Below are 57671 nucleotides of genomic sequence, written 5' to 3'. Positions count from 1 at the left end.
CCGGGGCAATCACAGTCGCATAAAGACAATGGAAGTAGGGTTGTATGGGAAGGTACGGACAACGATGGCAATTACGGAAAAATGATATTATTACCCGGTTCGTTCAATGCTGAGACAAGTCTTAATAGCTTTAGTCGAAGGTTCGAGTTAACCTTTGCTAATGATGGGAAGATATCACAAGACATTGATTGCGTAAAACATTTCGCCACGCTTGAGCAAATCCACGGTTGGTTATCTGATGCCGGATTTATAATCGAACTTGAATGTGAGGGTTTTGACAAAAAAACTATCAATGATGAATCGTGCGAAGTTATAATTTATGCACAGAAAAAATAGCATTTCCTAATTATGAAGCCCCCATGACTTAAGTGGCATCAAGCAAAGTATGTCTCGAAAAAGGAAAAGAGAGCTTATTTAATGACTTACAATTCTTACGATGGCTAGTTCATGTGAAGAGATCAACTAAATATTGAGCTTAAGAATCCTGAAATACTTCAGTGTGCAGTGTCATTAAATTAGATAATAATCATTATCTGAGATATCAAATCATAAATTAGGTGGTTGGTATCATTTTTACTTAATTTCAATAATATACTAAAATTTCTAATTGAAATTAATGATGGAATGTTTTAAAGTAATCAACAGAATCTGAAACATATTTACAGATGCATAGATTTAAAAGTAAATTTTATTTAAAGGAAAGAAGGATGTCTTTTGCCCAAACATGCATTGGATAGTAACTATTTTCTAAATAAGGCAGGTGTTCCTGATCCATTTGTACAGAATCTTAACGATTGTTATGAACGCGCTTTATATTTTATAATGTCGAATAGAATTGAAAATATTTCCAAGTATCAAAAAATTTTTATCGGTGACTTATCATTTTGTTTGAAGATCGATCCCAGCTATAGAAATATGAGGTTAACTCCCAATAAAAATGATTTTGCAGAAGCTTTAGTTCTTGAAAGGCACTTTCACCTGGTAAATGACGCTAATGAATCAATGTTACAAATTGAGAATCTATTAAATGATAACTTCTATCTGATGCTCCGCACTGCAGAAAACAAACTGCCTTTTCTAAAAAGATTTGATCCTGATTATGTCATTGATGAGAGCTATAACCCGGGTCATTTCTTATTAATTATTTGGCATGATAAAGAGAATCTCTACTATGTTGAAAATCCGCAAAATTTGTCTTTAGAACGTCACATCACATTAGCTTCAAATTCGGAAGTGGGAATAATAAAAAAAAGCGATATTTTAATTCCGTTTAATTATTTTGTGGAATGCTTCTCTGTAAAAATTAATCAGGAACATCTTGAAACTGCCAAAGTTGCTCCTATTAACGTCTTCAGTAGGTATGATGAACAGGACAGCCGAGAAGATTACATAGAAGGGTCTAATTATTATTATAATCAGCGGGCTTTACAAAAATTGATCAGTATGTGCAATGAAGAAAGATTGTTTTTAAACCTGGATTATAGCCGGCCGGATGAGAACAAGTTATTGGTTGGTTTAGACAGAATAATTAGAAGAAGAAAAATGCTATATGATTATATGGCCGGAGGTGGTATAGAAAAAAAAGGTCTGCCTCTATTGAAAAAGAGCATAGAAGAGTTTGAGTTGACCAGATACGCACTCTTAAACAATATATTACGAGGCAACTGGTTATTAGATAAATCCTATGCGTCAAATTTTGAGAACATTCTTCAGGTAGAGCTTGAACTCTTTAATACAAAGGAGCTGAGGAATTGTTCAGGGAATACGAAAGTTCAAATGTAAAATTTGATTCTCATGAAACAAGTAATATTAATCAACTGCTATTGCGGTCCTCAACTGAGTGGTCATCTACGTACACTATCAAGATTTTAAGGAATTTTCCCTTTGAATTTATTGCAAAGTCTATGCAGTACTATCTGAATTCGTGGAATGCTTCCTTCAATTATCTTTATTCTGACTATGATCCTTCGCTGGGTGTTTTTGAAATCGAGCCGGAGGTTGATGTTGTTCTAATTTGGCTTGATTTTAGGATGTATTATAAAATGCAGCCCAAATCCTTTATAACTTGGCTTAGATCCCGGATTATTGCAGTTCAAGCCTGTACTGAAAAACCAATTTTAATTAACAACTGGTTTGAGAATTTAGATGAAGAAATATATATTGGCGGATTATCAGAAGAACTGCTTTGGACCAGAGAAAGCAATTTTTTATTGCAGGAAACTCTTCAGAGTATGTTTGGAGTCTTTCTTGTTGATTTAAGTCTACAGTCTGTATCCAAAGAAAAAAACCTTTATGATTTAAGAAATGATAAGATGACCAGTTTTCCGCTTAATTCTTACGGTACGAGGCTATTGGCAAAGTATCTTGGACTTAATCTGTTTCCCGCCTTGTTGGCGAGTAAGATCAAGGTACTGGTCTTGGATCTAGATGATACTCTGTATAAAGGGACATTGGGTGAAGAAGGGACTAACAAACTCACGCTCTCCAATGGTCATGAAACACTTCAACGCCTTCTGATTAAACTTAAAAACAACGGCTTAATTCTTGCGGTCTGTTCGCGGAATGACGAGGCTGATGTAAACGCTCTATTTAGAGAGAGAGAAGATTTCCCTATAAGAATAGATGATTTTTCAGTGGTTTTAGCAAATTGGGAAGACAAAAGTAAAAATATTCTTCAAATTGCGACATCAGTTAATGTAGATCATACAGCTATTCTGTTCGTGGATGATAATCCAGTCGAGTTGATGAAAGTAAAAGATAAGCTACCTGGAATTCATGTCTTACTGGCTGATTCTGATGGATTGGAAACCAAGAAACGTCTCATCAATTATCCTGGAATATATAGCATACAAAAAGACGAACTGGGAGTAAAACGTTCGGAGGATATAAAGGCCAATCAAGTACGTAAGATAATGGAAGAAACTTCAGTTAATCTCAACGAATATTTGAAAAATCTGAACATGAGCATTGATATTTACGAGAACAAGGTAATCCACAGTAAAAGATTCTATGAATTAAGCAACAAAACGAATCAATTCAATCTGACGCTAAGAAGATTTGAGATAGCTGCGGTGGAGAAGCTTTTCTCAGCTGATGATCATATTGTGTTCACTATCGGATTAAAGGATTGTTTAACAGATAGTGGTATTATCGGTACTCTTGCAGCTTCATTGCAAAAAAATACAGCAACACTTATCGAGTTTCTAATTAGTTGCAGAGCCGTAGGACGGGAAATAGAAAACGTTGTTTTATATCATTTTATTAAAGAATTACATAAACGGAGGATTGATAACGTATGCTTTCAATACCAGAATGGCCCACGTAATCAACCTGCTATTAAATGGCTTGAAAATATTAGCGGAAGCAAAAAGTACAAAAATACAAAAGAGCTTTTGAGCGTACTAGAACCTTTAGTATTAAGACATCCAGCTGAGGTGAATTATTATGGTAGAGATGAAAAATAGAGTACGTGAGATTATGGTTAGTGTTTTAGGAATTGAGGCAACAGCGCTGAAGGATATTGTCCGTGAAGAACGGATGGAATGGGATTCATTGAACCATATGCAGTTGATTTTTATGATCGAGGATGAGTACAAAATTCGATTTACAATAGAAGAAATCACTCAAATTCAAACGGAAGAGCAATTGGTTCTGTTGGTCTCAGAAAAAACAGGTACTTGATGATTAATCTTCAATTACACCATATAGGATTAGCCACTCGATCATTAGAAATGGACAAAGATTCTCTATTATTGCTGGGATTTGAACAGGAAAGCAATCTGTTTTTTGACCCTATCCAAAAAATAAACTGTCTCTTTATGAAGCAAAATCATGTAAGGATAGAAATTATCGAACCAACCAGTACCGACTCACCGGTAACTGAAATTATTGCACGGGGACATAAGATGTATCACCAGTGTTTTGAATGTACGGATATATACAAAACTATAGATTATCTTTGCTCTAAAGGAGCGCATTTACTATCCCCTCCCGTCCCCGCTATCGCTTTTGAGGGAAGAAATATATGCTTTTTAATTTTACGCTCTATGCTAATTGTAGAACTAATTGAAAAATCAAATGAGGTTTTATAAATGAATACAAAAATATTACCAGTAATACACCCGACACTGGACTCTTATTCCAAAGTAGGCCACATTCTTTCAATCGTTCAATCATATAATCAAACAGAGGATTGGTTATATAGTAATTTTATTCAATTGGTATATAAAAATTATGCTTTGGTAAAGTACGATACGTTTAACTGGTTTTGTCCATGGATACACGATCAGAAATTAAGCCGCGAATTCATTACAATAAAATGGAAAAGAGATTTTGCGGAGTTTTTAAGGGATTCAATTGATCTGGGTTACTACATAAGATTTGATATTGATCATTTTTATTTAGATGTCAGTGATAGCTATCTAAAAAACAATCGAGTACACGATATCTTTGTGTATGGATACAGCATGGAAAATAAAATGTTTTATGTATCCGATAATTTTAGGTCAGGCATGTACTCCACCGAAATGGTCAAAATGGAGCAGGTTCAGGAGGCCTTTGAGCAATACATTTCTAAAAATAAACCTGATCATGATGATATTAAACTAATGAGCTTTAATGCTAACGCCAAATATCAATTCGATAAAAAGTATGTTATTAACGCTTTAACTAATTATCTGGAAGCCAAAGATGTATCACGTCCAAAAAGTCTATTAAATGAGCCGGTTGAAGGGATAGCCTTTGGAATCCGGGTGTATGAGCGTTTAAATGAGTATTACTTAACTTTAATTGATGACAATTCGCTGATTGATTTGCGAGGAGCCCATGCAATACATAAACACAAGGTGCTTATGCTGAAGAGACTTGAGTATCTTATGTCAAAGAAAATAATTGCTGACGGCAATCAAATCTATGAACAATTTAAAGTAATCGAAAAGAAAAGCGACTTACAAACAAAAATCCTGATGAAATATTGGTTTACTAAGAAAGAAGGCTTGCTTCATAGAATTATATCAATTAATAACGAAATTATGATTGAGGAGTACGAAACTATACAGCAGCTCGTTAAAGCTCTTGAAAGGCAGTGAAGACTTTGCTTCAAGTTCAGCAGAGTTAAAACAATCAACATATTTGAATAGGAGGTTAGCATTTGGGTGCAAAAGTATTAAAGGTAAGTAAACCGTTATTGACAACATCAAATATATATGGAACCTTATTTTCAATTATTTCTGATGAAAAAAATTTGGAACCATGGATTTATTCGAATTTTATACAGCTAAGATATGTTATTGACTGGAATGTTTACTTTTTTGATAATCATGATTTACTTTTTGAAACATGCCCTTATGTCACTAAGACTTCTATTAACAGGGAATTAATTAATAGATGGACTTCATTTAAGGAATTTATTACATATTCTATTGATGAAAATTTGTATATTTGGTGCCACTTGGACCGATTTTTTATCCCTAGTTTTAGTGAATATCAAAATAACAACCGTTTTCATGAAACGCTTATTTACGGTTATGATACTGAAAAAAATATCATTTATATCTCTGATAATTTACAAGGCGGGGCATATAAAACTACACAATGTACTTTTGAAGAAGCTGAGGCTGCATTTCAGAATGTTGAAAGTGAATATGAATTTATTAATAAAGTAAACTTAATTAAGAAAAATAGTATTATTGATTTTGATTCACATGCATTTAACAGGGAGTATTTAATAGATAGTTTACAACGATATTTATATTCAAAGAGATCATTTGATTTAATAAATCCAAAAGTTTTGAATATTTACGGATTAAACGTCTATCATCATCTAATTTCTACGATAACACATCATAAAAAGGATACGCCGAAACTTGATATTCGAGTATTTCATTTGCTGTGGGAACATAAAAAATTAATGGTTATGCGCTTAGAATATTTACATGAAATATCATGTTTAACGGAATCTGGTGATCTGATCGATAAATACAAAAAGTTAGAAAAAAAGTCATTAATCATCAGAAATCTTGCTTTGAGATATGAAGTTTCTCGAAAACTCGATGACCTAACCAAAATTGAAAGTGGACTTGTAGAAATAATGAATTCAGAAAGAGAGCTGCTTGAAAAATTGATTTCAAATATTTAGTCGGTATCGGAGGAAATAAAATGCCTGATTACATTAAATGGATTAGATCGAAAATAGGTAATGAAGAAATTTTTTTGAATTTTGCTGCAGCTATTATTGAGAATGAAGATGGCCAAATTCTTTTGCAAAGAAGAAATGACAATGATAAATGGGGATTTCCTGGTGGAGCGTTCGAGTTAGGCGAATCGGCAGAGGAAGCAGCTAAACGTGAGGTTCTGGAAGAAACAGGGTATATAGTCGAATTGAATTATTTGCAAGGAGTATATACTAAATACTTTGATAAATATCCCAGCGGAGACAGAGCCCAAACCATTCTTATCGCTTTTGTCTGTAATATTACGGGTGGATTTGCTTCAATTGAAGATGAAGAAACTAAAGATTTAAAGTTCTTTGCAATTAAAGATATTCCAACCTTGTTTAATAAACAAAACAATGATATGTTAAGAGATTTTCAGAATAACAAAAGAGGTGTATATCGTTAATTATTGCGATAAGGAGTATACGAGATGACAAAAGTTATTGCTATTAAACATGGAGAAGACATTTTTCCTGAGGCGTTCATAGAAGTGACGTTGCATAATACAGAAATGATGATTATACGCTGTTCAGGAGAGCTTGAATTAACTTCCTCCAAATATAAATGTTTTTTAGAAAAAAATAAGCTAATATCGTTAGCCTATTTTGGCGGACTAAAATTTAAAAACAATAATCCTTTTTCAGTAATTCTTGAGGGCTTTATAATAGATACGATAAAAAATGGAGAAAAAGGTAACGTGTGTTATTTAGAGTGCCCTCAATATGCTAGTGTTTATGAATCTATTATGAATTTAAAAATACAGGATGAAAATTCCGGAAGATTATTATCGACTTTTGTAGAGGAAATTACTAGAACTGACTTGTTGGCGACTAATGAAAAATCAATACAGAAAAAAGCTGGGAAAATTGACTCTCGTTTAATTAAAATTAACCGGTTTATTCGATTAAATTACAATGATAAAGACATATCATTACAAACTTTAAGTCAACTAGTGAATTGTTCTACCACTTATTTGAGTAACTCTTATTCAAAAGTTTTTAACATTCCACCTATATATCATCTTAACAAATTACGTGTATATAATGCTCAAATCTTATTGAATCAAAGCAACCTTACAATATATGAAATTGCAAGAAGGGTAGGATACGTAAGTACAAGTCAGTTTTGTTCAATCTTTAAAAGATATTTTTATACAACTCCAACAGAATACAGGAATCTATTTTGACTAAATAATAGCGATAGAGCTAATATGTCTCATTGCTGCTAAATTATTCAACTATTGATGAGCTTCAGGTTGCCTGAAAGCTCTTTTTACTATGTATTATGAAATTACCAGTTGTTTAGCTTTATTAGAGAAATGTATTGGAAAGTATATGTAAATATTAAATAGTGGTACATTTTACATAAATAATTGATTAGAACATATGATAGTGGTATTTATATTATATTAGACTATTTGGAGGTAAAATACATTGTTGATCGAAGACGAAACTATTAGGAAAATTACTGAGGGCATATTGGATATTCTCCAGAATAAAAATGAAATTTCTATTGAATGTGATCTTATGAATCAAGGGTTAGATTCATTGAAAACTGTGCAGCTTATTGTTTGGTTGGAAGAAGTATTTGACATCGTAATTGATGATGAAGATCTTTTGTTTGAGAACTTTGAGAGTATAAGTAAAATCAGCAGTCTTGTTAAGAAGTACAGAGCAAATTAGCTGGAGGGGAATCATTTGCATATTAAAAAGTTATTAGAAAGACAACAGGATAATAACAATACAGCTGTTATTATTAATAATCATTCATATTCGTATAAGGATTTATACGATCGTGCTAAAACATTGAGTTCTTTTCTTTCGCGTATTATAAGCCCTAGTTCCGGTAATATTGCGTTATTTCTTCCGAATAGTTATCAATACGTATATTCTTATTTCGCTATTACGATGGCTGATAAAGTGATTGTTCCCATTTCAAATGAAGCAAAAGCTCCAGAGATCGTGGCAACAGTTGATTATTGTGATGTTGATATCATTATTACAGACTCGAAGCATATTCCAATCATAATAGAAGTTATATCGAAGGTATCGAGGCCGATATTGATTATTAATGGTGAAACACAAGAAATTATTGAACCGAATGATGATTACAACTCTCTGCATATCACAAGAGAGCCAAACTGGAATGAGGATTTGTTTGATGTGGCAATTATGTTGCACACATCAGGAACAACTAGTAATCCTAAAAGAGTCATGTTGACCCATGAAAATTTAATTGCAAATATAAAATCCAATATTTGTTCATTGGAATTAACTTCGGCTGATAAGGTGTTAATACAGCTTCCCATGTTTTTTGGTTATTGCAATACTGCTCAACTATTAACCCATATTTATCTGGGTGCTTCTATTGTAATTATGGATAAAATATTTACACCAAATTATTTTTGGAGAATGGTTGAACGCGAGCGTATTACTAATTTTACAACTGTCCCCTCCTGCTTATTACTCTTGTTGGAGTCGCGCTCTGTAGCTGAAAATCAATATGCATCCCTTCGTTATATCTGCTTTGGTGGTGGGATTATGCCATTTGATCAATTGAAAATATTGATTGAAAGATATCCATCAATTGGTTTTGTACATACATATGGACAGACAGAAGCTTCTCCCAGAATTACTTGTTTATTACCGCCTGAATCTCTTGTTAAGTTAGGATCAGTCGGCAAACCTATTCCCAATGTAGAACTTAGTCTAATAAATATTACTCATACTGAAGATTCAAAAGAAGGTATTGGAGAGTTAATCGTAAGAGGACCTAACGTAATGAAGGGGTATTATAAAAGAAAAGAAGAAACAAGTAGAACGGTTGTTAACGGATGGCTCCACACGGGTGATTTGGGAAAATATGATGATGAAGGTTTTATTTACCTGGTTGGTAGAAAGAAAAATATTATTATTAGTTCCGGAATTAATATTTACCCTGAAGAAATTGAAGAGATAATCATGAATTTCTCGAATACGGAAAAAGTAATTGTATTTGGCGAAGCTGATGATTTATTTGGTGAGTTGCCGGTAGCCAAAATTAAATTTAAAAATCAGGAAAATGAACAAGAAAATATTAGTCTCCTCAAAGAGCATTGCCAGAAGCTTTTATCAACAGTAAAAGTTCCTAAAAAATTCTATGTAGTTTCTGAGTTTGAACAAACGTTGACTGGAAAATTAAAGAGATTCTGATTATAAAAGAAGGTTGGAGAGACATGATTATCGACTTAGTAAATAAAACAGTTGTTATCACTGGCAGTTCCAGAGGTATAGGGCGTGAAGCGGCTTATCGGTTTGCACGCGAAGGTGCTAATGTCATTATTAATTATAAGAGCAGCTATGAGCAAGCGGAATCTTTACTACAAGAAATCAAAAAAATCAATAAAAACTGTATTGCAGTCAAAGCTGATGTGACGAAAGTAAAAGAAGTAGAACACTTGTATCAAGAGACTATCAAAACGTTTGGACGAGTGGATGTTCTATTAAATAATGCGGGATTATGCAGTGATAACCGTATTAATATGATGAGCGAGGATCAATGGAAAGATATAATGGATGTCAACTTGAATAGCGTATTTCTTTGCAGCAAGATATTTTCGAAAGATATGATCAAAAATGAATCAGGGAAAATCATTAATATAGCGTCTATGAAAGGGCAAATTGGTTGTGAAGGTCAAACGAATTACAGTGCTTCAAAGGCGGGGGTTATCGGTTTTACGAAAGCGCTCGCTAAAGAGTTGGGACATTTTAAAATTAGCGTAAATGCGGTGTGTCCTGGCTTTATTGTTACAGATTTAAACAGACACAATGAGGAAAAACAGACAGCAGCAAATTCTCTTAGTGTTATTAAGCAGGATAATGCATTGGATGACCTTATGAATTTTCTTGTTTTTTTACTATCTGATCACTGTAAAGGTGTTAGTGGCAGAATTTTTAATATTGATTCTAGAATAAAATGAGGTGGATATAATACTTTACACTGAAAATCAAAGGAATAAACTATTAACACTTTTAACAAATCTCCGTGAAAATAATAAATACTTCAATAAAACATTTAAAAGTATGAGTGAATTTTCACATGAAAATATTATGGATGTATATGATTTTATTGAACCTATCACTAAGCAGAATATTATGTCAAATATTCATCAGTATCTCCCTTCCTCTTTCGTTTCAAATTTTAAAAGTCATGATGAACTAGAAAGGGAACTTCTTAATGTAGATAACTTAAGTCAGAATCATGATAAGGTTTATAGTTCTCAAAACGAAAAGTGGTTTATTGAAACCACTACGGGCACAACAGGAAAACCGTTTGCTGTTGTTAAGACGATGAGAGAACGTATGATAGAAGCATCATATCTACTAAAATGTCGTAAGAGAGTTTACGAAGATGTTTCTCTGAAAAACGGCTTTCTATTAATACATCAGTTGGATCCATATTTGAAATCAATCGATTTTAGAAAAAATGATGAAAATTTACAACATGTTGTTAAATATATGCTAGAAACTAAACCCGAATGGATGTTTATAACAGCATATTTATTAAAAAGATTATCCAACTATTTATTGATTAATAAACCTATGGATTTGTCTGGATTAAACCTCAAGTTTATTGAGAATACAAGCCAGCATTTGCTTCCCGAAGAATTGGAAACGATTGAAGCTTTGTTCCAGACCAAAATCATCAACAATTATGGATGCCGGGAATTTTGGAATATCGGATATGAATGTAAGGAAGCAGGGCATTTACATTTAAATTCAGATTATTTGATCGTAGATGTAATTGATGATGAAGGTAAAATTATCAAAGAAGAGGGAATAGTGGGTGATGTCGTCGTTACTAATCTTGTTAACAAAACGATGCCTTTTATAAAATACTATTTGGGTGATCGAGCAAAAATCTACAATAACTGCACATGTGGCATAAAGACACCTTATATCGTTTTAGAAGAGGGAAGGAAACATGAGAAATTAGTCAATACAAAATATTATGGTAACGTTGTATTCCGGAAAGTATTAAGAGGGTTATACTTCCACAATAAATACCATGAACTTAAACGTATAAAGATCATTCAGGATGAACCATTTCACCTGTCCGTTTACCTAGATATCAATGGTAATTCTATCGAAGGGTTTAAAGAAAAATTTCTCTGGCACTGTAATGAGACAATAGGAAAAGATATACAAGCATTTTCCATTGATTTTGTGTATGACTATCCATTTCAAGAAAGTAATTCCTATAAAGATCAAGTCTTCATTAATAAAGTCATATGAACGAATGGATGAAAATGAGTGCATAATAAAGCGGTTACATTTGGAAGGTATATGCTGATTTCTTACGCTCATCTGAATACAATTCAAACGATTTTAAATAAGTGGAATCACGTAACTATCGGAATTCTAAACAATGATACAAAGCCAAACATATCGAATAGAGTTTTTCTTAATAAACAAATGTTTTATAAGCTTTGTGAAGAGAATTGGGTGCCTGAAAAGTGTATTTTTTCTGTTGAGGAAAGAATAAAAATGTGGAAAGCCACAATAAGCGAGTACAAAATTGATAAACATGTTGATGTCGTTGCTATTGAACGACCAGAATATGCATCGGTGAAATTCAATAAATTATTCCCGGAAACAAATTACGATCTCCTTTTCCCAAAACCCACTACAAATGAAGAGAGTGTATTTGATTTAATCCGAAACGAGTGTTTTTCTGAAATTTTGCAGCGTAAGGTTTTTGAGATTGAACCGGAACTCACAATCCATACAACTGATATTAAAAACAAAATCTATGAGGGTGTATCCAATTGGGATGAGTTCATGCCTCAGAGTGCACTCCAACTATTCAATCATTTTAACGGAAATGAACGAATGTTTAACGGTGATCAAAAAAAGATATTCACTTAGCTCATATGAAGGAAAGAGGTAGTCAAATGACGAGATCAATCATACTTGTGATTGATGGACTTGGTGTCGGAGAAATGGAAGACGTGAAACTATCAAGAATACAAGATGTAGGCGCTCATACTTTGAAAAGCATTCGGAGCAATTATGATATGGAAGGATCACTACTAAATCACTTGAATCTTTTTGATGCCAACAAAAATAGTGATGTCATTCAGCCAGGGCTTCATATTGGAATCGGGAAGATCGGATTAGCACATGCAGGAGCTGATAGCTACTTAGGTCATCAGGAAATGATAGGAATCATTACCGATCCGAAGAAAATTTTTTTGGAAGATATTTATGCTGAACTCTCAAAGGAGCTTAATAAAAAATATAAGACTGTATGGCATAAGAATTTGTTGTTGATTGATGATTCTATTGTAATCTCTAACAATGTAGAGTGCGATCCAGGACTAAATTTAAATGTTTTTGGATCACTTGAATCTACAACGTATAAAAAAATACTGGAAATCGGAACGTGGCTCAGAGAGACTGTTGACAGTTCCAGAATCATTGCCATGGGGGGCTCTCCACTGACGTTACAGACCATTATAGAAAGTATAGATCAAAGAGTTGACCCGGTCAGTGGTAGGGTTTATAGCGGTGTGAATATTCCCAAGACACGCGTTTACAACGAAAGCTATCTGGTTTCACATCTTGGTTTTGATAAAAAAGTTAAAAATAATATCATCGATATCTTTCTGGCGCGGGATGCAGAGGTTTCTTTAATCGGGAAAACAGCAACGTTATTTGCGCGTGAGAAAGCAACATGTCTTCCTGAAGTGAATACTGCTTCAGTGATGGAACTGCTAATTCAACAAATGGAGCTACAAAAGACAGGTTTAATATTTGTCAATGTCCAAGAGCTGGATTTGGCCGGCCACTCGCAAGATGTACAAAAATGTGCAGAAGTTTTAGACTGGGTTGAACACTATTTACCAAATGTCTTAGGAAAACTTGATAATGATGATTTACTGATCATAACAGCGGATCATGGAAATGATCCTTTAATTGGCCATCCGAATCATACAAGGGAATATGTTCCTTTAATTGTTCTGAGTCACAGAGAAATAGACAAAAAATTAGGAGTTAGATCAACTTTATCAGATGTTGGGGCGAGTGTTAACCAGTTTCATAATTTTGAACAGCCACAGATTGGAAAATCATTTCTTTAAGGGAGAGTAATTAAATGAGAGACGGTTTCTATTTATCTACATACTTGCATATTGATTCTTTGGCACATCTTATGAAAATAAGAGGCAGGCATGATCAGAATATGTCTCTTTGGAAGAAAAATGGAAATGATATAACTCTTATTCATTATTGGGAGTTAGAACGGCTTACAGGTTTAAAGCAGCATGGAAGATGTTTCTATGATGTGGAACATGCCCACGAAGTTATTAATCAACTTCTGAGTGAATACCAATTAAATCTCTCTGATATTAATGAAGTTTGGGGCACACCTGGATTAGAAACATCAGACAGTTATCATAGTTTATCAGATTATCCAGAACTGTCTTATCATAGCATATGTCACCTGTGGTCAGCTATCATGATGGATAGTGAAATTTTCTATAAGAATAACATTATAGGATTAGCAGTGGATACTTCTCCTGATAAAGAAGTAGATAAAAGTGTAAGTGATAAAAACTTTTATTCCGGTTGCTGCTCGATCAACGGTAAAGTATCCACTTTCCCGATTCAATCCCCAGGTACGATTTGGAGTAATGCTAAGCGGGTTTTTAAAATGCGCGAAGGCTCTTTGATGGCACTTGGATCAGCAAGCAAAAGTGAGTTGTTAAGAGAGAATACGACGTCTTTTAAAACAAATATGACATTATTTAATATCAAAGCTTTCAGTGAGTCACGTGATTATTTAAAGGAATTGGTCGATTTTGTATTTTCACTTACTAAAGACGATGAAGGAATTATCTTTAACGAATTCGATAATAAATTCACTGAAGAAGAGAACAAAATAAGTATGTGCGTTAAAGAAATACAAAAAATTTCAATTGAAATTATGGAAACTACTATAGAAGAGACAATTGCAAAATATAACCTGGTGACCGAAGAAACATACCTGGCAATTTCTGGTGGATATGCTCTTAATTGTCCTACAAATTCTTATTTAATGAGTAAATACAAATTTAAAGGCTTTCTTGCTCCACCATGCGTTAGTGATACAGGAATCTCTTTGGGGATGGCTCTATATGCATTTTATAGAAATATGAATATAGTTAATTTTAGCTTAAAGCATGCATTCCATGGAGATAAATCAGCGATAGGTAATGAATTTTATAAAAAGTATCAAGAATATATTAAGGAAACATCGGTTTTTGAACCCCATATTGCAGCTAATGATGTAATTAACGGTCCAATTATTTGGTTCAACGGTGCAGCAGAAATTGGCCCTCGTGCTCTTGGAAATCGAAGCCTGATTGCAGATCCCCGTAAGCAGGAGACTAAAGATTTGTTAAATGAAGTAAAACAAAGAGAGTGGTGGCGTCCAGTCGCGCCTATATGTCTAAATGACAAGGTAAGTGACTGGTTTGAGGAAGCATATTCGTCTCCCTATATGTTACATACCTTCGCTATTAAAGATGAAAAAAGAAATATGATTCCTGTAGCTGCCCATCTTGACGATAGTGCGAGAGTGCAGACAATAACCGAGGAGGAGAATCCCTTATTATATAAATTAATTAGTTCATTTGATGAGAAAGTAGGGATTCCCATCCTGTGCAACACATCACTGAATGATAAAGGGGAGCCAATCATAAATACTATTGAAGAGGCAATGAATTTCGCATTAAGGAAAGGATTTTCAATTATATATATTAACGGACAACGGCTCACTCTCCAACACCATGAGAAATTTAGAGAAGCAAAGTGGTCTAAAAGATCTATTAGCTTTGAACGGTTTAGTGAGGAGGAGATTGAAAAGAAGATCAAAGAATTAAATCCTCATCAGATTAGTAAAGAAAATCTCCATTTGTATTTCACTGGGAATTTCAGCGGAGAGCTGGATTTAACTAATGCCAAAGACGCGCGTCGTCTGAATATTTATGCTAAATCTATTTTGAACCGTAATGATATGAATTCAGCAGATTTTTTATACAGCTTTTAAGGCGGAATCATGATGAAGATGAATGGCAGAAAAGCGTCACGGAAATGGAAGCACATATTTTTTAATGTCAGTGTTAAATATCCTGTGTGCTCAATATCACTTGTTGTGATGATAGCAGCTATCATTACCTATGCGTTATTTTACACAAAGGTGGATACCTATAGGAAAGTAAATACCACAGTGGCGTTCATAGAGAGTCATTCAAATGCACCTACTATTAAATTGAAAGTAACTGACCGTATGAACAGCGAGGAAGTTAAGCTCTTAACTTCCTCGCCTATAATCTATTTAATCACAAATGAACAAAGTTATACTCTTAAGCTCATAAATCATAATATTGAGCACGGTATTAATATTCTTACTTGCACAATCGAAGATGCAGAGCATGATAGTATCCCCCTCAGCAACCATCTGGAATATTATGCGAAGAAGGTTTATTTGTGGGAAAAGGTGGTAGGTGCGTTATGAGATGAATGTATATCTGTATAAGAAAATTCTAAAATACTGTAAGCCTTTTAAATGGAGTCTACTTAACTTATTCATATGTGTTTTATTTACTTCAGTAATTGGCATGCTGTATCCTTACATTTTTGGTTTAATGGTGGATGAAGTTTTTAATCATAAAAACATGCATTATTTTACAACTATTTTAATAATATATGGCGGTATTTTTGTATGTGAGCAGTTAATGCATCTTACACTAAATGCTACGTGGGCGTATATGATGACCCGATATGTGTTTGATATACGAAAATCAATTTTCAGTAAGATACTCAATTTAAAAGCTGCGAAGTTAAAAGTCCTAAAGCCGGGTGACTTGCTGTCCTTAGTGAATAAGGATGCAGAAGAGTTTATGAACTTAATCCATTGGAATGTATTTTATGCATTTGCCAATTCAATACGATTAATAACAGCATTAGTTTTTGTTTTGTTTATTAATGTAAAATTGGCTATACTGATGCTTGTTGTAGTACCGGTTGCAGTGTTAGTTTCGATTTGGTTTGGTAAAATAACGAAAAAGTGGTTGGAATATTACAGAGATAATTACGGAGAATTTATAAGCTGGGTATTTGAAATTTTGAATGGTATTCGTGATGTGAAAATTTTATCAGCAGAACGTAATGTAACCCGCAACATGGTTAATTTATTGTCAAAGCTAATTTCTGCAAAGTCACGAACAGTGTTCATAGAATATGGATCTCAACGAACAGTATCTTTTATTTCGCTTGTTTCTGATATGTGTTTATATATGGTGTCTGCTTTGTTAATAAGTAAGGGTGAGCTGACAATTGGAGGTTTCATTGCTTGTATAGATTATTTCGGTAGAGCTAATTCACTCTTAAGTAACTTAAGTGGAGCTAACACCCGATTCCAGCATAATTTGGTCTCGATTAACAGGTGTTTAAAATTGCTCGAAGAAGAAGAGGAGTCGAAAAAAGGAGTAACTTTGACTGAATCTATTCGATCTATTGAATTTAATAATATGTCATTTAACTATAATGAGAATATGTCTTTATTAAAAAATATCAGTATTACCGTTAAGAATAATGAAACTCTTGCCATAGTAGGACAAAGTGGTGGGGGCAAGAGCACATTACTTGATTTAATATTACGATTTGAAGAACCTGATACAGGTGAAATTCTAGTGAATGGAAAGGACCATAGAAGTTATTCGATAAAATCATTACGGAATAAAATAGGTATTGTTCATCAGGACCCAATAGTATTTAATGGAACTATTAAGGAAAATTTACTACTGGGTAACTCCAAGGCTACTGAAGATCAGTTATGGCAAGCTTGTGAGCAAGCTTTTCTGGCATCTTTTTTAAGAGAATTACCGCTGGGACTGGACACGGTTATTGGCCAAAGTGGAGTTGAGCTTTCGGGAGGCCAAAAACAGAGATTATCTATTGCTCGGATTTTTTTGAAAAATCCAAGTGTATTGCTTTTAGATGAAGCGACTTCCGCACTAGATACTGAAGCTGAGAATGCAATTATTGAGTCTTGGAAAGAACTAAGTACCCATCGGATCACAATTCAGATTGCTCATCGGCTCAATAGTATAAAACATGCTGAGAAAATTGCAGTTTTACATCAGGGTATTATTATAGCATGTGATTCTCATGAAGGCTTATTAGCTAGCTGCCAAGAATACAGAGAGTTACATAGAAGTCAATTTAAAACGTCAATAGGAGAGACAAATGAAGAAGTTCAAATTGTCTAAAAGATTGGAGTTATATCAGATCTTTAAAGCATATTTATTGCCTCAGAAAACAAGTATAAAATTGGCATTCCTGTTTAAATGGCTGCTGCTTGTATCCGCAATTACCTCTCCTCTAATTTTTAAAATATTGATAGATGATATAATGATATTGAATAATATGAAATTGCTGAAGTGGGTAATACTTGGATATGTTTTTATATGGATATATGAATCTACTATTCTGTTTGGCCAAACAAAAATAAACAATCAAATATCTAATGCTCTGATTTTGAAATTACGTGTTAAGTTATGGAAAAGAGCCTTAAGTGAAGAAAATGTAATTAATGATACCGCTGAAATTAAAAATTGTATAGATCAGGATGTTGAGGTATCTAGTAAATTTATAGATTCACAAATAATAAGTTATATATATTATTGGATTTTATCTATAATATATGCAATTATATTATGTTTTATTAATTGGAAATTGTCTATTTTTGGTTTATTGATGGTTCCACTTTCATTTTGGATGACTAGATGGTTAGGAAAAGGAGTTAAAAAGTCATCTGAAGCCTTCCGCGCTCTGTGGTCTCAATATGAAAAATGGCTTCAGAAAGTGATACTTTCCTGGAAAGAAATAAAATCATTAAACATTAACAAAAAAAATGAAATCGAATTTGTTAAATATTGGGGGAGTTTGAGCCGGCTGTATTTTGTCAGACAATTGTTTTGGTACGGGAATCGAAGTTTTATTACATTCAAAGATTTTTTTATTACCAGGATGAATCTGTATTTTATTGGAGGGCTATTGATTTATTATGGTGATATTACCATTGGTGGATTAGTTATATTCATGAAATATTATGAGCTATTATTTCTTAATATAAATAATATTAATAATGCTGATATGGATTTAAGTAAGGATTCCCCCTCATTGAATCGTATCATGCTTTCAATTAATAAACCTCAGCATAAAGCTAATAAAATGACTCCATCGTGCGAGAATGGACTGATTGAGTTTCGTAAGCTCCACTTCCGTTATGCTCAAGATACTGCTAATATCTTAAAAGATATTAACTTAACTATTCGCCCAGGTGAGAAAATTACAATTGTTGGACGCAGCGGATCCGGGAAATCTACACTTATAAAAATTTTAAATGGAGTAGAGAAACCAAGTACGGGGGAAGTATTATTTAATTCCTGCCCGGTTGAGAACCTCCAATCCACTTATATGAAAAGAAAAATAGGCACAGTAATGCAGGAGCCTTATTTATTCAATATGTCGATTAGAGAAAATTTAATGCTTGGTGCACCAAAAGCTTCAGATACGGAGATAGAAAAGGCCTGTCAGGTATCAGGAATTCATGAATATATTCAATCCCTACCTTTAGGGTATGAAACAGTAATGGGCGTAAGAGGAACTCTCTTTTCAGGTGGTCAACGTCAAAGAATTGCGATAGCAAGAACACTTTTGATGAATCCCGATATCATAATTTTTGATGAGTCCACATCACAACTCGACAACAAATCTGAAAGTGAAATTCAAAAGAAAATGGATGAGCACTATGCAAATAAAACGATAATAACCATTACGCATAGGATTTCATCGATTTCAAAGACCAGTCGAGTTCTTATATTAGACGATGGCATAGTTGTTGGTGATGGTATAAAAGAGGAATTAGAACAGACTCACCATTTATTTAAAAAATTATCACAACCTGTTGGTTTAAATGTCTAACAAGAAGAGGGGATGATGAGGTTAATAACTAAGGATCGGTATGCAGCCATTATTATGGCTGTTTGAACGACTCTTATTTCATATAATACTATTATTGCTTCTGCTGAAGCATCACAAAGCGCAGTTGTGTAGCATAGTTTATGTAATTAACTTCAAGGGTATGCAGGATATCCATTGTAAGTCTCGCCACGTCGGATTATTCACCATAGGTGTTTCTTGATTTCTTCGCGGACTAGGAGTTCCTATTCTATTTTAGTATATGGTGGGCGGATGATTGATTTTCTTTCGCATTTTGTAGCTAATAGCTGTTCTGTGAATGCTAAACGGGATTGGCAAATCTCAGCTTTAAGGGCTATCAGAATAATAATTCACAGAATTATATTTTAGACATCGTATCGTGTCCACAACCTCAAAAAGTTCGACAACACCGGCGAAGACATGGAGGACCTGATCTCCATCGGCACGATTGGATTGATCAAAGCCATTGAAAGTTATCGTCCTAATAAGGGTACAAAGCTCGCGACGTTCGCGGCCCGATGTATCGAGAATGAAATCCTGATGCACCTTCGCTCGCTGAAAAAAACACGGAAAGACGTGTCTCTCCACGATCCGATTGGGACAGACAAAGAGGGTAATGAGATTACCCTGATTGATATCCTCGGCTCGGAGACCGATGATGTGATTAAAGAGGTGGATCTGAAGATTGAGAAGAGTAAGATCTACCGTAATCATGATATTCTCGATGAGCGTGAGAAAGAAGTAGTCGTCGGCCGCTTCGGCCTGGACACCGGCGGGGAGGAGCGGATGCAGCGTGAGATTGCGAAGGACCTCGGCATTAGCCTAAGTTATGTGTTGCGGATTGAGAAAAGAGTGCTAATTAAATGTAAGGAGTTTAAAGCAGCTTGTCTTCGGATGGCTGCTTTTTATTGTGCAGATCTAATTTCCTCAGAAGTTAAAATAATTAAGTTTAAGAATGCTCGAATTATACATCCGCCGCATTCTTTTTTTCTATTCCGAGCTAAAAATCAAAGTGTTAATATTTCTCTAATACCTATTAAGGAATTAAAATGTAAGCGGTTTATCTTGTTGGCTGATATCAATCTATCTGACTGAATAGATAAGAATGGAGTGTATGCATTGAAGCAAATACCGATTATTCTTCAAATGTCCCTGATTTTGTTCTGCGTAATGGCTGTTCCAATTACTATACTGACCTGGTATAGCGATAGGGAAATTCTGCACAATTCAGAGAATGTAATTGCGGAAGCTTCGCTGGCGGAACTGAATGCTAATAGGAGACTGAACGAAATTGCATTGAAAAATGTGTCTCAGATTGTAGCTGGCGTTAATGTAACTAAAGTATTTGATTTGATTCGTTATTTTAAAACCTATGATGAGCTTAATGCCAATTACAATAATGTAAGCAGTGCGTTTGTTGTACGAGATGAGCTATTAAACCTGAATCAGAAAATGTCGGGGGTCTATTCTTCGTATTTCTATCTTAACGCTTCGGATTATGTTATTTCTACAGATCAAGGTATTGCTCCGCTTGAAAATTATGAATCTATGGAATGGATGGAAGACGCTCTTACCACAAGGACCGGAATCGGAGGAGTTTGGTATCCCCGGAAATTAAAGTCGGGAATTAATGTAGTATCTTATGTGCTCCCTCTTAACCGCCTGTCAACTCCTACGCAAGGGGTAATCGTAGTTAATTTACGAGAGACCCATATTGCCGATCATTTTAGTTCATCCGGAGGAGATAAGCAAACCTACTATTTAACAGAGGCTGACGGAACCATTATATCCAATAATAATAAGGAGCTACTTTTAACAGACGGTAAAGAGCTTCCATTTATAAAAAATATTGTACAAAGTCAATCAAACGAGAGTTATTCCTTTCATGATATAAATGGTCAACGCTTGTTATACACCTGGTCGCGTTCAGAGCAGCTGGGCTGGTGGAATATAAATGTATACTCTATGGATGAACTTATGACCAAGGCATACATGTTGGAACAAAAGATTGTCCTGCTTACTATCATGATCATTTTTGTAGGTTCAGTGGTAACGTTTTTAATTGCAAATTGGTTTTCTAGACCTGTACGCGATTTGGCGAAGACAGTACGAAAGCGGAGTAACCTCGTAGTCTCAAACAGGAATGAATTGGCCTTCCTGGATGCTGCTTTTAAAAGGATGCAAAAGGAGGAAGAAGATTTATTTAACCTGTTAAAGGAGCGGGAATTTGATACCCGGAATTTAGCCGTTCATAATTTGCTGCGCGGGGAAATTCCAAAACAGATGGGTGAATTATTTCCGTTTAACTTTCTTAGTATTGCTATTGTAGCTATTGATAGGTACAGAGATTACATTAGTCAGACTAACCCAGAGGCCCGAAGTTATCACCGCTACGTATTTATTTCAAGCTGTGCTACTCTGTTCCCGGATGAAATCTGCGCATGTACTGTTTATCAAGGGGAAGGTCGTTTTGCCATAGTAATGAACGATAGCTTTGTGGATTCCAAGCATAGTTTACCGCTTTACAAAGCATTGTTTGCTTCCATTCAAGACAGCGCAATGCAAATATTTGGGCATACAGTGACTATCGGGGTTAGCAGCCGGGATGAATTGTATTCAGATGCCTCAGACCAATTGGCAGAAGCAATGGAAGTTATCAAAAGAAGGATGACCGAAGGCAGTGGGGGGGTGTTTTTCGGATCAAAGGAAACTAACGAAGATACAAAATACATGTATCCGGTCAACAGTGAAAGACGTATTGTGAATTATCTGGAAACAGGAGATATTTCAAATATATCACAGGAATTGCGGGTAATCAGGAACGAGATTCAAACTGCTGAATACATCTCCTACGATAATATCTTATTCATTTATAATCAGTTGATCGGTTTAACTATTAAATATCTCAGGGAAAATAACATAAATACAACCCGCATCTTCTCAGGCCGAAGGGATATTTATAATGCTATAGCTTCTATTGAAACACTTGATGAAATGGAGAATTATTTAAATGATCTCTTTGTAGAAATCGGAAGACAACTTAATTATTTCTGTATTGAAGACAGTTACGGGGAACAAATCATCGGATATCTTCAAGAGCATTTTTGTGAAAATATCGCTTTTCAGGATTTGGCAGGGGAGATTGGAATTAGTTATTCTTACATGCGCAAAATCGTGTACAAGCTAACAGGGAAAACACTGATTGATTATACTAATATACTTCGTATCGAAAAAGCTAAACAGATTCTTTGGGAAGAACCCCATCTCACAATGGCTCAGATTGCAGAACAGGTTGGATATCACAATGTGCAGAGCCTTAACCGTTTTTTTCGGAAGTATGAGGGGATGTCTCCGGGCAATTATAAATCAATTAAGCATGCTAAGAATAGAGACCCGATTAAGAAAAAAGAAAAATAACTAAGTTCATTTTTGTTTTTGACGTTTAAAAACGTGAGTGTTTGCTGTGAAAAAGCAGCTGTCATCACTAAAAAGGAGCAAAAATGAATGTTCAAACGAATAGCCAGGATTTACGGCTTTGAAAAGATAAGGGTATGCTGATTGCATCCCGTTGATATCCATATGGAGCAATGGTTTAGGTGAGTGGATGAAATCAATGGATTAGTTCAGGAGGTGGGTGTATTCATCAATGACATTGAGAGAAGTGTCAAAAGTTAAGGAGGCAAAAAAGTGAAAGTTGAAAGCGCTATAAAAGAGAAACGCCCTGCAATAAAACAGAAACATAGTATCGCTCAAAGCTTGCGGCAAGAATGGCAGCTGTATCTGATTCTCGTAATTCCACTGTGTTTTGTAATTCTGTTTAAATATGCTCCGCTGACCGGATTGGTACTTGCTTTTAAGGACTATAAGATCGCCAGAGGTTTTTGGGGCAGCGATTGGGTTGGCTTTGAGGTTTTTCGGGAGATTCTCGCCAAGCCGGACTTCGCCCGCGCTTTCCGTAATACGATTATGCTTAATGTACTGGATCTTGTTTTTAGCTTTACGATGCCGATTATCCTTGCACTGCTGCTTAATGAGATCAAAAGCATCAAATTTAAACGGGTAAATCAGACGCTGCTGTATTTGCCGCATTTTCTGTCCTGGGTTATTATCGGTGCCATTGCCTACCAGCTGCTTGGGGAAGGCAGCGGCGTAGTCAATAATGTATTTGAAGCCTTTGGCGGAAACAGAGTGCCGTTTCTCCAGGAGGATACCCACTGGTTGTTTAGTTATCTGTTCATCGGGGTCTGGCACAGCATGGGGTGGGGAACCATCCTGTATCTTGCAGCAATCAGCGGGATTAATCCGGAGCTATATGAGGCGGCGGTTGTCGATGGAGCAGGACGGCTGCGCAAAATGTGGAATATCACAATACCCTCGATCCGTTTTACCATCATCACCCTGCTTATCATGAACCTGGGTAAAGTAATGGAAGGCTCCTTTGAACGGATATTTTCTTTACAGAATAAAGCGACGACGGAGTTTACCACGACGATACCGGTACTGGTATACCGATGGGGAATTGAGAGCGGTAACTTTAGCCGTGCAACGGCACTCGGTTTATTTCAGACCGTCATTGGACTGGCTATGGTGCTGATGGCTGACCGTGTGGCCAAAAAGCTTGGTGAAGACGGAATTTTTTAGGAGGGCAAGATGAAATCAATTAACGGCGCATTGGCCGTACGCTCTAACAAACGAATTGACGTTTGGGGAATATTAATCGGATTTACTCTTATTATCTTTTCGCTAATTTGTCTGCTGCCCTTTGTGCATGTCATTGCAAAGTCCTTTAGCCAGGATGCTTATGTCATCGCCAATAAGGTTTTCTTATGGCCTTTGGGTTTCAATATTGAAGCATACAAGAAAATATTTGCTGACCAGAGTATACTCAGAGCTTTTGGTGTTTCCGTAACTATAACCGTGCTGTTCACAATCATTGGAATGGTCATTACCATTCTGGCTGCATATGCCCTATCAAGGCCGCAGTTGAGATGGCGTACGTTCTTAACCATGGTCTTTACCTTTCCGTTATTTTTCCATGCCGGGATCATTCCGGAATATATGATGATTAATAACCTGGGGTTGCTGGAGTCGATCTGGTCGCTTGTTCTGCCGCTGGCGTTCAGCTCATTCAATCTGATTGTAATGAAAAGCGCTCTCAGCAACAGTATTCCAGTCAGTCTTGAGGAATCTGCACGGATTGACGGTGCCGGCCACTTTCGGATTCTCTGGAGTGTCGTGCTTCCGCTGTCCAAGCCGATTATTGCGACGCTGTCTCTTTTCTATGCGGTGGGCCGGTGGAACAGCTATCAGGATGCATTATTCTACATCAAACAGAACACAGATCTGCGTCCATTGCAGCTTAAGCTGTACTACCTGATTATTCAGGCGAGTGAGAGCTTTCAGCTGGAAGCTACACAGGTTTCACTAAGCAATCCTGAAATACTAAAGGCCTCGTGCGTAGTGTTTGCTACCCTGCCAATTCTATGTGTGTATCCGTTTATCCAGAAATACTTTGTTCAAGGTACCATGCTTGGAGCGATTAAGGAATAGTACCAGCGAAAAATTAAAGGGGGAAATTTGGATGAAATTAAAGAAAGTATCTCTTGTTTTACTAGGGTTTTTAATGGTAAGCAGTATGTTAACTGCCTGCTCGAACAACAATTCAAAGAGCAATAGCATAGGCACTAAAGAATCGGCTGCCCCTGCAAGCTCAGACAGCAAATCGAATAATGCCGCCGAAGTGGAATATACCGATTATTCTAAAGGCTTCAGTGAAAAGGTTACGTTAGAGCTTCCTGTCTATGAGCGGGCCTTTGAAGGCTGGAATGTAAGCGATAACTATTATACACGCTGGGTCCAGAAGGAATTTGGTGACAAGTACAACATTAACGTGAAATTCGTTCCTATTACACGCAAGGGTGAAGTAACGGATTACGAGCAGCTGCTGGCTTCCCATAATGCTCCCGATATTATTTTTCACTATGATATGCCGCAGGCGCTAGCCTACTATAGTGAAGATGTGATGCAGGAGCTGGATCATAATGAAATCGCTTACTATGCGCCGTTATACTGGAATAATATGCAAGATACAATCAAGCAGTATGGTCAAGTGGACAGCAAGAACACCTTCTTTTTTGCTGCACGCCCGGCTGCTGATAATTCAGTTCTCTTGATCCGTAAAGATTGGGTAGAGAAGGTCGGGATGAAGGTTGAGGATATTACTTCCTTGGAGAAATACAACGAACTGCTGCAGAAATGGAAGGATGCCGGAATCGGCGTAGGCGCTGAGAGCCTGAAGAAAAACAATTACAACTTCAACTATAACTTCCGTAACTGGCCGGTAGACAAAGAAGAACGTGCCCTTTACTCCGATCTGGGGGTTGCTGACCTGACGACTTCAGCAACAGAAGGGTATCTACGCAATCTGAACTACCAGTACAACAACGGTTTGATTGATAAAGAGTTCTATCTGCGCGATGACGAGCAAAAGATAAAGGCTCAATTTGTAGCCGGTAAAACTGGTACCTTCTCGCTTTACTTAACTAACAATACAGACGTGATTGATGCAACACTGCAAAATGATCCAAAGGCTGAATTTGCTGTACTGCCACGTTCGGCATGGGCACCTGAAGGCAATAAGGCACAGGAACGGGCATACTGGCCATTTGGTCTCATTATGGGAATCAACTATGATTCCACTGATCTGGAACGAATTGCTGTATGGATGTATTTAGACTGGCTAAGCCAGCCTGAGAACCTGTTCTTTATGCAAAATGGGGTTGAAGGCCAGAACTACACGTTGGATGCAGACGGAATTCCTGCTATGAATACTGATTTTGCAGGCGAATCAGTGCTGGCACAAAATAACAATAAAGACTATTGGGCTCTTGTTACTGAGATGGTCCAGTATGACGATGCAGAAACAACACGTAAAGCTTATATCCGCCAATGGGCACCTGTAGGTTATGAATATCTGGCTGAGAATATGCTTGAGAATTATGACAAAAATGCCGAGTATCGCACACCGGATGCGCTGTTCAGTGTTGTGCTGGAGAAAGTGAATGAATATAAAACAGACCTGAATGTTCTTTTTCAAGAGTTGTATGTAAAATGTGCACTTGCTCCCACAGATAAATTTGATGAGGTCTATGAGGCTGCTAAGAAGACCTATCTCGACGCTGGATACCAAGAGATTCTTGATGAGAAGCAGAAGGCGATTGATGCTGGACAGTTTAATTAAAGTGAACTAATCCATGAGGATCGGCAAAACCTCACCTTTTAGGTGGGGTTTTGTTAGAAGGAGGATATTGCTACGTATTAAAAGGCCTATGGGGAGGCAGGAACATGTATTCAAGGACATATACGTTCTCTGAACAACTCAGTGAAAAAATGATCCATATACCAGCAGACTATATGTTTCAGGATAAGACAGGTGGCGGATTCATTCCTAATACTGGGTCAACGGCAATAGGAAAAGATAAATTTAAAGATTCTGCGGGGTGGTTTCCTAGCTGTACAACAGAGCAGGCAAGTGAAAGCGCTGAAATATTCCAGACCCATTTTGGGGCAGAAGTTCAAAAGGAAGGGTGGCCTCTGCGTTTTAAGGCTGTTGTTCCAGAGCCTGGTATATATGCAGTGAAAATTCACATTGCTGGCGGCGAAGATGGAATAGCAAGGTTAAATCTGTACTCTAATCGCCGTAATTTAATAAAACGGGATATACAAATTGCTCCCGGGGATTTCTTTTCTTATCAATACAAAGTGCATATCGGTGATTATATATCCCTTGTCGGTCAGTCCCCGCAAAGTGACTTATCAATTTATGTTACCGCTATAGGTACTCTTGCCCGAATAAGTGCAATTTCCATTGAAAAATCAGATGCTCCCACATTATTTTTAGGTGGCGACTCTATTGTGGCGGATTATGCGGCCCAGTATCCCTACAATCCGATTACCTCGGGCGGATCATGGGGACAACATCTATTACAATACTTTCACCGGGCAGCCATTGATAATCAGGCTCATGGGGGAATGACGACGAATTGCTTTAGAGAAGATGGTCATTGGGAAATTATCAGCGAGCGTATCAGACCAGGGGATGTCTTTATGTTTCAATTTGGTCATAACGATCAAAAAAGAAGAGCATTAGCTGCTTTCACTGGATACTCTGCTAATCTACGCTGGTATGTCCAACAGGTTAGGAGTAGGGGAGCGATTCCCGTCATCGTTACCTCGCTAAGCCGAATTCCTGGACAGGATGATCAAGGTTGGTATGATTTGCTTGAAGATCATGCTGAAGCTTGCCGGAGAATTGGAAGAGAGTGTAATGTTCCTGTTATTGATCTACACGAGTATAGTTTTCAGTTGTTCTGCCAGATGGGAAGAAGCAATCTCAAAGGTTATTTTAAAGATGAAGCACATACAAATGATTATGGTGCTATCATGATGGCAGAATTTATTGCTACGGAGATTAAACAGCAAAAAATTGAACCGCTATGCCGTTATATGAACGGGTCCAGTCCGATGCCGTGGATACCAGATGAGTCATTACGACCTCTTGAACAGGTATCCCCCCTTGAGCAGCCTGAATTGCCCATTCTTCCTACAGATTTACCCGAACTGCCTTATGCAGATTGTAAAGGGATTAAGGGTCTTGAAGGATTAAAGAAAGCGATGATTAACGGTTTGCTTGATCCAACATTGAAATACTTTCATCCATATGCGGAGATGCCACGCGGGCAATTTGCTTTTGTGTTTCTAAAAGCGGCTCCGTATCCTAAACGGCCATTTCAAGGAAAGTACTGTGATTTGTACAAATATGAATTTGACGCTCCCAATATACAGGCTTTGATTGACGGAAGACTTATTGATGAAAGGACTACTCTTGATGGAAGGTTTAGACCAGATGATGCTCTGACTGGAGGGGAATTATTAAGCTTTATTATCAGACATCTGTTTAGAAAAGAGTCCCTGAATTACAGCCTTAAAGATTGTGAGAGAAAGGCGCAAAGTCTGAATCTGATATGGGATGGATACGGATTCTCTAAGAAAGTCAATAGAATAGATTGTTTAAATGCGCTGGTACAAATGCTAGAGCTGGCAAAACTGGAAGGGAGAACTACACTAATGTTAAAATCGAATTTTTATAATACAACCTTTGAAATGGAAGAGATCATGGAACCGAAATTCCCAGGGCAATATTTTCGTGCAGAGGATTATCGCCATTCAGATAAACTACAGTCTAATGATCTTCAAGCAATACAGAGGGCAGTAGATGATTGTTCAGCACAAGGGGGTGGTACTGTAATTGTATCTAGGGGGGAATGGGGATCCGGCCCGATTCATCTAAGAAGCCATGTACATCTGTCAGTTGAGAAGGGTGCCGTTATCAATTTCAGTGATAGCTTTGCGGATTATCTTCCGGTAGTTTTTACAAGATGGGAAGGTATGGAGTGCTATAATTATTCCCCGCTGATTTATGCTGTTGATTGCGAGAATATTGCGGTTACAGGGGAAGGCACACTGAACGGAAACGGGGAAGCCTGGTGGCATTGGAAACAGCTGCAGCAGACCGCGGCAGATAAGCTGTGCTATGCCGAAAGAGATGAGATTTCCGTACAGGAGCGGGTCTTTGGTACAGAAGAAGCTGCTTTGAGACCCTCTTTCATTCAACCTGTCCGCTGCCGGAATGTGCTGATTGAAGGATTAGTCATTCATAACGGTCCTCAATGGACGGTGCATCCGGTATATTGTGAGAATATAATTATCCGGCGAATTGATATTGTCAGCTGCGGGCCGAATACCGATGGGCTTAACCCGGATTCTTGTCGTAATGTGTTAATCGAGGATTGCAGCTTTGAGACCGGGGATGATTGTATAGCAATCAATTCGGGCATGAATGAAGACGGATGGCGTGTCAATAAGCCTTGTGAGAATATTGTTATCCGCAATTGTGTGATGAAGGAAGGGCACGGCGGGCTTGTGATTGGAAGCGGGATGTCGGGCGGAGTGAGGAATGTGTACGCCCATAACTGTACCATTACCGGCGGAGACCGGGGGATCCGGTTAAAGTCGATGCGCGGCAGAGGCGGTTATGTGGAAAACATTAGGTTCGAGAACATCCAAATTGATAATGTCAGAGAAGAAGCGGTACAGATTAATATGTATTATGGTTACAGTACTGTAGTTCCCAAAACCAGTACACCTTCTGATTTCAGCAATATTCATATTAAGAATATTAGTGGTGAGGGAGCTGGAATTGCAGTCGAAATAAAGGGTCTGCCGGAACACCGGCTAAAGAATATTAGTCTTGAGAATATCAATCTTAGTGCTGAAAAGGCCTTAGTGTGCAGTGATGTCGAGAATATCATCTTAAATGAATTTAATGTTGTGACAGTTGAGAAAGATTTTGAATTTATTAATGTTGATCGTCTAGAGATGAAGGGTTTCAACATTCGTTGATTCACTTAATGTAATACATTCTTACGGACGCTGAAAAGCCCATGCCGGCGAGGCATGGGCTTTTACATTCAATGGGGGGAATAATCCGATTATGTGTTCCTGTGATGAAAGAGTTAGTAACTTGTAAAAACGAGATTATTAATAGCAAGGGGAGAAATCTTATGGATTCACACAGGTATAGTCTGAATAATCTTACCGTCCATATTCATTTTGTGCTTAACAAAGTAACCTATCCGGGCTGGGAAGATATCCGTAATCTTGTAAATGTGCACAGCCTATATTGGATTCATGAGGGGGAGGGGGTATTTATAACCAATATTGAACATGAGGTAAAAGCGGGAATGCTAGTTTATCTAAAACCTGGTCTTCACCTGTCTATGCGTGCTAAAGCGAATGCTCCGCTCCGAATGACGATGCTGCTATTTGATTGTGCAGAACTGTCGTATGAAGCAGTATGGAAGGGATTCGTTCAAATTGAGGACCTGAAACTACCTTTTTTAAGCTATTTTTCGGAAAGAAAGGCCGAAACATTAGGGGATTCATTCTACGATATTTATAAGAATTGGATGCCTGGAATGAACGATGGCGCAGTCGTGTCCCAAGCAAAATTATTAATATTGCTATTTAACCTTCACCAGACTATACAGGCAGACTGGAACCTAATCGGCTCCGGAGCTATGGCTGCTTTTGAACAGATTAAAAGTAAGCTTGAAAATTCATATATGACTCACCATCGAATTACAAAGCTTGCCAATGAGTATGGAATTTCAGCATCTCACTTGCGAAAACTATTTTTACGCAATACCAGCATGGGGCCTAAAGAATATCATATGCATATTCAAAATCAACATGCTTGCCGTTATCTTGTCTTCACGAATTACACAATTAAAGAGATTGCCAAGTTATGTGGCTACTATGAAGAGTATCACTTCAGCAAGATATTTAAAAAACTGAATGGAATTCCACCTACCATATATCGGAGCAGGAATAGAGAGGAGACCTAGATAAAAGATTTTTCTGCGAATTCCGGCATCAAAACATACAATTCAAATGATTTTTTTTCCATTTTAAACAACGGGTTTACATGATACGATTCCAGTTAAAAGAGTTGGTATTGATATCCATATTGTAATGGTTATTAAGCTGAAAGCTGGAAGGAGGATAAAATAAAGATGTAACAGGATCATTTTTATGTAAACGTTTCCTATAAATAATTCTGAAAAGCAGGTGAAATAAGAAAATGAATCTTTTAAAAAAAAGCTCGATGGTAAAAGTTATATTGTCGTGGATGATCATCATTTCATCAGTATTTCCAGCAGTCGCATCTGGCGCTGAAGATGTGGAAACTGCCAAAGTACAGTATCCATTATTATCGCTAAAATATGATTTCGGAACAGCTGCAAGTGCTGTTATGGATGGCTACACCGGTGTGCATGAATCCTTGCTGTATACAAGTGATCTCGGATATGGATTAGACCAAGCAATAGCATCAAGAAAACGCTCCGGAGGCGATGACCTTACTAATGATTTTGTACTTGGAACATCCTATAATTTCCTGATAGATTTACCTAATGGAGAATATGATGTTACTGTCTACTCCGGGGATATACTTGCAGGTACAAGTACAACAAAAACTATTGTTTCACTCGAAGGTACTACTGCTGGGACGGTTACAAGCAAACAACAAGTTAATCATACTACGTATCATACTAAAGTCAGCGATGGCCAACTCACAGTGGGTATTTCCGGGAATGGTACCAGCGGATTCCTGAACGGATTGGTTATTCAGCAAGTTTTGGCAGCTCCTCCAGCAGCTCCAACAGGGCTTACAGTTGACGCTGTTAATGACAGTAACGTATCGCTTAAATGGAGCACCGTTACGGATGCAGTATATTATAAGGTATATCGCAGTACTGAGGCTGAAGGTACTTTATTGGTTGGAGTTACTGCCGCCACGTACTATACGGATCTGCAAGTAACCAAAAATATAAGTCACACCTATTTTGTAACCGCTATCAATTCTGAGTATACAGAATCCGGTTTCAGTAGTCCCGCGGTAGTGGAAGTCAAAGATGTCACTCCGTTAGAGCCTCTACTTGAGGGAGACGTATATTCATTAGATTTTGGACCTGGTGAAGCGGCTGAAGGCTACCTTAAGGTTGAGGCCGGGGCACTTTATTCGGCAGAGAGCAGGTATGGATTTACAGATACAGCTGCCGTAATTGGAATAAACAGGGGGACAGAAGATGCCCTCAGATCGGATTTTGTTATTCCTGCAGATACGGGATTCAACATTGATCTGCCGAACGGTGATTACACCGTATCACTTATAGCGGGGGATAGCAGCGGAGAAACAAATATTTCAATTAATGTAGAAAGCATTCAAAAAGTAATGCAGACAACAAAAACCGCAGGACAGTATCTGGAGATGGATTTTGAAATTGCGCTCGTGGACGGACAAATGAACTTTTTATTCAGTGGAAATCGACCTGTATTAAATTCATTGGTTATTAAAAAACAGGATGAGCGCACTGCTGGAGATAAGCCTATCCTTTATATTGCCGGTGATTCTACCGTCCAGACCTATAACTCATATTGGAAGCCTCAAGCGGGTTGGGGGCAAATGCTGGATAAGTTTTTCAGTTCAGCAGTCCAGATTGATAATCAGGCCATTGGTGGTCGTAGTTCAAAATCTTTTATTGTTGAGGGCAGGCTGGATAGCATACTACGGGCAATTAAGCCTGGAGACTATTTTCTAATTCAATTTGGACATAACGATGCGACGGTCAGTGTACCGGCACGGTATGCATCACCTGCAGATTACAAAAAATATTTAAAAACTTATGTGCTGGGTTCAAGACAACGGGGTGCTACACCTATCTTAATAACACCAGTGGGCCGGCGCGATTATAAAACAGAAACCAATTCCTTTAACGTAAGTTTTGCCGAATATGTACAGGCAATGAAAGAGGTAGCCAGCGAACTGGACGTGAGGATGGTCGATCTTAGCGCAAAAAGTATTGCTTACTATAATTCTATCGGTTTTGAAGCTACACGGGCAGTTTTCTTATATACTGAACCAGATGTGTATACAGCTTTTCCTAATGGTTCCAGTGATAATACTCATTTTCAGGAGTATGGGGCTATTCAGTTAGCTCGATTACTTGCCGGAGGTATTGCTGAGTTAGATCTTCCTTTATCTGATGAGGTGACCGAAATTGAATTGCCTGCAACGGTTCCTGTGGAACCGGACGGGCTTGTAGCGGGTAGCATAAGTAATAGTGGTGCCCTGCTTAAATGGAATGCTGTGGCTGGAGCAGATATATACAAAATTTATCGCAAACTTGCTTCAGCTGATGAAGCTGCTTATACCATGGTTGGATCCTCAACAGTACCTACAATATCAATAAGTGGAATGTCTGAGGGGAATAGCTATACAGTAAGAGTAACAGCTGTAAACGGCCGTGGAGAATCTCAGCCCTCTGACCCGGTAACCATTACAACAAAACAATCGCAATACCGATTTGACTTTGGACCTGTCGGTGCTCCAGTAGCTGAGGGCTATACTGAAATAACACGAAATGTTATTTATACATCCGAGTTAGGTTATGGACTTTTATCCAGTAATGGGATGAATGACCGTGATCGTGGCAGTGGTACAGATGCCTTACGAAGGGATTTTGTAATCTATTTTGGCGGATCGTATGAATTTAAGGTTGATCTGCCGAACGGTTATTACTCGGTTAAGATTTATGCAGGAGACTGGCTGGGTGCTACCAAAACAAATGTTGCAATTGAAGGAAAGGAATACGGTACAATTTCATCCGGTAAAGGGAGTATTGCTGAGAAGGAATATAGTCAGCTCTCGGTCAAAGACGGGCAGATGAATCTGGTCTTCAGCGGTACAACGGCTCATTTGAACGGAATAGAAATCACACCGTTAATGCTTGCACCATCAAATCTTAAGCTCGACCACCTTGATTTAAACAGCGAGCCTGTAAAAGTCTCCTTATCGTGGGATGAACTTGATGGGGCAACTAAGTACAGGATATACCGGCAGGCTACTGTAGCTCAAAAGGCTGAAAGGCTAGATGAAATAAACACAGCAAATTATACTGATTTAACAGCAGACATAGGAATTAATTATCAATATTGGGTAACTGCCTTAGATAATACCGGAATGGAGTCAGTATCGTCGAATCAACTCATGGTATCTATGATAGACCCTTCAGTTGCAAAAGCTGCAGTACCAAGCGGATTAAAACTGGATACCATCCATAAAAATGATATTAGCTTCAGCTGGAACGAAGATGATTCAGCAAAAATGTTTAATATTTATCGTTCTAAGAAAGCGGATGGCGAATACAGTTTGATTGGACAATCCAAAGAGTCCTCTTACACCGATAGTACAATTCTAAGTACTGTTCCATATTATTATAAAGTAGCTTCAGTCAATGCAGGCGGGATATCCGATTTCTCACCGGTATTGGATACTCCGATCGTTACAGCATTATTCCGTAATATGGAAAATATCGACCGGTCACCGGTAGCTGTAAAAACTAATGAAGGCAATTATATTAGTTGGCGCATGCTTGGACTTGACCCTGATTCTATTGCCTTCAATGTGTACCGCGACGGGATAAAGATTAATTCTTCTCCGCTTACAGGCAGTACCAATCTGTTGGATGTAATTGGGACAGACAGTTCAAAATATACAATTAAAACGGTCATTGAGGGTTCGGAACAGCTGGCATCTGAAGTATTCGGTGTGTGGCAGCAGCAATACCTTTCAATACCACTACAGAAGCCTGCCGACGGCTACACTAAGGATGGTCAGCCCTACACTTACAATGCAGGGGATGCCAGTGTAGGTGATTTAGACGGAGATGGAAAGTATGAGATAGTAATGCTGTGGTCGCCTTCAAACAGCAAGGACAATTCGCATTCCGGATATACTGGAATCGTCTACATGGACGCTTATAAACTGGATGGAACACGTCTGTGGCGGATTACTCTCGGCCCGAATATCCGTGCAGGAGCACACTATTCTCCATTCCTGGTCTATGACTTTGACAGCGACGGGCGAGCTGAGATTATGTTAAAAACAGCGGATGGAACAATAGATGCTCTAGGAAATGTAATAGGCGATGCAAAGGCGGATCACCGTAACAGCTCAGGTTATGTACTGCTGGGCGATGAGTACTTGACAGTATTTGATGGACTGACAGGAAAGGCGATGGATACCGTCGATTATGATCCAGCGCGTGGAGATGTTGGTTCGTGGGGAGATACCTATGGCAACCGTGTTGACCGATTTCTGGCAACCGTAGCTTATTTGGACGGCGAACATCCGAGCGCAGTCTTCAGTCGTGGTTATTACACCCGCACTGTGCTGGTTGCTTACGATTATGAGGATGGGAAACTGAATAAGGTCTGGCGATTTGACTCCAGTGAAGAAGGTTATGAAGAGTACAGCGGGCAAGGAAATCATAATCTTTCGGTAGGAGATGTCGACCGCGATGGTAAGGATGAGATTACCTTTGGGGCGATGGCCATTGATGATGACGGATTACCCCTCTACAATACAGGACTGGGTCATGGCGATGCCATTCATTTTGGAGATTTGGACCCAACCAGGCCAGGACTGGAAGTAGTGGATGTTCATGAGCATACGAATTCTAAATACGGACTCGAAATGCGGGATGCTGAAACGGGTGAAGCCATATGGGGAGTTTTCACAGGTATCGACACTGGACGTGGGATGTCTGCTGATATTGACCCAAATTATCCTGGTGAAGAAGCTTGGGCTGCAACTATCACTAACGCTCAACAAATTCCGGTAACAGGCATTTATAGTGCCAAGGGTGAGTTGATTACCACAAATCTCCCAACCTCAACGAACTTTGGTGTATGGTGGGACGGAGATTTGCTGCGGGAGCTTATGGATAGTAACCGTGTCGATAAATGGGACTATGAGAACGAGACTACAGTCAATCTTTTAACAGCAACAGGGGCGGCGTCAAATAATTCTACCAAGGCCAATCCAAGCCTGCAAGCTGACTTGTTTGGAGACTGGCGCGAGGAAATTGTATGGCGGTCCACTGACAGTAGTGAGCTACGGATTTACACCACAACAGATTTGACAGATGTCCGTATCCGCACACTCATGCATGATCCGATCTATCGTCTGGCAGTGGCTTGGCAGAATGTAGGATATAATCAGCCGCCGCATCCCGGCTTTTATCTGGGTACCGGAATGGAAATGCCTCAAGCACCTGCTATTCAAATTGTCGGTGGAGAAGTAAAAGCTACGGATACTCCTGGAGATCCTGTACTATCCAGCAACAACGGGCACGATACAGGGCTGCTTGACGGGGAATATCAGATTACAATGAATATGTGGTGGGGTAACAACGGGACCAGCTATAGGCTGTATGAGAACGGTAAGCTTATCGACAGTCGAGCCATCACGGATGATTCTCCAGCGGCACAAACATTTAAAACCGATGTTGCAGGAAGGGGCAATGGCACATACACGTATACAGCTGAACTAACGAATTCTTTAGGTACAACAGTCTCCCGTCCGCTTGTAGTGACTGTTAAAGATGCTTCTCCCTCCAAGCCTGTCTTATCGAATGATAATTGGGACGGGGATGGGAATTTTATAATAACGATGAATATGTGGTGGGGGACGAATGGTACTACGTATCGTTTGTATGAGAATGGTGTGCTGGTTGATACACAGACACTTACTGCCAATTCTCCCAGTGCGCAGACTGTTGTGACAGCAATTTCGAATCAATCTGGCGGAGTGTATGAATACAAGGTAGAGCTGTCTAATCATTCAGGCACAACTGAAAGTGCTGTAATGAAAGTGACTGTGAATTAACAAGCAATTCTGGTAAGGAAGCGGAAGGGCCCCAGGATCAATAGATCTGGGGTCTTTTCGTAATTAAGAATCGTTTAACAGCTGATGCATGAATAACGGTACAAATCCGCTATAACGACCAGTAAAGGTAAACAGGGAAATACATGACAACGTTCTTTAATCAAGCTCGAATTTTACAAACAAAGATTATTTTTTCCCATTCCAGATGATAACCGGGCATGATACGCTTCCTTTAAGCAGATGAACTAATTAGGGGGCCAGGGAAATGCCGAAGATTTATCTAGCTTTTCCAGAGGGGAAGCATAAGGTACTGACGATGAGTTATGATGATGGCAGGCAATTCGACAGGCGGCTAGTCGGGATTTTTAACCAGAATGGAATGAAGGGAACATTTCATCTGAACTCCGGACTGCTTGGTGAGGGCGATCGAATCTCCGGTGAGGAAGCGGTAGAATTGTACCGGGGACACGAAATTTCCGCACACACCGTTACGCATCCGACAATAGCTAGATGTCCCAAAGAACTGGTAGTTCGGGAGGTTCTGCAGGACCGGGAACAGCTAGAGAGCTTAACAGGTTATACTGTGCGTGGTATGTCCTACCCTAACGGATCATACAGTCAGGAGATTAAGAAGATGCTGCCCCATCTGGGCATTGAATATGCCAGAGTAGTCCCCAGCACAGGGAAATTCATTATGCCGGAGGACCTCCTCGAATGGAGTCCGACCTGTCATCATAAAGAGAATTTATTAGATTTGGGGCGGCAATTCATCTCACTTAACAAGCAACAATATTTGTACATGATGTACGTGTGGGGCCACAGCTATGAGTTCGATCAGGATAATAACTGGGATGTAATCGAAGAATTCTGCCGACTAGCAGGCGGAAGAAACGATATCTGGTATGCCACGAATATACAGATTGTCGACTATCTCAATGCATACCGACAGCTTAAGTTTGCTGCCTTGGGCCAGTTTGTGTGGAATCCAGGAGCGGCATCGGTATGGCTTAATGTTGATAACACGATTGTTGAGGTTAAAGGGAACAGTCAGGTGTATTTTTGACTTTGTCAGATGCCATCTGTATCATCGTTAATTACTTGGTAAGCTGACCGGGAAGGCAGCTATTTTGCTTCAACGACGTGTCGCAGATAGAGAAAAGGGCGCTGATGAAGAGCTTTATCATGAGTTGTATGAGGAATAACCGAATTGTCTGTGTAGCTGGAAGCAGAAATAAAATGCGCTGTACTGTGGCACATTCGGTTTATAATTATGCATCTTACGATGGACCTTGCTAAAGTGATCCGGTTAATGGGTGAACGGGCGAAGCTTAAGCAACTGGAACATATAACGTTCAAGGTATTGAAAAAAGCGGCTGGGTTTGTGTTTGCAGGCAATAATGGAAGCGGTAAGAGTACAATCCGCAGCATAATTGTTGATAGTCGTGATGTCAGTGTAAATATTAGTGAGCTTACACACTAATTCAAATTAATAATTACAACGTTTTCATTTTTTCGTATTCTTATAAAAGATAGGCTTCAATGCAATTATTGACTGATGAAATTTATACATAAGGAGGTTTGAAAAATAGGTTTAAAAATATTGACTCAAACAGATAATATTTTTTTATATAAAAATGAAAACATTGTAATTATGGAGAAAGGATAGAGTTATTATTTGAGGGGATGATTAGAGTTGGTACAGAACACGGCATGAATTTGTCTGTGTCATGTCTGCTTTTATTCGGAGTATCTGGTATCTGAACATTTGCTGCTCCTACATGGGGTGTGGATGCTGTGGAACCGGAATCAGTAATGGCACTGGTGGATTGCCCTAAATGTGTATACAGCATGTATATCAGTATATCAAAAAGGAGTACGCCGCTGGTTGTATACAGTGCGTACTCCTTTTGTCATTATCTAGACTTAATCATACTACCACTTTTTCCCTTACTTGATAGAATTGACTGTTATACAAGTCTGCATAGAATCCCCCCTGTTTCAGTAGCCACTCGTGGGTGCCCTTTTCAATCACACTGCCATTATTCATTACCAGAATAAGATCGGCGTCCCGAATCGTAGATAATCGATGTGCAATTACGAAGCTTGTTCTACCTTTCATCAGCTCATTCATAGCTTTCTGAATGTAAATTTCAGTACGCGTATCTACGCTGCTCGTCGCTTCGTCCAAAATAAGAATCGACGGATTTGCCAGGATCGCCCTGGCAATCGTCAGGAGTTGCTTCTGGCCATGAGAAATATTCGAGGCTTCTTCATTCAGAATCGTATTATACCCATCCGGAAGGGTCCGAATGAAATGATCCGCATGGGCTGCTTTTGAAGCTGTTATGATCTCCTCTTCTGAAGCTCCTTCGCGGCCGTAAGCGATATTATCTCGGATGGTACCATTAAAGAGCCAAGTGTCTTGAAGAACCATACCGAACTTACTGCGAAGGTCACTGCGCTTCATATCAGTGATATTCACACCATCAATCGTAATCGCCCCGCTATTTAGTTCATAGAAACGCATAAAAAGATTGATGAGTGTCGTCTTTCCTGCTCCTGTCGGCCCTACAATGGCAATGCTCTGTCCGGGCGACACATCAATGTTCATATCTTTGATAAGTAAGGAATCTTCTTTGTACCCAAAATCAACATGTTCAAATTGAACTGCGCCTCGAGGATACATAACCATTGTAGCATTCTGAACCTCTGGCACTTCTTCTTGCTCATCCAAGAGCTCAAATACACGTTCAGCACATGCTATTGTTGATTGAATGATGTTGGCAATGCTTGCTGTTTGAGCAATCGGTTGCGAGAATTGTCTCGTATACTGAATAAAAGCTTGTACATCCCCGATGCTGATCCTTCCATTAGAGACAAAGATACCACCCACGACACACACAAATACATAACCTATATTACTAACGAAACTCATCAATGGCATAATCATTCCAGAAAGGAATTGAGCCTTCCAACCAGAAAGATACAAGTTCTCATTGATTTCTTCAAAATCCTTTAGCGTTTGCTCTTCGAGTCCAAATGCCTTTACAATCTTATGTCCTGTGTACATTTCCTCGACGTGTCCATTCATATCACCCAGAGACTTCTGTTGTCCCTTAAAATACTTCTGTGATCGAGTAGCCACACCTTTTACAACAATCACACTTAGAGGTAAGGTGACTAAGGTAATAAGCGTCAACCATGGACTAATCGTCAGCATCATGATAATGACCCCGACAATGGTCACAACCGATGTAATCAGCTGGGCTAAACTTTGTTGTAGTGTTGTACTGATATTATCGACATCATTTGTAGCGCGACTAAGAATTTCGCCATGTGTCTGGGAATCGAAATATTTGAGCGGCAAGCGAGATAACTTACTGTTAATCTGCGCCCGCATATCAAGTACAACTTTCTGAGCTACACCAGCCATCAGATACTGTTGTATATAACTGAATAGCGCACTGATGATATAAAAACCAGCCAGAATCAGCAAAATTTGAGTGATATAATGGAAATCTATTTTGGCATCTGGGACACCTTTACTTATTGCAATGATACCTTCAAATAATTTAGTTGTTGCTTTCCCCAGAATTTTGGGGCTTACAATACTAAACATAGTACTTAGTATTGCCATCAGTAAAATGAATATCAATGTAATCTTGCGAGGTTGTAGATACTGAATCAATCGCTTTAAAGAGCCCTTGAAGTTTTTAGCCTTCTCTCCGGGCATAATACTTGCCGGTCCACCTTGGCTGCGGCTTCGTCCAGCAGACTTGTTTTTTCTTACCTTTTCACTCATGCGCTTTCCTCCTCTGACAACTGTGAGGATACAATCTCACGATACACGCCACAGGTATCCATTAGCTCTCGATGTGTACCCGTTCCAGCAATGCCGCCATTATCCAACACGATAATTCGATCTGCATCCATCACGGTACTTACTCTCTGTGCTACTAAGAGTACCGTTGCATTCACAGTTACTTCTTTCAGGGCGGTACGAAGTTTTGCATCCGTCTTCATATCTAGCGCTGAGAAACTATCGTCAAATACATATACTTCTGGCTGCCTAACCAATGCACGAGCGATAGATAGCCGTTGTTTTTGACCGCCCGATACATTACCGCCACCTTGAGCAACCTCGGATAGGAATCCGTCCTTCATATTGGATATGAATTCGGTAGCCTGTGCAATGTCAGCCGCACGTTGAATCTCTTCATCAGTAGCATTTTTTTTACCGTAACGTATATTATCTGCAACAGTACCGGTGAAAAGCAATGACTTCTGGGGAACAAAACCAATCTTCTCCCGTAATTGTTCTTGAGAAAATTCTCGGACATCTACACCATCTAAAAGCACTTTTCCGCTGCCTACATCATAGAAGCGCGGGATAAGACTCAATAATGTGGATTTACCTGATCCGGTGCCGCCAATAATTGCGGTTGTCTCACCCGGTCCGGCATCAAAGGAAATGTTAGAAATCGCTGGTTGCTCTGCACCAGGATAATGGAATGTTACGTCTTTAAATGAGAGGTAGCCCCTTTGAAGGTTGGCTTGTTTAGGTTGTGAGGGGTCATTAATTTCCGGTGCCATATCGAATACCTCATTAATCCGAATAGCCGAAGCAGAAGCTTTTGGAAGGATAACAAAGAGAACAGATACCATAATGAGCGAGAATATAATTTGTGCCGAGTATTGAATAAATGCCATTAAAGATCCCACTTGCATATCGCCGTTACTTATACGGATTCCGCCAAACCAGACAATGGCAATGGTCGAGAAATTCATAACTAACATCATGATCGGCATCATAGCAGCCATAATTTTGTTTACTTTAACCGCTGTGTTTGTTAAATCTACGTTGGCATCTTCAAAGCGCTTGGTCTCATGTTCAGTACGATTGAATGCGCGAATCACTCGCATTCCTGTAAGATTCTCACGTAAAACACGGTTCAACGTATCTAACTTCACCTGCATAGATTTAAATAGTGGAAGTCCCCTCAGCGCTATAATCGCAATGGCTGTAACTAGTAAAGGAATGATGACTACAATAACAAGCGATAACTCGGCATCTTTATTTACGGCCATGATCATACCGCCAATGCACATCATCGGTGCACTGATCATCATACGAAGAAGCATAATAAGCACTTGCTGAACTTGATAGATATCATTTGTGCTTCGGGTAATCAGAGATGCAGTACCAAACGTATCGAACTCCTGCAGGGAGAAATTCTGTACATGACGGTACATTTTACTCCGTAATCCTTGGCCGAATCTTATAGCCACACGTGAAGAGAAATAGCTTACTCCAATCGAACAAGCCGCCCCAATGGCTGCAAATAATAACATCATACCGCCAATTTTCCAGATATACGGGATATCACCGTTAATGATCCCTTTATCTACGATGTCCGCCATTAGTGTAGGTAAGTACAAGTCTGATAAAGACTGCATAAAGACCAATGCGAACACCACTAGGATCGGAAGCCGGAAGGGCTTTAAATACCTAAATAATCTCATCATATTATTCATCCCCATTTTCAGTCAGAATCACGTTTATCCTCAAAATAACTATGAGCTTTAGTGAGAAAACCTGCTAGTTTATCGTTTTCTTATTCACCTAAGAGTTGAATTTATCTGTTATATGAATTCTCTGTTATCGCCACTCTTCTTGCGCAGTTCTTTAAGAATCGCTCTCCATCTCTAATTTCTTATGTATTTGTGTATCTTTCGGAGCTATGACATCTAGTATTTTACTAATCTCAGAACTTTAAAACCTGCTGGATTTAGCCACCTCCTCCTCATTAAGCAGAGCATAAGCATCATTCTTTGGGTTTGACAGCCTTAATATGCATGGTGTCTAAACTCAGCTTTATTAACCTCTTTATGGCTATGGAAATAAATAACTTCTCAGCATTTGCCATTACGGAAGTGTATTCACCTCTTAGTCATTTAATATTTCGGTACTAATGTAGTATAATTTCAATCTGAATAAATTGTCAATATTTGTCTGAAATTTAAAATAAAAACCATAAATACATTTTTGAAGGTGGGCAACTGTAGTCTTCATAAAGGTTTTTGTGGAATTTAACAACTAATAATTGAATTATGTGGCGTTTTATCAAAAAAAGTAATTTGATGGATTTACTCCTTCTGTTATTTTATGGTATGCTTATGGCGTTATATAGAGATTAAGTAAAAATAATACATCTAATGGCTTTATTATACAAAAAAATAATGCGGCTGTTGAGATCTTCGCTAAATAAATGCTATTCAAACGTTAGGTTTGGTCTACATCGACGTTAGATTATATTGCAGTGAAGCGTGAAACAGTCTCCCGAGGAGGATGTGTATTTTGCTCTGCATATAGTAAATATTGAAATGAAAAAGGCAGTTAACAAGAGTTGATTCATTTACATAAAATACTGACGTTATCAAAAATCATAGGAAGTATAAAATCATCAGAATAGGTGATGGGAATTACATATTACTGGTTCGTTGAAGTGACTTCGTTATAACCAAACTTGGTTTATCCAGATAAGTCACTTTTTTTGATGAGCTTATTCCTGGGATTCTTTTGGAATCAGACGGCTTGTGAAAGTTTGTTCATGAATTGATCTATAAGTATAAAGTTGAGGATGATGATTTTAGAAATAGAAAGCTTTCAAAATTCGAGAGGGGTTTAATGATGATTAACGATGAAAAAACTAAATTAATCAACGGTATATACTCACTCACACCTTTGCAGGAAGGAATGCTTTATCATCATATGACTGACAGTGAGTCTACACAAAATATGATGCAGTACATAATAAACTTAAAAGGTGAAATTAGAGAGGAAAACATCATTCAAGCGCTGAGGCTGCTCACACTAAGACATGGTGTATTAAGAACAGCTATTACGGAGGAGAATCTAGCAGGTCAAGGTCAGGTAGTATTAGGCAATAGAGAAATAGAGTACGAAAAAATTGATCTGTCAGAGCTTGGCGAAATGGAGAAACAGCGCAGGCTGGAAGAGATAGCGGATCTCAATATCAAGCGCAGATTTGACCTGCAGAAAGATTCTCTTTTAAGAGTGAAATATATTGTATTAGATAACAAAAGCTACAAAATGATTTGGCTTTATCATCATCTTATTATTGATAGCTGGTGCCTGCCTTTAATATTTAGTGATTTCAAGAGATACTATGATGTGCTTAACAATGGAACAACAATGTCTGAGATGATAGAAGATATATCCCAAGAAAAGAGTCAGGAAGCAGGATACAGTGAATACGTAGAGTGGCTTGAAAAACAGGATAGGGCATCAGGACTTTCCTACTGGAGGGAACTGCTGGCAGATTATGATGAAATGGCAGAAATTAAGCCGATGGCGAAACCCAGACCTACTACAGTTCAAATGGTTAAAACAGGACACAGTCTTTCCGAAGATGCAACGATTAAGCTGCTTGATTTCATTGCTTCTAATAGTATACCAATAGATGTTGCAGTAGAACTTGCCTGGGGAATCGTGTTACAAAAATTCAACTATACAAGCGATGTAGTATTCGGAAAAGTTGTATCAGGAAGAGATGCAGACATAAGAGGAATTAAAAATATAGTCGGATTATTTATTAATACAATCCCTGTAAGAGTAAAAAGTACTAAGGATACTACCATTTTGGAGCTTTTAAAAGAACTTCAAAAGCTGGGGGAAGAGAGTAATAAATATTCGTATTGTTCCCTTGCCGATATTCAGGGGTTAACAAAGCAAAAAAATAAGTTGATGAAAACGCTATGTGTATTTGAAGATTCGCTTGGTTTTAAGGATGGGCTGGATAGCTGTGAAATGGGGCTCCATTTAACGGTTGAGTCGGAAAGAAGGCAGACAAACTATGCTATAAGTGCAAGTGTTAGTCTGGAGTACAACAGATTAAACATTGATCTATCGTATAACCCAAATGAGTACATAGTAGATGAAATCCAAAATATCATGTTAATGTTTGAAAACATATTGCACGCGATTGCTGCAAATCCCCTCGGTAAAGTTATTGAGATAGAAGCGATCAGCGATAGGGATAAAGAAATAATAATCAACGAGTTCAACCATACATATCTGGATAATGCTATAACGGAGACAATGGTAGATATATTTGAGAAACAGGTAAAGAAGACACCTGATTCTATAGCAGTAGTATTTGAAAATGAGCATATTACATATGCAGAGATGAATAAAAGATCCAATCAGCTTGCAAGGAAATTGCGTAAAATGGGTGTGAAACCAGATGACTTCGTAGCCATTATGACAGAGCGTAGTATCGAGATGATTGTGAGTATATATGGAATTCTAAAAGCGGGTGGGGCTTATGTTCCGCTAGACCCAACCTCTCCAGATGACAGGATTACAATCATGCTTGAGGATTGTCAGCCCAAGGCCATTCTGGTATACCAGACAAAGCCCAAACATGATACTGGAATTCCAGTAATTGATCTTGCAGAAAAAGAGCTATGGGAGGGGCTGTCCACAAATCCGAGAAAGGTAAATAAACCTGAGGATTTAGCCTACGTGATCTATACCTCGGGAACGACTGGTACACCGAAAGGTGTCATGATAAAACATAGCGGTGTAGCCTCCTTCAGAACTCACTTTTTAGATTTATACAAGGTGACAGAGAAGGATAATGTTCTTCAATTTGCAAACTATGTATTTGATGGTTCTGTTTGGGAAATGACCATCTCCTTACTGACTGGTGCAACACTGACGATTGCTACACAAGCTAGCATTTCAGACATCAGAAGCTTTAATAAGTTAATAGAAGAAAGCGGAATAACAATAGCTGCATTACCGCCGCAGTTTTATCTGCAGACTGATATACCGAGCGTAAAAATAATTACGACAGGTGGATCGATGTCAAGCCCGGAAGTTGTAAATAAATCAGGCGGTAGAAGCAGATACATAAATGCCTTTGGACCAACGGAAAATACAGTACAGGCCACTCTCTGGGAATATGACGGGGAAAGTGAAATACCGCAAAATATTCCGATAGGTAAACCGATGCCAAACTCGCGGATATATATACTGAATGGAATGAATTTGTGCGGAGTAGGTGTTCCCGGAGAACTATGTATTGCTGGCGCAGGCTTGGCAAGAGGATATCTTAACAGACCCGAGCTTACAGCAGAAAAATTTATCGATAATCCTTTTGGAGAAGGAAAATTATATCGTTCGGGAGACTTGGCCAGATGGCTTTCTGACGGAAACATCGAGTATTTGGGACGGATTGATGAGCAGGTCAAGATCAGAGGCTTCCGAATTGAACTAGGTGAAATCGAAAGTGCAATAAGAAGTGTAGAAGGGATTGTAGACTTAGCTGTTATCGCCAGGGAAGACCATTCAGGTAATCCTGCGATTTGTGCTTATGTTGTCTCTGACAAAGAGATAAGCGGATCCGAGCTTAAGCGGACGCTTGGAGAGTCGCTGCCGGAATATATGATTCCCACATATATTATGCAAATAGATAGTATTCCGGTTACAAGAAACGGGAAGCTGGACAAAAGGGCACTTCCACAAATCCAAATAACGAGCAAGCGGGAGTATGTTGCGCCAAGCAATGAAACAGAAGAGATTTTGTGTGCGTTATTTAGCGAAATTCTTGGTATCGGAATAGTAGGCGTTGAAGATAGCTTCTTTGAGTTAGGCGGAGATTCGATTAAGGCAATAAGAATCGTATCAAAAATAAGAAGTGAAGGATTTGAAGTCTCTGTTCAAGACATCATGAGCAAACACACAATTGAAGCAATTGCATACAGCGTCAGGGAGTCATCTTATGAAAATAAATACGAACAGAGTGAAGTTACGGGGAAAGTAGTATCCACTCCGATCATTCAGCAATTCGAAGCATGGAATCTGGCCAAGCCGAACCACTTTAACCAAGACATATTGATAGAGATTGACACAAACAATGAAATGGAAATCAGGAAGGTTATCGATGCATTGGCGGTCCACCATGATATCATTCGTTCTGTCTACAGAAACGGGCAGCTGGACATATTAAGTGTACAAGAGAGTAGACTGTATGATTTTGAAATATTCGACCTAATAGATGATGATTATAGATACGCAGATATTGAAGGGATTTGTACGAAACTGCAAAGCAGCTTTGATTTGGAAAACGGGCCGTTAATGAAAGTGGCATTATTCAAAACAGAGCCGAAAAATTACCTGTTCATATGTCTGCATCATCTAGTTGTGGATGGGGTTTCCTGGCGTATTCTTCTGGAAGATTTTGAGAACGGTATGAAGCAGATAAAGGCTGGTGATAACAAAATTGAGCTGCCTCTAAAGACCGCTTCATATAAAGAATGGGGAGAAGCGCTCAGGGAATACAAAGAGAGTATGCAACTGAAAAAGGAAAGAGCATACTGGGAGATAATCACAACCAAAATTAAAGAAGGTAAATTAGCGACAAGCGGAAATGAGACAGGCTCAGGGCATGCTGTTATAAGCCTGAGTTTCGGCAAGGAAGAAACATATAATCTATTACATAAAGCCGGTAAAGCATTTAACACAAAGATTAATGACTTACTAATAAGTGCATTAGGGGTTTCTGTAAGAAGGTGTACAGGTCAAGAACGAGTATCCATAATGATGGAAGGACACGGAAGAGAGGGAATTCATAAAAAGATAGATATAGATAGAACCGTGGGTTGGTTCACGAGTATGTATCCGATCATTGTGGAATGCAGTGGAACTATACAAGACAGCATTATATCAACCAAAGAAATGCTAAGAAAAGTACCAAATCAGGGGATGGGATACGGCCTACTAAAAGAGGGTCTTCCGGAAATATCAGCAGATATTTTCTTTAACTATTTGGGACAAATGGATGCTGAATCGAAGGGCTACGCTTCTGTTGTTAATGCAACCGGAAAACGCCTAGCGGACGAAAATAATTTATCAACGAATATACTCTTTAGTGGAGTTATACATCAAGGGGAATTGAAGTTCACTATTAAATATGATTGCGGTCTTTTTGCATCAGAGACAGTTCAGAAGCTTGCTAATTTGTATAAAAAAAGCCTGAATGAAAGTATCAAATTTTGTATTGATCAACAAGAAACGGTTAAAACCCCTTCGGATTTTTCAGCAAGTGAGTTAACACAGACTGATCTATCAATGGTATATAACCGATTCGTAGATAAAACGGAGATTGTTGACATTTACGAGCTTTCGCCTTTACAAGAAGGGATTCTATATCATAGTCTAGCTAATACTGAATCTACAGATTACTTCATACAGAATGTTTTTGAAATCAGCAGAGAAGTTAAAGAAGGTAAGATCAAACAAGCACTTAAACTTCTTGCCACGAGACATGAGGTGCTAAAATCCTCCATTTTATTTGGTGAATTTAAACGCCCTAAACAAGTCGTATTGTTAAATAGAGAACCTGAGTTCGAAAGAATTGATTTAACAGGGCTTGCAGAATATGAGCAGCAAAATAAAATAGCTGAAATAGCGGCACTTGATGTAAACCGCGGATTTGATTTGCAGGAAGATTCGCTTTTTCGAGTAAAGTACATCATTCTTCGTGAAAACATCTGCAAAATGATATGGAGTTATCACCATATTATCATTGACGGCTGGTGTTCATCGTTGCTGTGCAATGATTTTCAGAATTATTACGATTCTCTTAACAACGATGAAAGTTTGTATAAAGTCGAAGAAATGGTGTTGAAAGAAAAGAATCGGACAGCAGAATATAGTGAGTATATCAAGTGGGTTGAAAAGCAGGATAAAGAGCTTGGAATCTCCTACTGGGACAGTTTACTGGAAGATTATCAGGAAATATCGGAAATAAAACCAGTGATGAAGCCTGTACCTTCAGACAGGAAAGTAGCCCAAGAGAAGATAAAGGTTTCAAAGGAAATAAGTCAAACTCTGTTCTCATTGGCTTCATCTAACCGTTTAACAATAAATACAATAGCAGAAGCTGCATGGGGAATTGTATTACAGCAATATAGCTTTACCAAAGATGTTGTGTTTGGGAAGGTTGTATCGGGAAGAAATGCAGATGTTAGAGGAATTGAAGAAATAGTCGGGATATTCATTAACACAATACCAGTAAGAGTGAGTGATAAAGAAAATACGATTATTTTAGACCTATTCAAAGAGCTTCAAATGCAAGGGACAAAAAGCAACGCATATTCGTATTGTTCTCTTGCCGAAATTCAGGAATTAACCAAACAAAAATCAAGCTTGATAATGTCACTTTTCGTATTTGAAAATCACTTGGATGAAGGAAAAGCCCAAGACAACATTGATGGGCTGCAGCTTAAACTTGAGTCGGTACGAGAAAAAACAAATTATGCAATAACTGTAATTGCCGGAGTAGAGGATGGCTGCTTGCGTTTTGAGATTATGTATAACCCAAATGAGTACGTGCAAGGCGAGATTCAAAGCATTCTGGCAATGATTGAAAGAGTGTTGCGCGAGTTTGCTGCAAATCCTGAGGAAAAAGCCTCCAATATCGAAGCAGTAAATAATAACGACAAGGAAAAAATACTCAACGAGTTCAACCATAGCTATACAGGCAATGCTAATGCTCAGACCATAGTCGATTTATTCGAGGAGCAGGTAAAGAAAACACCCGATAATGTAGCAATAATATTCGAAGATCAGCAGATTACCTACTCAGAGATGAATGAGAGAACCAATCAGCTGGCTAGTAAATTGCGTGAAAGGGGCGTAAAGCCGGACGACTTTGTTGCCATTATGGCAGAGCGGAGCGTCGAGATGATTGTAGGGATTTACGGTATTTTGAAAGCGGGAGGGGCATATGTACCGATAGATCCAACCTACCCGGAAGACAGAATTGCATTCATGCTTAAAGACTGCCAGCCCAAAGCTGTTCTTGTCTATCAGGCAGAACTTAAAGATGACATTGGAATACCAGTAATTGATCTTGCAGAGCCAGAAATCTGGCAAAGGGTTTCTACAAATCCAACAAAGGTAAACAGACCTGAGAATTTAGCTTATGTCATCTATACGTCAGGAACTACTGGTCAGCCCAAAGGGGTTATGCTGGAACATTCAGGGATTGTCGCTCTGCGTACCCATCTAATGGAGCTTTATCAGGTGACCGAACAGGACAACGTCCTGCAGTTTGCCAATTACGTCTTTGACGCCGCAGTATGGGAAATGACACTATCGCTTCTGCTTGGAGCAAGGTTGACACTAATCCCGAAGGAAATCATTTTGGACACGGGAAGCTTCAATGCGTTTGTGGATAAGAGTGGAATTACGCTGACCTTATTGCCGCCGCAGTATTATGTGCAGACAGAGCTTACCGGTCTAAAGGCACTGACAACGGGCGGGTCTGCATCGAATGTGGAAATTATCGAAAAAGCAGGCCGGCGTTGCAAGTATATTAATGCTTATGGTCCGACGGAAAATACAGTGCTGGCTACTAACTGGGAATATGATGGAAAGAGTGAAATACCGGAAAGTGTCCCGATTGGCAAACCGATTTCAAACTCACAGATCTATATACTGAATGGAATGAATTTGTGCGGAATAGGAATTCCGGGAGAATTGTGTATAGCCGGTGCGGGCTTAGCAAGAGGTTATCTGAACAGACCGGAGCTGACAGCGGAGAAATTTATCGATAATCCGTTTGGAGAAGGTAAGCTGTATCGCTCAGGAGACTTGGCTAGATGGCTGCCCGACGGCAACATCGAATACCAGGGCCGGATTGACGAGCAGGTTAAGATCCGAGGCTACCGGATTGAACTGGGTGAGATTGAAAGTGCCATGCGACATATAGAAGGAATTGTGGATGTAGCTGTCATCGCTGCCAAAGAGCAATCGGGAGATTCTGCGCTCTGTGCTTATTTCGTATCCGACACAGAAATGAGCGAATCCCTACTTAAGAAGAACTTGGGAGCGTCGTTGCCGGAATATATGATCCCTGCATACTTCATGCAAATGGACAGTATTCCGGTCACAAGAAGCGGAAAGGTCGATAAGCGGGCACTTCCAGAAATCGAAGTAACGAGTACACGTGAATATGTTGCACCTAGAAACGAAACGGAAAGAATTGTGTGTGCTTTATTTAGTGAGATTCTTGGCATTGCCTCATTGGGTATTAAGGACAGCTTCTTTGAACTTGGCGGTCATTCGCTGAGTGCAGTAAGACTTGTCAATGCGATCGAAACTAAAACGGGATATCGCATTCCGCTTCAGGAAATATTTGCAAATCGTACGCCGGAAGGCTTAGCAATCCGACTATCCGAAAGAGAATTGGTATCCTATACACCGATTACAGCAGCAGAAGAAAAAAAATACTACTCCATGTCATCTGCGCAAAAAAGGGTTTATGTTGTATGCCAGATGGGTATCGACAGAACTGCTTACAATATCCCGCAAACCTTTAAAATTAAGGGTCTGGTGAACATTGAATCCATTACGACAGCATTGCAAAAAATGATTAATCGTCATGAGATTTTGCGCACCAATTTCTTAATGGTTGACGGAGAGCCTGTGCAAGAAGTGAGAAAAACGACAAAAGTAGACTTTGAATTTCTAGAAGTCAAGGATACGTCCGAAGCAGAACAGTTCAAGAAGTTTGTACAACCATTCGACCTTGGGCAAGCTCCGCTTGTACGGATGAAGCTCGTGAAGCGGGAAGAGGATCATTTGTTGATGTTTGACATGCATCATATTATCAGTGACGGCATGAGTATGGCGACGTTCATCCGTGAATTCGTAGCACTGTATAAAGGCGAATCTCTCAAACCTCCGCTGCTTCAATATAAGGATTACAGTGAATGGATCAGCAAGAAAGACTTCTCAACACAAAAGGATTATTGGATCAGTGAGTTTTCGGATGAGATTCCTGTACTTGATTTGCCCCTTGATTACAGACGGCCGCAGATGCAGAGCTACAATGGAGCCATTATTGATACGACCACTGGCCGAGAACTGGGGGAAAGAATTAAGGAGATTGCAAGGCGGACCGGTACGACTGAATATATGATGTTCCTTTCAGCACTTATGATCCTGCTGAGCAAGTATAGCAGGCAGGAGGATATTATCGTCGGTAGTCTGTTCAGCGGACGAATGCACAAAGATACCGAGAATATTCTAGGAATGTTTGTTAACACCCTGGCTATGAGAGGGAATCCGGAAGGCAATAAAACATTTACTGAGTTTCTGAGCGAAATAAAAGAAAAATGTCTGCACGCATATGACAACCAGGAGTATCCGTTTGAAGAACTGGTTGATGCGGTACAAGTTAGACGGGATATGGCAAGAAACCCGCTGTTCGATGTCCTGATGGTACTGCAAAACAATGAGCAACCAGAACTTAAGATGCAATGCGCAGAAATAGAGTCTGTCAGACAAGAAAGTACAACGTCCAAGTTTGATCTTAAATTTGACATTGTTGAAACAGGCACAGGCTTCTGCATTGAACTCGAATACTGTATGGATTTGTTTAAAGCAGACAGCATTGAGCGAATGCTTGTACATTTCATCGGCCTGCTGGAACAGATAACCGCTAATGCAGAAATAAAGATCAGTGAGATTGAGACCATCACCAAGGCCGATAAAATATTGATCCAACAGACTTTTAATGATACCAGTATGGCTTATCCACTCGATAAGACGGTCATAGATCTGTTTGAAGAGCAGGTCAGAAACAAGCCGGACAACACGGCAATCCTCTTCTGTAACGAACAACTTACGTTTGAGGAACTGAATCAAAAAGCAAACCAGCTGGCTAGGCAGCTTCGCGGTATTGGCATCAAGCCTGACGATTTTGTAGCCATCATCGCTGAAAGATGTACGGAAATGATTGTGGCAATCTTAGGCATCTTGAAGGCAGGCGGTGCTTATGTGCCCATCGATCCAACATATCCTCAAGATAGGATCGAGTACATAGTGGACGATTGTAAACCAAAGGTTATTTTGACAGCAAAGGCCGAGGTACCGTTGGTAACAAAGATTCAGTGTATCGATCTCAGTTCTGTTGATCTCTATACAGGTGCTTCAACAAATCTGGACAAGAACGTGTCCAGCAATGATTTAGCATACAGCATCTATACTTCCGGGACGACAGGACGTCCGAAGGGCGTAATGATTGAACACCATTCACTGACTACAAATATGATTTATTCAGCCAAACGGTTCCTGCTAGGGAATGAGATTCTGGTGCCTTTGTTCACCAACTACAGCTTCGACTTGACGGTACCCTCTATTTTTCTGCCGCTCTGTTTTGGTGGCACGCTTGATCTGATTCACAGGGATAAAGAGATGGACATAAGATGCATCATGAACAACAAAGAGTACACATTTATCAAGATGACGCCTTCGCAGTTGAAAATGCTGCTCGGCAGCTATAACCACAAGCCGTTAGAGAAACTGTGCTGCCTTGTAGTCGGAGGCGAAAAGCTGGAAAGCGGTGTGGCAAGCGAGATTCAACATATTTACGGCCCTCATCTCGTGATTCTTAATGAATACGGGCCTACGGAAGCAACTGTCGGAAGCACATTGTATCCGTATTCCGCAAAGGATGAAAGTACCTTTATACCGATTGGCAAGCCGTTTGCCAACACACAGATCTATATCATGAACGGGATGAATCTTTGTGGCATTGGAATTCCCGGAGAACTTTGCATCGCGGGTGAACAGATTGCACGTGGTTACCTGAACAAGCCAGAGATGACTGCGCAAAAATTCATTGATAATCCTTTTGGTGACGGGAAGCTATATCGTACAGGTGACCTTGCAAAATGGTTGCCGGACGGAAATATCGAATATATTGGCCGAATTGATGAGCAGGTCAAAGTCAGGGGATTCCGGATTGAGCTGGATGAAATAATTCACGCGATTCGCAGTATTGAATCCATCCGTGACAACGCAGTAATTGTGCGGGAAGACGGATTCGGTGACAAAGTGATTCTTGCGTATTATGTATCGGATGAAAAAATCAGTACATCTAAAGTTCGGGAAGAACTCAGAAAGATTCTTCCTGAATACATGCTTCCAACCTCTTTCATGCAGATAGACAAGCTGCCGACCACGAAAAACGGCAAGCTTGATAAACGGGCACTGCCGCAGATATTCATCGACAGCACAAGTGAATTCGTGCTGCCGAGAAATAAGATTGAAGAATTATTGTGTCAGGTATTCGGTGAAATGCTGAGAGTACAAGCTGTAAGTGTCAAAGATAGCTTTTTCGAGCTTGGCGGGGATTCTATCAAGGCGATCCGTATCGTTTCGAAATTAAGAAGCCTTGATTATGAATTATCTGTCCGCGACATCATGAGCCGATATACCGTTGAAGCAATCGCCCACACTGTTGTTGTTACTCATGAGAACCACTATGAGCAACAAGAAGTAACCGGAGGTATCATTCCGACACCGATTCTCAAAGACTTTGAAGCGCGCAGCCTTAAAAAGCCGCATCACTACAACCAGGATGTGATGTTGGAAATCGACACAGATAATGTAGCGCACATTCGGAAGGCACTTGATGCGTTAGCAGTACATCATGATATCATTAGATCTATTTATCGGGATGGCAGATTGGTGATTTTGAGTAGTAGCGACAGCAGACTATATGATTTTGAAACGTATGATCTCCGAGCTGCAACTGCTGCTTCCCTCCAGATGGAGGCAGCCTGCAACAAGCTCCAGAGCAGTATTGATCTGGAGAACGGGCCGATGATAAAAGCCGCTTTCTTCCAAACAGATTCCGGTAATTTTCTCTTCCTATGCTTGCATCATCTCATTGTGGACGCCGTTTCGTGGCAGATTCTGTTGGAAGACCTGCAGACTGCATTGAGGCAGGTAGAGGATGGAAAGCCGATAACCCTACCACCGAAGACTGCTTCCTTTAAGGATTGGGCAGAAGCGTTAGAGGAATACCAATCTAGCAGCCTGCTTAAACAGGAGCAGCAATATTGGGCAGAAATAATGGCGAATATGAACAATGGAAGAATTGACTTGGAAGATAACGGGACACAAACGGGATTGGGTAATGTGAGGATCAGCTTTAATGAGGAACAGACGGAACAACTGGTGCGGCGCGCAGGAAAGGCGTTCAATACAGAAATCAACGATTTGTTAATTAGTACCATTGGTCTTGCAGTTCGCAGGCTTACGGGTCAGATGAAAGTTGTCGTCGGTCTCGAAGGTCACGGCCGGGAAGAAATTCATAAGAAGATAGATATTGATCGCACTGTTGGCTGGTTTACCATAAAGCATCCGATCATTGTTGAATGCCATGAGGAGATCCGGAAAAGCATCATTTCGAACAAAGATATGTTGCGAAAAGTACCTTCACATGGTTTGGGTTACGGCCTATTGTATGAGCTTCAGGATATTGCGGCTAACATTTATTTCAACTATTTAGGTCAAATGGATACTGACTCGAAAGCTGCCTTCTTCTCAACAGGAAAGAGTATTGCAGAGGAAAATGGAATGTCTGGGATCATTGACATGAACGGATACATCGCAGACGGCAAGCTTAACTTCCTGATTCAATACGACAGAAGCAGATTTGCTGTTGAAATGGTTGAACGGTTTGCTGAGCTATATCAGCAATATTTAATAGAAACTATCAAATATTGCTGCACTCAGGGAGCAATAGAGAAAACCGTGTCAGATTATTCTGCTTATGACCTGACGGAGGAGGATTTGTTAGAACTGCATCGTCAGTATGCAGAACCATCTGTATTGGAAGATATATTCCCGCTTACCTCTTTACAGGAGGGAATCCTCTATCACAGCATCGCCGATCATCAATCGACGAGCTATGTCACACAGCTTGTTTATGCGTTCAGCGGTGGTATAAGCGAAGCAAAGATTCAGCAAGTACTAAAATTGCTTGTTATGCGGCATAACGTGCTCCGAATGGCGATTGTGCACGAACAGCTGTCTAAGCCGAGACAGATCCTGTTGACCAGTCGGGAAGTAGACTTTGAAACAATTGATCTCTCGGGACTCGGAAAACTAGAACAGGAGTTAAAGGTTGCCGAACTTGCTAATCTGAACATCCAGCGCGGATTCGATTTGCAGTATAATTCGTTACTTCGGGTTAAACATATTGTACTCAGTCCTGATGAATATAAGATTCTTTGGAGCTATCATCACATTGTATTTGACGGCTGGTCTTCTAACATGCTGTTTGGCGATTTCATAACTTATTGCAACAAATTGAAGAACGGCAGTATTTTGTATGATATGGAGCGTATGGCAGCAGAGGAAAGGTATCAATCTGCGACCTATGGTGAATATGTTAACTGGATCAAGAAGCAGGACCGTGAGATGGGGCTGTCCTATTGGAGTGACTTACTCTCCGAATATCAGGAGATTACTGAAATCAAGCCTATGATAAAACCCGAATCTACGGATAAGCAGATGGAACGAATCGGAATAAAAATTCCGGATGAAATTACTAATCAACTTCTTCAGAAAGCTGCTTCCTGTCAAATCACAATCAATACAGTGGCTGAGGCTGCTTGGGGGATTGTACTACAGCAATACAACAACATTAAAGATGTTGTATTCGGCAAGGTTGTTTCCGGAAGGAATGCAAATGTTCGGGGGATAGAGAAGATTGTTGGACTATTCGTCAATACCATCCCGGTTAGGATAAGATCCGGCGTGGGAATGACTGTCTCGGAGCTCTGGGCTGAGCTTCAGGAGCAGGGGACGGAGAGCGATCAGTACTCGTATTGTTCCCTCGCTGACATTCAGGGCTTGACTGAACAACAAGGTGATCTGATCAAGGTACTGTTTGCCTTCGATAACTATTATGTTAACGAAGAGAAACAGCAAGGCGGAGAAAACGGGCTTCAGTTTGTTTTAGATTCGGGACGCGAGCAAACCAACTATGCAATAACCTTAAAAACATATTTTATTGGTGAACAATGGGTCTTTGATATTCTTTATAATCCGAGTCACTTTGCATTGAAAGAAGTACAAAGTATGCTTTCCAGAATTCAAGCTGTTTTACTGTCGTTTGCAGCCAACCCTGAGAGAAGGGTCTCTGAGATCGACTTGATTACCCAGCAAGAGAAGGATCAACTCCTTGAGTTCAACAATACGGCAACCGATTATCCAATAGACAAGACCGTCGTAGATTTGTTCGAGGAGCAGGTTAAGAAAACACCTGATCATATAGCAGTAGTATTCAGGGATGAGCAGCTTACTTATGCCGAGCTAAACCGAAAGGCCAACCAGCTGGCAAGGAAACTGCGCAAGATGGGGGTGAAGCCGGATGACTTCGTTGCCATTCTGGCAGAGCGGAGTATCGAGATGATTGCAGCGATCTATGGAATTCTGAAAGCGGGAGGGGCCTATGTACCGTTAGACCCTACCTTTCCGGAAGAGAGAATCGCGTTCATGCTCCAGGATAGCCAGCCCAAAGCCATTCTTATCTACCAGGCAGACCTGAAATGTAATGCGGGTATGCCAATAATCGATCTCGCAGAGAGGGAGAATTGGAGTGGGGAGTCCACAAACCCGGGGAAGGTAAACCAACCTGAGGATTTGGCTTATGTAATCTACACTTCGGGAACAACGGGTACACCGAAAGGGGTTTTGATTAAACACAGTGGCATTGTATCCTTCAGAACCTATTTGCTGGATACATATAGAGTAACAGAGGAAGATAATATTCTACAGTTTGCAAACTATATATTTGATGCTTCGGTTTGGGAAATGACGCTTTCCTTATTGGTAGGAGCCAGGCTGACGATTCCGACGCAAGCTATCATTTCAGACATTGGAAGATTTAATGCATTTGTAAAACAAAGCGGAATAACGATGACAGTATTACCACCGCAGTTCTATCTGCTGACTGACCTGCAGGGTGTAAACGTAATAACGACGGGAGGGTCAGCCTCAAGCCCGGAAGTTATAAAAAAATCCGGCGGCAGAGGCAGATATATCAATGCATTCGGACCAACAGAAAATACAGTCCAGGCCACACACTGGGAATATGACGGGAAAAGTGAAATACCGGAAAGTGTCCCGATTGGCAAACCGATTTCAAACTCACAGATCTATATACTGAATGGAATGAATTTGTG

30 protein-coding genes and 1 pseudogene (1 of these 31 running past the window's edge) are annotated in these 57671 nt (G+C 39.2%); 29 read left to right on the top strand and 2 right to left on the bottom strand.

The annotated features are described in order from the left end of the window. The 28 genes and pseudogenes from BN3772_RS09610 to BN3772_RS09475 all read left to right on the top strand — a co-directional run. Positions 1-336 carry the 3' end of a class I SAM-dependent methyltransferase gene (locus BN3772_RS09610; RefSeq protein WP_042199099.1) on the top strand. The gene continues 459 nt to the left of window position 1, outside the view, so only the last 336 of its 795 coding nucleotides appear in the window; its start codon lies beyond the left edge, outside the window; the stop codon is at positions 334-336. Between the two features lie 378 nt (positions 337-714). Then, a complete protein-coding gene (locus BN3772_RS09605) occupies positions 715-1782 on the top strand; it encodes a hypothetical protein (protein WP_042199098.1) in 1068 nt (355 codons plus the stop codon). Continuing rightward, positions 1752-3464 (top strand): HAD-IIIC family phosphatase, encoded by a 1713-nt coding sequence (locus BN3772_RS09600; RefSeq protein ID WP_052380446.1) that lies wholly within the window; start codon positions 1752-1754, stop codon positions 3462-3464. Before BN3772_RS09605 ends, BN3772_RS09600 begins: the two co-directional genes overlap by 31 nt. Beyond that, positions 3445-3681, top strand: a complete 237-nt coding sequence (locus BN3772_RS09595; protein WP_052380445.1) for an acyl carrier protein — start codon at positions 3445-3447, stop codon at positions 3679-3681. The genes BN3772_RS09600 and BN3772_RS09595 overlap by 20 nt, the downstream gene beginning before the upstream one ends. Continuing rightward, entirely contained in the window at positions 3681-4091 is a 411-nt protein-coding gene (locus BN3772_RS09590; RefSeq protein WP_042199097.1) for a VOC family protein, read from the top strand. Before BN3772_RS09595 ends, BN3772_RS09590 begins: the two co-directional genes overlap by 1 nt. Then, positions 4092-5087 carry a hypothetical protein gene (locus BN3772_RS09585; RefSeq protein ID WP_042199096.1) on the top strand — a complete coding sequence of 332 codons (996 nt, stop codon included), beginning with the start codon at positions 4092-4094 and terminating at the stop codon, positions 5085-5087. A 62-nt stretch (positions 5088-5149) separates the two neighbouring features. Then, the gene (locus BN3772_RS09580; RefSeq protein WP_042199095.1) at positions 5150-6136 is read left to right on the top strand and encodes a cysteine peptidase family C39 domain-containing protein; all 987 of its coding nucleotides are present in this window, start codon (positions 5150-5152) and stop codon (positions 6134-6136) included. Positions 6137-6156: 20 nt separating this feature from the next. Beyond that, complete coding sequence (locus tag BN3772_RS09575) at positions 6157-6618, top strand: NUDIX hydrolase (RefSeq protein WP_042199094.1); 462 nt, start codon at positions 6157-6159, stop codon at positions 6616-6618. 24 nt (positions 6619-6642) lie between these two features. Next, positions 6643-7398, top strand: a complete 756-nt coding sequence (locus tag BN3772_RS09570; RefSeq protein ID WP_042199093.1) for a helix-turn-helix transcriptional regulator — start codon at positions 6643-6645, stop codon at positions 7396-7398. Positions 7399-7645: 247 nt separating this feature from the next. Continuing rightward, the gene (locus tag BN3772_RS09565) at positions 7646-7894 is read left to right on the top strand and encodes a phosphopantetheine-binding protein (RefSeq protein ID WP_052380444.1); all 249 of its coding nucleotides are present in this window, start codon (positions 7646-7648) and stop codon (positions 7892-7894) included. 15 nt (positions 7895-7909) lie between these two features. After that, the gene (locus tag BN3772_RS09560; protein WP_042199092.1) at positions 7910-9403 is read left to right on the top strand and encodes a class I adenylate-forming enzyme family protein; all 1494 of its coding nucleotides are present in this window, start codon (positions 7910-7912) and stop codon (positions 9401-9403) included. Positions 9404-9426: 23 nt separating this feature from the next. Next, positions 9427-10170: a 3-oxoacyl-ACP reductase family protein gene (locus BN3772_RS09555; protein ID WP_042199091.1), complete on the top strand. Its 744-nt coding sequence runs from the start codon at positions 9427-9429 to the stop codon at positions 10168-10170. A 1-nt stretch (position 10171) separates the two neighbouring features. Continuing rightward, positions 10172-11485 carry a phenylacetate--CoA ligase family protein gene (locus BN3772_RS09550; RefSeq protein ID WP_042199090.1) on the top strand — a complete coding sequence of 438 codons (1314 nt, stop codon included), beginning with the start codon at positions 10172-10174 and terminating at the stop codon, positions 11483-11485. Between the two features lie 18 nt (positions 11486-11503). Then, a complete protein-coding gene (locus BN3772_RS09545) occupies positions 11504-12118 on the top strand; it encodes a hypothetical protein (RefSeq protein WP_052380443.1) in 615 nt (204 codons plus the stop codon). A 26-nt stretch (positions 12119-12144) separates the two neighbouring features. After that, positions 12145-13332, top strand: coding sequence for a phosphopentomutase (locus BN3772_RS09540; RefSeq protein ID WP_042199089.1), 1188 nt, complete (start codon positions 12145-12147; stop codon positions 13330-13332). A 14-nt stretch (positions 13333-13346) separates the two neighbouring features. Then, positions 13347-15281, top strand: coding sequence for a carbamoyltransferase C-terminal domain-containing protein (locus BN3772_RS09535; protein ID WP_042199088.1), 1935 nt, complete (start codon positions 13347-13349; stop codon positions 15279-15281). Positions 15282-15290: 9 nt separating this feature from the next. Next, the gene (locus tag BN3772_RS09530) at positions 15291-15749 is read left to right on the top strand and encodes a hypothetical protein (protein WP_157643572.1); all 459 of its coding nucleotides are present in this window, start codon (positions 15291-15293) and stop codon (positions 15747-15749) included. 1 nt (position 15750) lies between these two features. Then, positions 15751-17505, top strand: coding sequence for an ABC transporter ATP-binding protein (locus BN3772_RS09525; RefSeq protein ID WP_042199086.1), 1755 nt, complete (start codon positions 15751-15753; stop codon positions 17503-17505). Then, the gene (locus BN3772_RS09520; RefSeq protein WP_042199085.1) at positions 17483-19222 is read left to right on the top strand and encodes an ABC transporter ATP-binding protein; all 1740 of its coding nucleotides are present in this window, start codon (positions 17483-17485) and stop codon (positions 19220-19222) included. The genes BN3772_RS09525 and BN3772_RS09520 overlap by 23 nt, the downstream gene beginning before the upstream one ends. Positions 19223-19624: 402 nt before the next feature. Continuing rightward, positions 19625-20104, top strand: a pseudogene (sigK, locus tag BN3772_RS09515) (RNA polymerase sporulation sigma factor SigK); the annotation flags it as partial. 255 nt (positions 20105-20359) lie between these two features. Next, the gene (locus BN3772_RS09510; protein WP_042199084.1) at positions 20360-22657 is read left to right on the top strand and encodes an AraC family transcriptional regulator; all 2298 of its coding nucleotides are present in this window, start codon (positions 20360-20362) and stop codon (positions 22655-22657) included. Between the two features lie 288 nt (positions 22658-22945). Then, positions 22946-23881, top strand: a complete 936-nt coding sequence (locus BN3772_RS09505; protein ID WP_042199136.1) for an ABC transporter permease — start codon at positions 22946-22948, stop codon at positions 23879-23881. Between the two features lie 9 nt (positions 23882-23890). Further along, on the top strand, positions 23891-24790 hold the full coding sequence (locus BN3772_RS09500; protein WP_042199083.1) for a carbohydrate ABC transporter permease: 900 nt from the start codon (positions 23891-23893) through the stop codon (positions 24788-24790). After that, positions 24771-26480: a type 2 periplasmic-binding domain-containing protein gene (locus BN3772_RS09495; protein WP_341872566.1), complete on the top strand. Its 1710-nt coding sequence runs from the start codon at positions 24771-24773 to the stop codon at positions 26478-26480. The genes BN3772_RS09500 and BN3772_RS09495 overlap by 20 nt, the downstream gene beginning before the upstream one ends. Positions 26481-26584: 104 nt before the next feature. Further along, positions 26585-29701: a glycosyl hydrolase family 28 protein gene (locus BN3772_RS09490; protein ID WP_052380441.1), complete on the top strand. Its 3117-nt coding sequence runs from the start codon at positions 26585-26587 to the stop codon at positions 29699-29701. 161 nt (positions 29702-29862) lie between these two features. Further along, the gene (locus BN3772_RS31220; RefSeq protein WP_052380440.1) at positions 29863-30705 is read left to right on the top strand and encodes an AraC family transcriptional regulator; all 843 of its coding nucleotides are present in this window, start codon (positions 29863-29865) and stop codon (positions 30703-30705) included. A gap of 236 nt (positions 30706-30941) precedes the next feature. Then, positions 30942-36590 carry a rhamnogalacturonan lyase family protein gene (locus BN3772_RS31495; protein ID WP_042199081.1) on the top strand — a complete coding sequence of 1883 codons (5649 nt, stop codon included), beginning with the start codon at positions 30942-30944 and terminating at the stop codon, positions 36588-36590. A gap of 265 nt (positions 36591-36855) precedes the next feature. Continuing rightward, on the top strand, positions 36856-37653 hold the full coding sequence (locus BN3772_RS09475; RefSeq protein ID WP_042199080.1) for a polysaccharide deacetylase family protein: 798 nt from the start codon (positions 36856-36858) through the stop codon (positions 37651-37653). An 864-nt stretch (positions 37654-38517) separates the two neighbouring features. On the opposite strand, the gene BN3772_RS09470 is transcribed toward BN3772_RS09475, so the two are convergent. After that, the gene (locus BN3772_RS09470; protein ID WP_042199079.1) at positions 38518-40392 is read right to left on the bottom strand and encodes an ABC transporter ATP-binding protein; all 1875 of its coding nucleotides are present in this window, start codon (positions 40390-40392) and stop codon (positions 38518-38520) included. Beyond that, positions 40389-42116, bottom strand: a complete 1728-nt coding sequence (locus tag BN3772_RS09465) for an ABC transporter ATP-binding protein (RefSeq protein ID WP_042199078.1) — start codon at positions 42114-42116, stop codon at positions 40389-40391. The genes BN3772_RS09470 and BN3772_RS09465 overlap by 4 nt, the downstream gene beginning before the upstream one ends. Before the next feature lie 1162 nt (positions 42117-43278). Between BN3772_RS09465 and BN3772_RS09460 the strand changes: the two genes are divergently transcribed. Next, positions 43279-57671, top strand: a 14393-nt coding sequence (locus tag BN3772_RS09460) for a non-ribosomal peptide synthetase (RefSeq protein WP_042199077.1), incomplete at its 3' end; no start/stop codon positions are given.

Origin of the sequence: Paenibacillus camerounensis (genome assembly GCF_000723885.1) — a bacterium.
Lineage (GTDB): Bacteria > Bacillota > Bacilli > Paenibacillales > Paenibacillaceae > Paenibacillus_AQ > Paenibacillus_AQ camerounensis.
This window is presented reverse-complemented; position numbering and strand designations above follow the sequence as displayed.

Bases quoted from the DNA above. Each gene is read 5' to 3' on its own strand.
- BN3772_RS09555 (WP_042199091.1), top strand. From the start codon at position 9,427: ATGATTATCGACTTAGTAAATAAAACAGTTGTTATCACTGGCAGTTCC.
- BN3772_RS09590 (WP_042199097.1), top strand. From the start codon at position 3,681: ATGATTAATCTTCAATTACACCATATAGGATTAGCCACTCGATCATTA.
- BN3772_RS09595 (WP_052380445.1), top strand. From the start codon at position 3,445: ATGGTAGAGATGAAAAATAGAGTACGTGAGATTATGGTTAGTGTTTTA.
- BN3772_RS09570 (WP_042199093.1), top strand. From the start codon at position 6,643: ATGACAAAAGTTATTGCTATTAAACATGGAGAAGACATTTTTCCTGAG.
- BN3772_RS09465 (WP_042199078.1), bottom strand. From the start codon at position 42,116: ATGATGAGATTATTTAGGTATTTAAAGCCCTTCCGGCTTCCGATCCTA.
- BN3772_RS09475 (WP_042199080.1), top strand. From the start codon at position 36,856: ATGCCGAAGATTTATCTAGCTTTTCCAGAGGGGAAGCATAAGGTACTG.
- BN3772_RS09530 (WP_157643572.1), top strand. From the start codon at position 15,291: ATGATGAAGATGAATGGCAGAAAAGCGTCACGGAAATGGAAGCACATA.
- BN3772_RS09470 (WP_042199079.1), bottom strand. From the start codon at position 40,392: ATGAGTGAAAAGGTAAGAAAAAACAAGTCTGCTGGACGAAGCCGCAGC.
- BN3772_RS09575 (WP_042199094.1), top strand. From the start codon at position 6,157: ATGCCTGATTACATTAAATGGATTAGATCGAAAATAGGTAATGAAGAA.
- BN3772_RS09535 (WP_042199088.1), top strand. From the start codon at position 13,347: ATGAGAGACGGTTTCTATTTATCTACATACTTGCATATTGATTCTTTG.
- BN3772_RS31220 (WP_052380440.1), top strand. From the start codon at position 29,863: ATGGATTCACACAGGTATAGTCTGAATAATCTTACCGTCCATATTCAT.
- BN3772_RS09540 (WP_042199089.1), top strand. From the start codon at position 12,145: ATGACGAGATCAATCATACTTGTGATTGATGGACTTGGTGTCGGAGAA.
- BN3772_RS09585 (WP_042199096.1), top strand. From the start codon at position 4,092: ATGAATACAAAAATATTACCAGTAATACACCCGACACTGGACTCTTAT.
- BN3772_RS09490 (WP_052380441.1), top strand. From the start codon at position 26,585: ATGTATTCAAGGACATATACGTTCTCTGAACAACTCAGTGAAAAAATG.
- BN3772_RS31495 (WP_042199081.1), top strand. From the start codon at position 30,942: ATGAATCTTTTAAAAAAAAGCTCGATGGTAAAAGTTATATTGTCGTGG.
- BN3772_RS09520 (WP_042199085.1), top strand. From the start codon at position 17,483: ATGAAGAAGTTCAAATTGTCTAAAAGATTGGAGTTATATCAGATCTTT.
- BN3772_RS09525 (WP_042199086.1), top strand. From the start codon at position 15,751: ATGAATGTATATCTGTATAAGAAAATTCTAAAATACTGTAAGCCTTTT.
- BN3772_RS09500 (WP_042199083.1), top strand. From the start codon at position 23,891: ATGAAATCAATTAACGGCGCATTGGCCGTACGCTCTAACAAACGAATT.